General features: G+C 48.8%; 57 protein-coding genes and 1 pseudogene (1 of these 58 running past the window's edge). 20 read left to right on the forward strand and 38 right to left on the reverse strand.

From position 1 onward, the window contains the following. Positions 1 to 859, forward strand: the 3' portion of a protein-coding gene (locus FH974_RS10680; protein WP_047884023.1) for a DUF3413 domain-containing protein. 995 nt of this gene lie to the left of the window's left edge; only the last 859 of its 1,854 coding nucleotides appear in the window; its start codon lies off the left edge, out of view; its stop codon occupies positions 857 to 859. A gap of 331 nt (positions 860 to 1,190) precedes the next feature. Here FH974_RS10680 and FH974_RS10685 read toward each other — a convergent pair whose 3' ends face one another. After that, a complete protein-coding gene (locus FH974_RS10685) occupies positions 1,191 to 1,463 on the reverse strand; it encodes a hypothetical protein (RefSeq protein WP_047884022.1) in 273 nt (90 codons plus the stop codon). A gap of 325 nt (positions 1,464 to 1,788) precedes the next feature. Between FH974_RS10685 and FH974_RS10690 the strand changes: the two genes are divergently transcribed. After that, on the forward strand, positions 1,789 to 2,484 hold the full coding sequence (locus FH974_RS10690; protein WP_047884021.1) for an SDR family oxidoreductase: 696 nt from the start codon (positions 1,789 to 1,791) through the stop codon (positions 2,482 to 2,484). A gap of 218 nt (positions 2,485 to 2,702) precedes the next feature. Next, on the forward strand, positions 2,703 to 4,373 hold the full coding sequence (locus tag FH974_RS10695) for a GGDEF domain-containing protein (protein WP_047884020.1): 1,671 nt from the start codon (positions 2,703 to 2,705) through the stop codon (positions 4,371 to 4,373). A gap of 85 nt (positions 4,374 to 4,458) precedes the next feature. Here FH974_RS10695 and FH974_RS10700 read toward each other — a convergent pair whose 3' ends face one another. The 5 genes from FH974_RS10700 to FH974_RS10720 all read right to left on the reverse strand — a co-directional run bounded on the left by FH974_RS10700 (position 4,459) and on the right by FH974_RS10720 (position 11,844). Beyond that, positions 4,459 to 6,453 (reverse strand): DNA topoisomerase III, encoded by a 1,995-nt coding sequence (locus FH974_RS10700; protein ID WP_047884019.1) that lies wholly within the window; start codon positions 6,451 to 6,453, stop codon positions 4,459 to 4,461. 186 nt (positions 6,454 to 6,639) lie between these two features. Further along, a complete protein-coding gene (gene mnmH / locus FH974_RS10705; RefSeq protein ID WP_047884018.1) occupies positions 6,640 to 7,737 on the reverse strand; it encodes a tRNA 2-selenouridine(34) synthase MnmH in 1,098 nt (365 codons plus the stop codon). Next, entirely contained in the window at positions 7,737 to 8,777 is a 1,041-nt protein-coding gene (gene selD / locus FH974_RS10710; RefSeq protein ID WP_047884017.1) for a selenide, water dikinase SelD, read from the reverse strand. The genes mnmH and selD overlap by 1 nt, the downstream gene beginning before the upstream one ends. A 303-nt stretch (positions 8,778 to 9,080) precedes the next feature. Next, entirely contained in the window at positions 9,081 to 9,629 is a 549-nt protein-coding gene (locus FH974_RS10715; protein ID WP_047884016.1) for an NAD(P)H nitroreductase, read from the reverse strand. 202 nt (positions 9,630 to 9,831) lie between these two features. After that, positions 9,832 to 11,844, reverse strand: a complete 2,013-nt coding sequence (locus FH974_RS10720) for an NADPH-dependent 2,4-dienoyl-CoA reductase (RefSeq protein WP_047884211.1) — start codon at positions 11,842 to 11,844, stop codon at positions 9,832 to 9,834. A gap of 252 nt (positions 11,845 to 12,096) precedes the next feature. On the opposite strand from FH974_RS10720, the gene sppA reads away from it, so the two are divergent. Beyond that, positions 12,097 to 13,953, forward strand: a complete 1,857-nt coding sequence (sppA, locus tag FH974_RS10725; RefSeq protein ID WP_047884015.1) for a signal peptide peptidase SppA — start codon at positions 12,097 to 12,099, stop codon at positions 13,951 to 13,953. A gap of 83 nt (positions 13,954 to 14,036) precedes the next feature. Then, positions 14,037 to 15,047: an asparaginase gene (gene ansA / locus FH974_RS10730; protein ID WP_047884014.1), complete on the forward strand. Its 1,011-nt coding sequence runs from the start codon at positions 14,037 to 14,039 to the stop codon at positions 15,045 to 15,047. 99 nt (positions 15,048 to 15,146) lie between these two features. On the opposite strand, the gene dbpA is transcribed toward ansA, so the two are convergent. Continuing rightward, on the reverse strand, positions 15,147 to 16,535 hold the full coding sequence (gene dbpA, locus FH974_RS10735; RefSeq protein ID WP_047884013.1) for an ATP-dependent RNA helicase DbpA: 1,389 nt from the start codon (positions 16,533 to 16,535) through the stop codon (positions 15,147 to 15,149). 225 nt (positions 16,536 to 16,760) lie between these two features. On the opposite strand from dbpA, the gene FH974_RS10740 reads away from it, so the two are divergent. Continuing rightward, complete coding sequence (locus FH974_RS10740; RefSeq protein WP_047884012.1) at positions 16,761 to 17,438, forward strand: glutathione S-transferase family protein; 678 nt, start codon at positions 16,761 to 16,763, stop codon at positions 17,436 to 17,438. Positions 17,439 to 17,562: 124 nt separating this feature from the next. Here the strand turns inward: FH974_RS10740 and FH974_RS10745 are convergent, their stop codons facing one another. Further along, a complete protein-coding gene (locus FH974_RS10745) occupies positions 17,563 to 17,856 on the reverse strand; it encodes a YeaC family protein (protein ID WP_047884210.1) in 294 nt (97 codons plus the stop codon). Positions 17,857 to 18,059: 203 nt separating this feature from the next. Between FH974_RS10745 and FH974_RS10750 the strand changes: the two genes are divergently transcribed. Then, entirely contained in the window at positions 18,060 to 18,905 is an 846-nt protein-coding gene (locus FH974_RS10750; protein WP_242551824.1) for a DUF2989 domain-containing protein, read from the forward strand. Between the two features lie 126 nt (positions 18,906 to 19,031). Here the strand turns inward: FH974_RS10750 and msrB are convergent, their stop codons facing one another. Beyond that, positions 19,032 to 19,430: a peptide-methionine (R)-S-oxide reductase MsrB gene (msrB, locus tag FH974_RS10755; protein WP_047884011.1), complete on the reverse strand. Its 399-nt coding sequence runs from the start codon at positions 19,428 to 19,430 to the stop codon at positions 19,032 to 19,034. Between the two features lie 349 nt (positions 19,431 to 19,779). Between msrB and gap the strand changes: the two genes are divergently transcribed. After that, positions 19,780 to 20,775: a type I glyceraldehyde-3-phosphate dehydrogenase gene (gene gap, locus FH974_RS10760; RefSeq protein WP_047884010.1), complete on the forward strand. Its 996-nt coding sequence runs from the start codon at positions 19,780 to 19,782 to the stop codon at positions 20,773 to 20,775. Positions 20,776 to 21,022: 247 nt separating this feature from the next. Further along, complete coding sequence (locus FH974_RS10765; RefSeq protein ID WP_047884009.1) at positions 21,023 to 21,898, forward strand: D-hexose-6-phosphate mutarotase; 876 nt, start codon at positions 21,023 to 21,025, stop codon at positions 21,896 to 21,898. A gap of 219 nt (positions 21,899 to 22,117) precedes the next feature. Here FH974_RS10765 and FH974_RS10770 read toward each other — a convergent pair whose 3' ends face one another. Then, positions 22,118 to 22,498 carry a VOC family protein gene (locus FH974_RS10770; RefSeq protein WP_047884008.1) on the reverse strand — a complete coding sequence of 127 codons (381 nt, stop codon included), beginning with the start codon at positions 22,496 to 22,498 and terminating at the stop codon, positions 22,118 to 22,120. A gap of 573 nt (positions 22,499 to 23,071) precedes the next feature. Between FH974_RS10770 and FH974_RS10775 the strand changes: the two genes are divergently transcribed. Genes FH974_RS10775 through FH974_RS10785 form a run of 3 tightly spaced genes read left to right on the forward strand, consistent with a single transcriptional unit; the run spans position 23,072 to position 27,898 of the window. Then, entirely contained in the window at positions 23,072 to 25,006 is a 1,935-nt protein-coding gene (locus FH974_RS10775) for a PrkA family serine protein kinase (RefSeq protein ID WP_047884007.1), read from the forward strand. A gap of 32 nt (positions 25,007 to 25,038) precedes the next feature. Continuing rightward, positions 25,039 to 26,310 (forward strand): YeaH/YhbH family protein, encoded by a 1,272-nt coding sequence (locus FH974_RS10780; protein WP_047884006.1) that lies wholly within the window; start codon positions 25,039 to 25,041, stop codon positions 26,308 to 26,310. Positions 26,311 to 26,368: 58 nt separating this feature from the next. Continuing rightward, the gene (locus FH974_RS10785) at positions 26,369 to 27,898 is read left to right on the forward strand and encodes a SpoVR family protein (RefSeq protein WP_047884005.1); all 1,530 of its coding nucleotides are present in this window, start codon (positions 26,369 to 26,371) and stop codon (positions 27,896 to 27,898) included. A gap of 118 nt (positions 27,899 to 28,016) precedes the next feature. Here the strand turns inward: FH974_RS10785 and fadR are convergent, their stop codons facing one another. Continuing rightward, positions 28,017 to 28,868 carry a fatty acid metabolism transcriptional regulator FadR gene (gene fadR, locus FH974_RS10790; protein WP_047884004.1) on the reverse strand — a complete coding sequence of 284 codons (852 nt, stop codon included), beginning with the start codon at positions 28,866 to 28,868 and terminating at the stop codon, positions 28,017 to 28,019. Positions 28,869 to 29,419: 551 nt separating this feature from the next. On the opposite strand from fadR, the gene nhaB reads away from it, so the two are divergent. After that, positions 29,420 to 31,009 carry a Na(+)/H(+) antiporter NhaB gene (nhaB, locus tag FH974_RS10795; protein WP_047884003.1) on the forward strand — a complete coding sequence of 530 codons (1,590 nt, stop codon included), beginning with the start codon at positions 29,420 to 29,422 and terminating at the stop codon, positions 31,007 to 31,009. Positions 31,010 to 31,166: 157 nt separating this feature from the next. Next, positions 31,167 to 31,703, forward strand: coding sequence for a disulfide bond formation protein DsbB (gene dsbB / locus FH974_RS10800; RefSeq protein WP_047884002.1), 537 nt, complete (start codon positions 31,167 to 31,169; stop codon positions 31,701 to 31,703). A 136-nt stretch (positions 31,704 to 31,839) separates the two neighbouring features. On the opposite strand, the gene FH974_RS10805 is transcribed toward dsbB, so the two are convergent. Together FH974_RS10805 and FH974_RS10810 are read right to left on the reverse strand one after the other, a co-directional pair. Beyond that, on the reverse strand, positions 31,840 to 32,235 hold the full coding sequence (locus tag FH974_RS10805) for a (deoxy)nucleoside triphosphate pyrophosphohydrolase (protein ID WP_047884001.1): 396 nt from the start codon (positions 32,233 to 32,235) through the stop codon (positions 31,840 to 31,842). Between the two features lie 90 nt (positions 32,236 to 32,325). Then, positions 32,326 to 32,973 (reverse strand): YecA/YgfB family protein, encoded by a 648-nt coding sequence (locus FH974_RS10810; RefSeq protein WP_047884000.1) that lies wholly within the window; start codon positions 32,971 to 32,973, stop codon positions 32,326 to 32,328. 198 nt (positions 32,974 to 33,171) lie between these two features. Here FH974_RS10810 and FH974_RS10815 point away from each other — a divergent pair, with 198 nt between their 5' ends. Both FH974_RS10815 and dusC read left to right on the forward strand, forming a co-directional pair. Next, positions 33,172 to 33,864, forward strand: a complete 693-nt coding sequence (locus FH974_RS10815; RefSeq protein WP_047883999.1) for an NAD(P)H-binding protein — start codon at positions 33,172 to 33,174, stop codon at positions 33,862 to 33,864. Positions 33,865 to 33,939: 75 nt separating this feature from the next. Next, positions 33,940 to 34,917, forward strand: coding sequence for a tRNA dihydrouridine(16) synthase DusC (gene dusC / locus FH974_RS10820; protein ID WP_047883998.1), 978 nt, complete (start codon positions 33,940 to 33,942; stop codon positions 34,915 to 34,917). Positions 34,918 to 35,731: 814 nt separating this feature from the next. Here the strand turns inward: dusC and FH974_RS10825 are convergent. The 23 genes from FH974_RS10825 to FH974_RS10930 form a co-directional block, all read right to left on the reverse strand. Continuing rightward, the gene (locus FH974_RS10825) at positions 35,732 to 35,929 is read right to left on the reverse strand and encodes a hypothetical protein (RefSeq protein WP_207103267.1); all 198 of its coding nucleotides are present in this window, start codon (positions 35,927 to 35,929) and stop codon (positions 35,732 to 35,734) included. 1 nt (position 35,930) lies between these two features. Then, positions 35,931 to 36,626 carry a hypothetical protein gene (locus FH974_RS10830; protein WP_140276683.1) on the reverse strand — a complete coding sequence of 232 codons (696 nt, stop codon included), beginning with the start codon at positions 36,624 to 36,626 and terminating at the stop codon, positions 35,931 to 35,933. Continuing rightward, positions 36,617 to 37,306, reverse strand: a complete 690-nt coding sequence (locus FH974_RS10835; protein ID WP_140276681.1) for a hypothetical protein — start codon at positions 37,304 to 37,306, stop codon at positions 36,617 to 36,619. Before FH974_RS10835 ends, FH974_RS10830 begins: the two co-directional genes overlap by 10 nt. Before the next feature lie 9 nt (positions 37,307 to 37,315). After that, positions 37,316 to 37,852, reverse strand: a complete 537-nt coding sequence (locus FH974_RS10840) for a baseplate complex protein (RefSeq protein WP_140276679.1) — start codon at positions 37,850 to 37,852, stop codon at positions 37,316 to 37,318. A 13-nt stretch (positions 37,853 to 37,865) separates the two neighbouring features. After that, complete coding sequence (locus FH974_RS26185) at positions 37,866 to 40,934, reverse strand: phage tail-collar fiber domain-containing protein (RefSeq protein WP_242551825.1); 3,069 nt, start codon at positions 40,932 to 40,934, stop codon at positions 37,866 to 37,868. A gap of 13 nt (positions 40,935 to 40,947) precedes the next feature. Next, on the reverse strand, positions 40,948 to 41,550 hold the full coding sequence (locus FH974_RS10850) for a phage tail protein (protein WP_140276677.1): 603 nt from the start codon (positions 41,548 to 41,550) through the stop codon (positions 40,948 to 40,950). After that, positions 41,537 to 42,724: a baseplate J/gp47 family protein gene (locus FH974_RS10855; RefSeq protein ID WP_140276675.1), complete on the reverse strand. Its 1,188-nt coding sequence runs from the start codon at positions 42,722 to 42,724 to the stop codon at positions 41,537 to 41,539. The genes FH974_RS10850 and FH974_RS10855 overlap by 14 nt, the downstream gene beginning before the upstream one ends. Then, entirely contained in the window at positions 42,717 to 43,064 is a 348-nt protein-coding gene (locus FH974_RS10860) for a DUF2590 family protein (RefSeq protein ID WP_140276673.1), read from the reverse strand. Before FH974_RS10860 ends, FH974_RS10855 begins: the two co-directional genes overlap by 8 nt. Continuing rightward, complete coding sequence (locus FH974_RS10865) at positions 43,064 to 45,034, reverse strand: phage tail tape measure protein (RefSeq protein WP_207103268.1); 1,971 nt, start codon at positions 45,032 to 45,034, stop codon at positions 43,064 to 43,066. The genes FH974_RS10860 and FH974_RS10865 overlap by 1 nt, the downstream gene beginning before the upstream one ends. Positions 45,035 to 45,059: 25 nt before the next feature. Further along, the gene (locus FH974_RS26435) at positions 45,060 to 45,203 is read right to left on the reverse strand and encodes a DUF6890 family protein (protein ID WP_005530037.1); all 144 of its coding nucleotides are present in this window, start codon (positions 45,201 to 45,203) and stop codon (positions 45,060 to 45,062) included. 41 nt (positions 45,204 to 45,244) lie between these two features. Next, positions 45,245 to 45,508 (reverse strand): putative phage tail assembly chaperone, encoded by a 264-nt coding sequence (locus tag FH974_RS10870; RefSeq protein WP_029839591.1) that lies wholly within the window; start codon positions 45,506 to 45,508, stop codon positions 45,245 to 45,247. Continuing rightward, positions 45,505 to 45,783, reverse strand: coding sequence for a hypothetical protein (locus FH974_RS10875; RefSeq protein ID WP_025536131.1), 279 nt, complete (start codon positions 45,781 to 45,783; stop codon positions 45,505 to 45,507). The genes FH974_RS10870 and FH974_RS10875 overlap by 4 nt, the downstream gene beginning before the upstream one ends. Then, positions 45,784 to 46,368, reverse strand: coding sequence for a 3TM-type holin (locus FH974_RS10880; RefSeq protein ID WP_072866693.1), 585 nt, complete (start codon positions 46,366 to 46,368; stop codon positions 45,784 to 45,786). 5 nt (positions 46,369 to 46,373) lie between these two features. Next, the gene (locus FH974_RS10885) at positions 46,374 to 46,796 is read right to left on the reverse strand and encodes a DUF5675 family protein (RefSeq protein ID WP_140276668.1); all 423 of its coding nucleotides are present in this window, start codon (positions 46,794 to 46,796) and stop codon (positions 46,374 to 46,376) included. Further along, positions 46,793 to 47,011 carry a TraR/DksA C4-type zinc finger protein gene (locus FH974_RS10890; protein WP_140276666.1) on the reverse strand — a complete coding sequence of 73 codons (219 nt, stop codon included), beginning with the start codon at positions 47,009 to 47,011 and terminating at the stop codon, positions 46,793 to 46,795. The genes FH974_RS10885 and FH974_RS10890 overlap by 4 nt, the downstream gene beginning before the upstream one ends. A gap of 27 nt (positions 47,012 to 47,038) precedes the next feature. Then, positions 47,039 to 47,494 (reverse strand): phage protein, encoded by a 456-nt coding sequence (locus FH974_RS10895; protein ID WP_025536123.1) that lies wholly within the window; start codon positions 47,492 to 47,494, stop codon positions 47,039 to 47,041. 3 nt (positions 47,495 to 47,497) lie between these two features. Further along, positions 47,498 to 48,628, reverse strand: a complete 1,131-nt coding sequence (locus FH974_RS10900; RefSeq protein WP_207103269.1) for a DUF2586 domain-containing protein — start codon at positions 48,626 to 48,628, stop codon at positions 47,498 to 47,500. A 24-nt stretch (positions 48,629 to 48,652) separates the two neighbouring features. Next, complete coding sequence (locus FH974_RS10905) at positions 48,653 to 49,321, reverse strand: hypothetical protein (RefSeq protein ID WP_207103270.1); 669 nt, start codon at positions 49,319 to 49,321, stop codon at positions 48,653 to 48,655. Continuing rightward, positions 49,311 to 49,796 carry a phage tail protein gene (locus FH974_RS10910; protein WP_140276658.1) on the reverse strand — a complete coding sequence of 162 codons (486 nt, stop codon included), beginning with the start codon at positions 49,794 to 49,796 and terminating at the stop codon, positions 49,311 to 49,313. The genes FH974_RS10905 and FH974_RS10910 overlap by 11 nt, the downstream gene beginning before the upstream one ends. Continuing rightward, positions 49,793 to 50,212 carry a head completion/stabilization protein gene (locus FH974_RS10915; protein WP_025536119.1) on the reverse strand — a complete coding sequence of 140 codons (420 nt, stop codon included), beginning with the start codon at positions 50,210 to 50,212 and terminating at the stop codon, positions 49,793 to 49,795. The genes FH974_RS10910 and FH974_RS10915 overlap by 4 nt, the downstream gene beginning before the upstream one ends. Positions 50,213 to 50,322: 110 nt before the next feature. Continuing rightward, positions 50,323 to 51,039, reverse strand: a complete 717-nt coding sequence (gene gpM / locus FH974_RS10920; protein ID WP_207103271.1) for a phage terminase small subunit — start codon at positions 51,037 to 51,039, stop codon at positions 50,323 to 50,325. A gap of 12 nt (positions 51,040 to 51,051) precedes the next feature. Next, positions 51,052 to 52,065 carry a phage major capsid protein, P2 family gene (locus FH974_RS10925; protein ID WP_140276654.1) on the reverse strand — a complete coding sequence of 338 codons (1,014 nt, stop codon included), beginning with the start codon at positions 52,063 to 52,065 and terminating at the stop codon, positions 51,052 to 51,054. A 13-nt stretch (positions 52,066 to 52,078) separates the two neighbouring features. Beyond that, complete coding sequence (locus FH974_RS10930; protein WP_140276652.1) at positions 52,079 to 52,945, reverse strand: GPO family capsid scaffolding protein; 867 nt, start codon at positions 52,943 to 52,945, stop codon at positions 52,079 to 52,081. A gap of 176 nt (positions 52,946 to 53,121) precedes the next feature. Here FH974_RS10930 and FH974_RS10935 point away from each other — a divergent pair, with 176 nt between their 5' ends. Next, positions 53,122 to 54,903, forward strand: a complete 1,782-nt coding sequence (locus FH974_RS10935; RefSeq protein WP_207103272.1) for a terminase large subunit domain-containing protein — start codon at positions 53,122 to 53,124, stop codon at positions 54,901 to 54,903. Then, positions 54,900 to 55,925 carry a phage portal protein gene (locus FH974_RS10940; RefSeq protein ID WP_140276648.1) on the forward strand — a complete coding sequence of 342 codons (1,026 nt, stop codon included), beginning with the start codon at positions 54,900 to 54,902 and terminating at the stop codon, positions 55,923 to 55,925. The genes FH974_RS10935 and FH974_RS10940 overlap by 4 nt, the downstream gene beginning before the upstream one ends. A 34-nt stretch (positions 55,926 to 55,959) precedes the next feature. On the opposite strand, the gene FH974_RS10945 is transcribed toward FH974_RS10940, so the two are convergent. After that, positions 55,960 to 56,109 (reverse strand): hypothetical protein, encoded by a 150-nt coding sequence (locus FH974_RS10945; protein WP_180772219.1) that lies wholly within the window; start codon positions 56,107 to 56,109, stop codon positions 55,960 to 55,962. Between the two features lie 232 nt (positions 56,110 to 56,341). On the opposite strand from FH974_RS10945, the pseudogene FH974_RS26325 reads away from it, so the two are divergent. Beyond that, positions 56,342 to 56,467 (forward strand): annotated as a pseudogene (locus FH974_RS26325) (ogr/Delta-like zinc finger family protein); the annotation flags it as partial. A 69-nt stretch (positions 56,468 to 56,536) separates the two neighbouring features. After that, positions 56,537 to 56,794 carry an ogr/Delta-like zinc finger family protein gene (locus FH974_RS26195; RefSeq protein WP_242551889.1) on the forward strand — a complete coding sequence of 86 codons (258 nt, stop codon included), beginning with the start codon at positions 56,537 to 56,539 and terminating at the stop codon, positions 56,792 to 56,794. On the opposite strand, the gene FH974_RS10955 is transcribed toward FH974_RS26195, so the two are convergent. After that, on the reverse strand, positions 56,736 to 56,960 hold the full coding sequence (locus FH974_RS10955; RefSeq protein WP_140276644.1) for a hypothetical protein: 225 nt from the start codon (positions 56,958 to 56,960) through the stop codon (positions 56,736 to 56,738). The genes FH974_RS26195 and FH974_RS10955 overlap by 59 nt on opposite strands. Between the last annotated feature and the right edge of the window lie 14 nt (positions 56,961 to 56,974).

A 56,974-nucleotide genomic window follows, 5' to 3' on the forward strand; every position in this document is an offset into this window, starting at 1 on the left:
TACCCTGCAAAAACGCGGTTACAAATTTGGGATCTTCAGTGGTGCCGGCCTGAATGATAACCCTCTCTATCGCGACGCTATTTTCTTCGGTCAGCAACTGCCTGACGCAGACAAAGATGAACACAGTGACCAACGCGCCATTGCCGAGTGGACAAACTGGCTGAAAGCCGGTGCCGAAGACAAACAGCCATGGTTCAGCTTTATTGAGCTGACGGCAGTAGAGCGCTTTGAAGAAGGCGGCGACTACGCACAAAAATTTGAACCGGCGATTGGTACAGGTTCCGTCAACAGCAAAGACACCACCCGAATCCTGAAAAACAGTTACCGCAATGCCGCCTACCATGTTGATGAACAGCTGATTGCTATTTTCGATCAACTGGTTGAAAACAACATGATGGACAACACCATTGTTCTGATCACGGCAAACCACGGTACCGAGTTCAATGAAACCGGCACCAACAGCTGGGGCGCTGACAGCAACTACAGCCAGTATCAGCTGAAAGTTCCGATGATCATTCACTGGCCAGGCAGCGTTGCTTCTGTAACAAACCGTCTTACCAGCCATTTGGACGTAGTCCCGACGCTGATGGAATCCATGTTGAGCGCCGCCACTCCGGCATCAACCTACAGCAGTGGTGTGAACCTGTTTACTTCATCGTCTAAACGCCGTTGGATTCTGGCTGGTAATGAGGATGACATTGTCATGATTCAGCCGCAGACAACGACAGTGGTTGATAAATACGGTAACTACCGTGTTTACAACGAAGACTATAAACGCATGGAATCAGCAAAACCGAAATTGTCGACGCTGATGCAGGCCATGCATGAGTTGAAACGCTTTAACCAAAACGAAGATTAGAAAGCGTCTCGCTCTGAGCGACTCAGATAAGTGCCTACGCTCAACCCAACAGCAGTGATGCTGGCTAAGGTACAACGATTAGCCTGGCAAAGATGACCTGAAGCCGTTGGCACAAACAAGCTCACACAGACAAAAGGCAGCCTTCACAACAGGCTGCCTTTTTAGTACGCGACAAAATGGTATACAGAAAGCATCACCACTCTCCGCATAACCCTAAGTAGAGAGAAGCTTTTTTATTTAGGCACTATTTTAGGCACTATCACCTTGTATACACCGACCTCCTGCTGTGGTCGTAAATAATGTGCCTTCAGATGCTAATAATAATCAGATGCTAATAATAATCCCGGTTGTCGGCATAGCACTGATCGTAGCCATCGTTCCAGCCGTTGGCATATTTCGGCTCTCGCTTCATCCGCTCGGCATCCTGAAGAAAACCGTCAAGCCGGGTTTTGGCTTCAGTCGTACGGCTACTGCACCCGTCTTGGTAGCCGTCCAGATAATCCCGGGTGAAGCCCAGTTCGAGCAGCCTTTCGTGTCGGGTGTCTGCGCAACCGATCACCAGAACCGCTCCCACCATTAGCGCAAGATACGTCTTCAACATCATCCTGACCCTAACAAGATTAACAACAAGAATATGAAAGTGAACACGTAAAATTTAGCCAGTCACTCCCATCCCCGATGTCTTAACATTAATACTCTGCCTCAATACTCATCCAACGCTCATCCATATCCAGCTAAGCCACCCCAGATTCCCTGCCGCAACAAAGAATTCAGCAATACAGTTGGACTCCCCTGCATCTTGCGCTTCGCCATTAGAGTCAAACCTGACGGTTTACCCTGAACCGGATGAAGCTGCAGCGCTTCGCGATCAGCGGTCAGTTTCGCTATCATGAACCATACGCGTCCCTGTTTTTATCGAGAGTAACACTATGACACCTACCCTGCTGATTACCGGTGCGAACCGGGGAGTTGGTCTGGCACTGACCCGAGAATATCTGCATAACGGCTGGCAGGTTTATGCCAGTTGCCGGGATATCTCAGCGGCGCCGGAGTTACAAGCGCTGCAGCAAACACATCCACACCTGACTCTGCTGGAACTGGATGTTACCGATCACGCGGCTATCCAGTCTCTGAGCCGGAGCCTGTCGGGTATCACACTGGATTTATTGATCAACAACGCCGGTTATTACGGTCCCAAGGGATACGGCTTTGGTAACACCGATGCCGATGAATGGCGCAAAGTATTAGAAATTAATACGATTGCACCGTTAAAAATGGCTGAAGCCTTTTACCCGCAACTGAAACAAGGCAACCCCGGTATCATTGCCTGCATGTCCTCCAAAGTCGGTAGCATGACGGAAAATACCAGTGGCGGCGGGTACATTTACCGCTCTTCAAAAGCCGCACTCAATTCTGTGGTCAAAAGCCTGTCCAACGATTTGTTCAGCGAAGGCATTCGCTGCATTGCGCTGCATCCGGGTTGGGTACAAACGGAGATGGGCGGGCCAAATGCCCTGATTGATGCAGGCACTTCCGCCAAGGGGCTGAAACAGGTTCTGGATCGCCTCCAACCAGAAGATTCAGGTCAGTTCATTGATTATCAGGGGCAATACCTGCCCTGGTAGGTCTGGTGTAAAAAGCAGCCACCAATAAAACATGGCCGATCAATAACCTGTGTCGAGAATTCAATCAATACAGGGCTGGTATTGCACCTTTCATGCGGAGTGACTCGCAATTCTGCTTGCCGCTGGATACGGCCAGAGTATTTTGCGCTATTAGTACCCCATTTCGTTGGCATAAACCGTCACAATAGTCTTCAGCTAGGATGTTAAGGGTACAGACCTTGGCTCAAAACGCACTTCTCACACAGTTTTATCAACCTCTGCTCAACCATTGGAGTAAGGCGCACGGCTTCCGTACGCTTTGCGAGCTGACCTGTCGTCACTTTGCGCTGGTATTTGGGGTAGAAAAAATAACGCTGGCGGTCGCGTATAAATCCCACTGGAAAATCATGCTGGACATGACCGAAGCGGGTATCCAGTTTCATCTTCCGCCACTGGTCTTCCCAGAGCATTCCGACGTCCCTTTTCACCAAATGCACAAGGCGGTACGCCAACACAGACCGGCTCTGCTTCACGATATCGAGCTAAATCCGGAACCGCATGTTCCCCGCTCTGTAGTCAGCCATACTCCGAAAATCAGGCTATTGCTGCCGCTCGTGCGACGGGGTATTGGTATTGGCTGCCTGACAGTCGACTTACCGGACAATGCAGCCACCCGGCAGCTACAAGAGGACGACTTCCTTCAGCTCAGTACCCTGCTGGCTGCTGAGCTCGACGCCTTCCTGCTCAATGCATCCATTCAGGATGAACACATCGGACGACGCAGTGCCGAGCGCGAACTGAAAATCAGTTTGCAGGAGCAACGACACTTACAGCAGCAGCTCCAGACGCTGCACGATATATCCTTCCAGCTGTGGCGGGCCCATTCCATGGACCACATGTTGTTTACTGCAGTGGATGAAGCCAAAAAGCACCTCGACATCGACCGGATGGCCATATTTCTGTTTGAGGAAGGCGAACGGATGCAGGGCACCTATGGAACCGATTTGCAAGGCAATACCGTTGATGAGCACTATTTTGAGTCGGCCATTCCGGATATGTGGTTTGCCACTTTGACGCTGGAGCAGAAGGAGTATCTGGCGATTGAAGAAAATACTCCGCTATACCATGACCTGAAACAGGTCGGGTTTGGCTGGAGCGCCTACGTATCACTGTGGGATGAAGATACCCCTATCGGCTGGATCGCCTGTGATAATCTGCTGAGCGGCATGCCACTGCGGGATTATCATCGGCAAATTCTTAAACAATTCGGTTTCATCGTTTCACAGCATCTGGTTCGCCGACGCGCCGAAGAACAACTGATCCGGCTCAACACCGAGCTGGAGCAACGGGTTTCCGAACGCACCCAGGCTTTGCTGCAGGCCAATGAAAAGCTGGAGAAAATTTCACGTCAGGATCCGCTGACCGAGGTGGCAAACCGGCGAGTCTTTGATGAAATGTTTGCTGAAGAATGGCGCCGGGCAGAGCGGCACCAGCTCCCGCTCTCCTTGCTGATTATGGATGTCGACCATTTCAAACACTACAACGATAGCTATGGCCATGCCGCCGGTGATCACTGTCTGAAAACGCTGGCGAAAGCATTATCTTCTCTGGAACGTCGGGCTGGGGCATTATTTGCCCGCTATGGCGGGGAGGAGTTTGTCTTGCTGCTGCCGGGACAAGATCAGCAAGCAGCACGTTATGCGGCTAAACGCGCGCTGTACGCCGTACAGGCTCTGCAGCTTCCACGAGAAAACGGGGCAGACAGTGCCCCGGATATTGTGACCATCAGTATCGGTGTCAGCACCATTATTCCATCCAGCTGCCGCACCCCCGGAGACTTTTTCAAACAGGCCGACCTGGCACTATATGAAGCTAAATCAAAAGGCCGGAACCAGCTCTTTGTCGCCTGAGCCATGCTCCGGAATCATACTTTTGAGCTTTACTCCTGAGGCCATACTGTTGCCTGCCAGTCGTTTCAGGCTGACTCTCTACACCTTATGCCTGTTTTTTTGCTCGAGGGCGTTGACTGCCGCCTTTAGCCGAAGCGCGACCGGTAGCCCCGGATGACGGTTTTCGACTGAAACGCCGCTTTTTCCCTTTACTCGGTTCCGGTGATTTGAGATCCCGCAAACTCTGTGGCACTTCACTGGTTTTCACCCGCTCCATCAGCCGTGAGACCTGTATTTCCAGCGCCTCCATAAATGGCCGGTACGCACATTTTTTCTCGGCCATGTCCTGCAACTGGTGTTCCCAGTGTGCCGTCATGTCCGGATAGGTCGCCTCGTCCGGCAAGGCATAAATCAGCCCTCGCCCGGCCTCAGTGGCATGAATACTCTTGCCCTGCCGCACCAGCAACTGCCGTTTGAACAGAATATCGAGAATGCCCGCCCGGGTCGCCTCTGTGCCCAGACCATCGGTATCCCGCAGAATTTTCTTCAGGGACTGATCCGAGACAAACCGCGCAATCCCGGTCATCGCTTGCAGCAACGTCGCTTCGGTAAACGGCTTCGGTGGCTCGGTCATCTTGTCGAGAATTTCACCGTCCCGGCAGGTTAGCACCGTCCCTTTTTCCAGTGGCGGCACCTTATCAGCCAGATCCGTGCTGTTATCAGACGACGATTCTTCATTACGCCCCATCAGTTGGCGCCATCCGGCAGACATCAACTGCCGTCCCCGTGCGATAAAAATGCCACCAGCAATAGTAAAGACTAACTTCGCCTCACTGTAGATGGCAGCCGGATAAAACTGCATCAGGTACTGACGGGCAATCAGCTGATAGACTTTCTGCTCGGCTCCGCTCAGGCTGGCGGCATTGACGGCTTTCGGCGTCGGGATGATCGCATGGTGAGCATCCACTTTCTTATCGTTCCACGCTTTTGACTTCAGGCTGGTATCAGCCCCTTCTACAGCAGCAGATAAGCTGGCATCAGTGCTACCTATCGCGCGGCAAACATTGTCAGCCTGACGAAAGTGCTCCTGCGGCAAATAGCGGCAGTCTGAACGCGGGTAAGTAATAACTTTGTGCTTTTCATACAATGACTGGCAGGTGGCCAGCACATCAGCCGCGCTCATGCCAAACCGTCTGGCAGCATCAATCTGCAACGCCGACAGAGAATACGGCAAGGGTGCGGCCTGACGGCTTTCTTTGCGTTCTGACTCCGTCACTTCTGCCGGCTGGCCTTTAATCCGGCTGACCACGTTCTCACACAGCTTGCGGTTGAGGATCCGCCCGTCCTCATCCTGCCAGGGCAGACAAGCATCACTCGGTTTCCAGCGAGCGCGGATCTCCATATCCTGGTAAGGAATCAGTGCAAACAGCTCGTAAAAAGGCTTAGGCACAAAGTTGGCTATTTCATCATCACGGCGCGTAACCAGCCCCAGCACCGGCGTTTGCACCCGGCCAACAGACAGTACCCCGCGGTAGCCGCCTTTCTGGCCCAGCAATGTGTATGCCCGGGTCATGTTCATCCCGTATAGCCAGTCTGCCCGGGAGCGGGCCAATGCCGAAACCGACAGCGGAATGAAATCCCGGTTACTGCGCATTTTACTGAGCGCACGTTTTACCGCTGATGGGTTAAGGTCAGAAATCAGCAGACGCTGCATCGCCGCTTTTTTGCTTTCGGCCAGCTTGACGTAATCAATCACCTCATCAACCAGCAGTTGCCCTTCGCGATCGGGGTCTCCGGCATGCACCACTTCCGTCGCCTGCTTACACAGTTTTCTGACGACAGAAAGCTGCTTGCTGGCGGATTTTCGCGGCGTCAGCTGCCACTGCTCCGGTACAATCGGTAAATCGGCCATATTCCATTTTTTATACCTGTCGTCATACGCATCCGGCTCGACCTGCTCCAGTAAATGGCCGATACACCAGGTAACCCGGTCGCCGTTGCCCACTTCGATGTAACCGTCATGGTTTTTATGCGGGCGCGGCAACACGGCCGCAATGGCTCTGCCCAGGCTGGGTTTTTCGGCGATATAAAGACGAGACATGATTAACTGCTGTTTATTATTGGCTGTGCGTAATGTTCTGCACTATATGCAAATTCCACGGATACGACAAGAATTGACTGGATATAAACACAGTAAAGCCCGAAGAGAGTAAGGACGATGCGTAATCTCTCCGGGAAACTGAGGATAGGGTGTTAGGGATACGAGTATAGTGCGAGTATGGATGAACTATTTCACTGTTGTGTCGCGCAGCCAGTCACGCACTTCAACGTAGCGGCCACGGAACACAACCCGGTCGGCTTTCTTGCTCAGCTGATAGGCATACATAGGATCGTAATACTCACTGAGCAAAGGGTGTAACCAGTCGTAGTGCCCATCCAACGTACCGTCCACCTGCATTCGGTGAATAGCCAGTTGCTGCACCGCCAGCAAGTTTTCATACCGCTGGTAACCCAGCCGTTTGCGAATAGCAAACAACCCCTGCGCCAGATAGGCTGCAAACTGCTGCCAACCGGCGTCATCGCCATAGGCCAGACAAAAATCCTGCTGCATCCGTACCACATAATCAGCCAGCAATCGCTCCAGACGAACATCAACCGGGTCGTCCACCAAAGCAATCGGTGCCTGCTGCATGGTCTTGAGCAAGGGTAACGGCAGACTGACCGAGCCGATGATCCGTCCTTCGTCTTCGTACACCAGATGCGAGTGCCCCGCGGCCTGCTTTTTGAGCATGTCGACAGCAAGCGTGTTTTCAAACGCAATCTGGGTCCGTTGTCCACTCACATAGCGCCCGAAGGACGAACCACGGTGATTCGCCGCCCCTTCGAGATCAATACCATTGGCTAACTCAGTAAGCATCTGGGTTTTACCGCAGCCCGTATTTCCCCCTATCAAGGTTTTGGGCTGAATGACAATGTCCTCCAGAGTATCAATCAGGAAGCGGCGCAGGGCTTTGTAGCCACCAATCACCATCGGGTAGTCAACCCCGGCCTCCTTAAGCCATTGCTGACTGATTCTGGATCGCAATCCGCCACGGAAACAATATAGGTATCCCTGAGGATTGGCCTCACAGAATGCTTTCCACTGTGCCACACGCGCCGCTTTGGTTTCTCCGCAAACCAGTTTGTGCCCCAGCGCAATCGCAGCCTCTTGCCCTTGCTGTTTGTAGCAGGTCCCGACCGCCTGACGCTCGCTGTCCGTCATCAGGGGATGATTTACCGAAGCTGGGAATGCACCCTGAGCAAACTCCACCGGTGCCCGCATGTCCATCAGGGGAATATCGCGGATAAACAGCTCGCGATAATCTTCAATATTTTTCCGGGCCATCAGCAAATCTCAATCAGGATACGTTCGTCGGCAAGAGCATTGTGCAGTTGGCCAATCGCTTCAAGTGAGATACCGTGTTTGTTCGCCACAGCCTGCACGTCCCCTTCGGCATCCGGTGACACTGCCAGCAGAAGGCCGCCCGATGTCTGCGGATCACACAACAGCGATTGCTGCTGTTGGCTCATTGCACCCAGACGGTGCCCGTAGCTGTCGAAGTTACGATGGGTGCCACCCGGTACACACCCTTTTTCGATATAGTCAAACACGCCCGGCAAGTGCGGAATGCGATCAAACCATACTTCCGCTTTCAGCCCGCTGCCTTCACAAATTTCGTTCAGATGCCCCATCAGGCCAAATCCGGTCACATCGGTCATTGCCTTCACGCCGACAATCTCCGCAAAGTCGGCGCCAGGAGTATTCAGCTTACACATCCAGTCCCGAGCCAGTCCCTGATGCTCAGGGAGCAACAACGATTTTTTCTCTGCTGTGGTCAGCACACCGATGCCCAAAGGCTTGGTCAGATACAGTTGGCAACCGGCCTCTGCCTGATTGTTTCGTTTTACCCGATCGGTACTGACCACGCCGGTAACGGCCAACCCGAAAATGGGCTCCGGCGCATCAATCGAGTGACCGCCAGCCAGCGCAATACCGGCTTCGCGGCAGGCTGCACGTCCGCCTTCCACCACCTGTTGCGCCACTTCCGGCGCAAGCACATTTACCGGCCAGCCCAAAATCGCAATCGCCATGACCGGCTTGCCACCCATGGCATAAATATCACTGATCGCATTGGTGGCAGCGATCCGGCCAAAATCATACGGGTCATCCACAATTGGCATGAAGAAATCGGTAGTGCTGACGACCGCAGTGCCATTGCCAAGGTCATACACCGCGGCATCGTCTTTGGTTTCATTCCCTACCAGTAAATTCGGATCGTGAAAGGGCGCCATCTGGCTTCGTAAAATCATATCGAGAACCTGAGGGGAAATTTTGCAGCCGCAGCCTGCGCCGTGGCTGTATTGAGTCAGGCGAACCTTTTCCATTGTGTTGCTCCGATCTAAGAGATGTTGTCAAAACAAGACGTGATGTTGTCAAAAGAAGAGCGGATATATTACGCCGGCAGACTGACACTTACGTCGATTGGGATCAAAAAGGGGGAACCGGCTGGCTCCCCCTTGTGGTTTCTGTACCCACCGACTTAGGTACACATTGATTAAGGTACTGTAGATTTTGATGCGAGTGATTTTGGTGCTAGTAATTTTAGTTGTATCGATTTAAGTGCTACGTACTCATGTACCGTTTTGTATAACGACGGTTTGAATCTGCCGATAAAGCCTGACAGGGCCTTACAGATATTCGACAAACTGTGACAAATCACGCTCAGGCGCTTTGGCGTCACGGCAATCAGCCGTTCCCAGATACAGGAAGCCGGCAATCAAGTCCTCGCCGCTCACACCCAATGCTTCACGCACCACCGGGTGATATGCCCAGCTACCGGTGCGCCAGATGCCCGCAAATCCTTGTGCAACCGCAGCCATTTGCATCGCCTGCACCGCACAGCCAGCTGACAGGTGCTGTTCAATCACCGGTACTTTGTCATGCTCGGTCACTTTCGCCACCACAGTGATGACCATTGGCGCACGGAAAGGCGCTTTGGATGCCTTTTCGATCACCGCCTCTTCCGCACCATCAGCTTTCGCCGCTTCCACCAGAATGTCAGCCAGTTTTTGCAGCCCTTCACCTTCAGAAACAATGAAACGCCATGGCGTCAACGCCGCATGATCCGGGGCACGCAGGCCAGCGCGGAAGATATTGTCCAGCGCATCGCCCTGCGGGGCAGGTGCAGCCAGCTTAGGTAACGAGCGGCGATTTAACAGTAACGTAAGCGCGTCCATAACAACCTCATGATGAAAATAGTTCTTTTTTGTACATTACCACAAAAGCCTGATACAAAAACCTGAGCAATACTGTGGTTTATCGCAAGATCAACCGCGGCCCGAACTAACGAGCCGCTTGATTGACGTTCCTTCGTGCGATCCGGTGTATTAAATAATGGCAAAGTGGATACCACTGACCAGTCGCATGTTTAGCGCGGGCTCACAGTTTAGCGGCCAGCTCAACTCCCTGGCGGATCACCCGTTTCGCATCAACTTCACCCGCAACTTCCGCACCACCAATCACATGAACGGACAGGTTCATCGCCTGCAATTTTTCCGACAACTCTTCAACCGAGGTCTGACCGGCACACAACACAATGTTGTCGACTTCCAGTATCCGCGACTGACCTTCAACCGTAATGTGCAGACCCTGCTCATCAATTTTGTCGTAGCTGACGCCACTGAGCAGCTCTACCCCACGTTTTTCGAGCACTTTTTTATGGATCCAGCCCGTTGTTTTACCCGGCCCACGTCCCACCTTACCCGGCCGACGTTGCATCAGCCAGACCTGACGCTGACTCACATACTCGGAATACGGGTAAAGTCCACCGGCATGCTCAATCGATTTATCAATGCCCCAGTCTTTCAGCCAGTCATCCAGATCCTGATGCTCTGGCTCAGTCAGCATGGTAGACACATCCACCCCGATACCGCCGGCACCAATCACGGCCACACGCTGGCCTAGCTGCACTTTGTCGCGAATCAGTGTCTGGTAATCGATCACTTTTTCATTGTCGATACCCGGGATCCCCGGAATACGAGGTTTCACCCCGGTCGCGATCACCACTTCGTCGTAGCCCTGCAGCTCTTCAGCCTGCACCGCATGACCAAGAATCACGTTCACCCCGGTTTGCTCCAGACGGCGGGTAAAATAGCGAATCGTTTCCCGGAACTCTTCTTTCCCCGGGATTTGCATCGCCAGATTAAACTGGCCACCCAGATAATCATTCTTCTCGTACAGATCCACCTGAAAACCGCGTTCAGCGGCGGCGACTGCCGTTGCCATCCCCGCCGGACCGGCACCAACAATAGCGATTTTGCGCTGGCTGGCACTCGGCGTCAGCACCAGCTCGGTTTCATAACAGGCCTGCGGGTTAACCAGACAACTTGCCCGTTTACCGACAAAGATATGGTCCAGACAAGCCTGGTTACAGCCGATGCAGGTATTGATATCCTCAGCCCGATTTTCCTCAGCTTTGCGGACAAAATCCGGATCCGCCAGGAACGGACGGGCCATCGACACCATATCAGCCTGATTGGTCGCCAGAATCTGCTCTGCCACATCCGGCATGTTGATCCGGTTACAGGTCACCAGCGGAATTGACACTTCTGATTTCAGTTTTTCGGTTACCCAGGTAAACGCCGCACGCGGCACCTGAGTCGCAATTGTGGGGATGCGGGCTTCATGCCAGCCAATCCCGGTGTTCAGAATAGTCACCCCGGCCTGCTCAAGCAGTTTCGCCAGCTGCACCACTTCTTCCTTGGTACTGCCCTGCTCAACCAGATCCAGCATAGACAGGCGGAAAATGATGATAAAATCACGGCCAACCCGGGCGCGCACCGCTTTTACCAACTCCAACGGGAAGCGGATACGGTTTTCATAGCTGCCGCCCCACTCATCGTAACGGTGATTCGAACGCTTACAGATGAACTGGTTAATCAGATAGCCTTCCGACCCCATCAGCTCGACGCCGTCGTAACCGGCTTCTCTGGCCAGCTCGGCACTTTTCACAAAAGCCTCGATGGTCTTTTTGATCTGGCGGGTGCTCATTTCCGTCGGGGTGTATTTGGATATCGGCGATTTAATTGCGGATGCGCTGACTGCAAACGGGTGCATCGCATAGCGACCGGCATGCAGCAGCTGAAGGGCGATTTTTCCGCCTTCGTCATGCACGGCATCCGTCACCACACGGTGAGCACGTGCTGCACGGGCAGTACTAAATTCGGCGCTGAGCGGATGCAGCCGACCACGGAAGTTAGGAGAGAAGCCGCCTGTGACGATCAATCCTACCCCGCCACGGGCGCGGGCAGCGTAGAAAGCAGCCATTTTCTTGAATCCGTCACGGGACTCTTCCAGTCCGGTATGCATCGATCCCATAAGCACGCGGTTACGCAGCTGAGTGAAACCAAGATCCAGCGGCGCTAATAGATGTGGGTAAGATTTATCGTCCATGGCTTCCATTCTTCTTATGTTATGGTCTGACCAGTATAGGGGCTGGCTGACCGAAATCAAACATCTGTTTACATTAACGTAACATAAAATTGATTTAGATCTAACCTTATCGACAATAATTCCCTTCACAGCCCGTGATAGCTGTCCCGCATTTGTCAGAGTAACCCTTTGCCTGGTTACGATTTCTTACTGTAATTCCTTGTTTACTAAGATAGGATAAACAGCATAAGAGAGAGTCAATCAGGTACCTTTATGAAAATGTTACTAAAAGGAATCGGCAAGTTGTTCCGGGGAATCTGGAAGCTGATCAGCTTTGCCCGTCAACTGCTCATTAACCTCATGTTCCTGGTGATACTGGGGATGGTGTTTTTCCTTTTCACCCAGAGCAGCAAACAACCGGAACTGCCGAAAGAGGCAGCCCTGGTGCTGGATCTGACCGGCCCGATCGTTGAGCAGCGAACCTACATCAATCCTGTCGACAACCTGACAGGCAGCATGCTTGGCCAGCCACCTATTCAGGAAAACGTCCTATTTGACATTGTCGAAGCCCTGCGTCAGGCCGCCACCGACGACCGGATCACCGGTCTGGTGCTGTATCTGCAGGACATGGATGAAACTAACCTGACCAAGCTGCGTTACATTGCCAAGGCTCTGAATGAGTTCAAAGAGTCTGGCAAGCCGGTGTATGCCGTGGGTGACAACTACAAGCAAAGCCAATACTACCTGTCGAGTTATGCCGATAAAATCATCATGTCTCCGGACGGTGGTGTACTGCTGACCGGTTACGGCAGTTACAGCCTGTACTATAAGAGCCTGCTAGAGAAACTGGACGTCAACACGCATGTATTCCGGGTCGGTACTTACAAATCGTTTGTGGAACCTTACACGCTGGATGGCATGTCTGACGCCGCGCGAGAAGCCAATACCGTCTGGCTGAACCAGCTGTGGGATGCATTCACCCAGGATGTCGCTACCAACCGCAATATTGAAGCGGCTACGCTGACGCCAAAAATTGACAATCTGCTGGCTGACCTGAAAGCCGTCAACGGCGATTTTGCTCAGCTGAGTGTGAAGCTGGGACTGGTGGATGAACTGCTGACCCGTCCTCAGATGCGCAAAGCGCTGATTGACGTTTTTGGCGAAAATGATGGTCACAGCTTTAACCAGATCAGCTACTACGACTACCAGCCAACATTGAAAGACCGTTCACAGCCCAATGACAACCAGGTTGCCGTCGTGGTAGCCAGTGGTGCCATTATGGATGGCGATCAACGCCAGGGCACCATCGGAGGGGATTCAACTGCGGCCTTGCTGCGTGATGCCCGCTATGACGACAAAGTGAAGGCCGTTCTGCTGCGGGTAGACAGCCCGGGAGGCAGCGCATTTGCTTCCGAGGTGATCCGTAACGAAGTGGATGAACTGCGTGCGGCAGGCAAGCCGGTCGTGGTTTCAATGTCGAGTGTGGCTGCATCCGGCGGATACTGGATTTCATCCAGTGCTGACCGCATTATCGCCCAGCCGACGACCATCACAGGTTCTATCGGTATTTTCGCCATTCTGACCACCTTTGAAAAAGGGCTGGAAAATATGGGTGTGTACAGCGACGGGGTCGGAACCACACCGTTCTCAGGCGTTGGCGTTACCCGCGCGCTGCCGCAGGGTGTGGCCGAAATGTTCCAGATGGGCATTGAAAACGGCTACCAGCGTTTCATTGGGTTGGTAAGTGAACACCGCAATATGACATTGGAGCAGGCCGATAAAGTCGCTCAGGGACGTGTCTGGACAGGTCAGGATGCGCTGAATCTTGGGTTAGTTGATGAACTGGGTGACTTTGATCATGCCGTGAAAGTCACAGCTAGCCTCGCTAATTTGGGCGAAGACTACGAACTGCGCTGGATGACTGAGCCACTGAGCCCGGCTGAACTGTTCCTGCAACAATTTGGCACCGATGCCAAAGCTTGGGTTGCTGAAGCCATCTGGGGGGAAGTACCGGCTGCAATTCAACCCGTTACCCGACAGGTTGTAACAGACCTGACAACCCTCGCTAACTTTAATGATCCAAAAGGACAATATGCGTTCTGCATAAACTGTCTGAATATCGAAAAGTGAGATCAGCCCGGCAATGCCGGGCTTTTTTTACTTCCAGTTCACCGTATAATGCGTGCACCAAACCGAAAATTCTGTACCTGAATATGGAAAGGAAACACATTTACATTGCTTACACTGGCGGCACCATTGGTATGCAGAAGTCAGACCATGGTTATATTCCTGTTGCGGGTTTTATGGAACAGCAACTGGAAAGCATGCCAGAATTCCATCGTGCAGAAATGCCAAAATTCACTATTCATGAGTACGATCCGCTGATCGACTCATCGGATATGACGCCAGCGGATTGGCAGCGCATTGCTGATGATATTAAAGCGAACTACGACAAGTATGATGGGTTTGTCATTTTGCATGGTACGGACACCATGGCATATACCGCATCTGCTCTGTCATTTATGTTCGAAAACCTGAACAAACCGGTGATCGTTACCGGTTCGCAGATCCCGCTTGCTGAGCTACGCTCAGATGGCCAGAGCAACCTGCTCAATGCCCTGCATATTGCTGCGAATTACCCGGTAAACGAAGTCACCGTTTTCTTCAACAACAAACTGATTCGTGGTAACCGAAGCACGAAGGCGCACGCTGACGGGTTCAACGCATTCATTTCGCCGAACCTGCCACCACTGCTTGAAGCGGGTATTAACATCCAGCTGAATAACGTGGAAGTGAACAAACAGCCGGATGGAGCATTCAAGGTGCACAACATCACGCCGCAACCTATCGGTGTGATCACTATGTATCCGGGCATTTCTCCTGAAGTGATTCGCAACACCCTTCGCCAGCCGGTCAATGCAATGATCCTGCTGACGTTTGGCGTGGGCAATGCCCCGCAGAACCCTGAGTTGCTGGAGCAGCTGAAAGAAGCCAGCGACCGTGGCGTGATTGTCGTGAACCTGACCCAGTGTCTGTCCGGTAAGGTCAACATGGGTGGTTACGCCACTGGCTGTGCCCTGGCTGATGCTGGTGTGATCAGTGGCTACGATATGACACCGGAAGCCGCCCTGGCGAAACTGCACTACCTGCTGAGTCTGGATCTGCCGACAGAAACGATTCGCGAGAAAATGCAGCAAGACCTACGCGGCGAGCTGTCTCACTGATAGCTCACAGCGTGTCGCATCCCGTGCGATTGAGATAAAAAAAACAGCGAGGAAATACCCTCGCTGTTTTTTTATTGTTTTTGACCGTAGCAACCAGAATCAGTCACGAATCTGGCGAACTCGGAATGAACGCCCTTTCAGCTTACCGCGTTCCAGCTTTTTCAGCGCCGTGCGTGCCACATCACGCTGCACCGCTACGTACGCACAGAAGTCAAACACGTTGATCTTACCTACTTGGCTACCGGCAATCCCGCTCTCACCCGTCAATGCACCCAGAATATCCCCCGGACGCACTTTCTGCTTCTTACCACCGCCAATCTGCAGAGTCACCATACTTGGCTCCTGCGCAGGCAGATCAAGCAGATGAGAAGGCGGCAAAGCTTCCCCTTCAATGGTCTGCTCCAGGTATTCTTCCAACAGAAGGACCTTATAGTGCTCTTTGTCACTGAAGAACGAACAGGCCACCCCTTTGCCACCAGCACGACCTGTACGGCCAATACGGTGCACATGCACTTCCGTGTCACGAGCCAGTTGATAGTTCACAACCGCGTCCAGCGCATCAATATCCAAGCCGCGTGCGGCAACATCGGTCGCGACCAGTACCGAAGCACTTTTGTTGGCAAAACGCACCAGAGTCTGATCCCGCTCGCGCTGCTCCAGATCCCCGTGAAGGGCAATCGCACTAACGCCATGATAGTTCAGCTCATCAGCCACTTCCTGAGCTTCACGCTTGGTGTTACAGAACACCACGGTTGATTCCGGCTGATGATGCGCCAGCAGCAGACGCAACGCCGTCATACGCTCTTCATTGGTCTCAACTTTGAAGAAATGCTGGCGAATACTGCTGCTGTCATGCGTCGATGACACTTTCACCACCACCGGGTCCTGCATGATACGACCGGCAATAGATTTGATCTGCGTCGGATAGGTCGCACTGAACAGCAGAGTCTGACGATCTGAAGGGGCAGCATCAATGATCTCATCCAGTGCTTCCTGAAAGCCCATTTCAAGCATGCGATCGGCTTCGTCCAGAATCAGCAAATTCAGATCATCCAGGTTCAGGTAACCTTTGCGGACATGCTCTTCAACCCGCCCCGGCGTCCCCACCACGATGTGCGCACCATGTTCCAGTGAACCAATCTGAGGGCCGAACGGCATACCGCCACACAGGGTCAGTACCTTGATGTTATGAATAGCCCGCGCCAGACGGCGAATTTCGTTCGCCACCTGATCGGCCAGCTCGCGCGTTGGGCACAGAACCAGCGACTGCACGCGGAAGCGTTTCACATTCAGGTGTTCAAGGACCCCCAGACCGAATGCCGCTGTTTTACCGGAGCCGGTCTTACCCTGGGCAATGATATCTTTCCCCGCCAGAATATGGGGCAGGCTCTGGGCCTGAATTGGCGTCATTTGCTCATAACCCAGCGATGACAGGTTAGAAAGCAGATCAGGTTTCAGATCCAGGGTCGAAAAAGCAGTCTGGCTCACGGTCAGTATCCTATGTAGCGCCACATTATCATGCAGCAAAATTACCCTGCGTCCGATACGCAGGGACAAGGGCAGCGACACTACCAGCCTTTAGCCGAAAAATAAACCAATTCTCAGGGGATCACCCACCGGGAAATTTCCTTTCATCTCAGCAAAGCTGCGAACATTGTCAGGATTGCCAACTACACTTTCACTATTCGAAATCACAACAGGCATATACCCCTTATGATTTTGCACGGCTCTTCTATTTCACCATTTGTCAGGAAGATCATGCTGGCGCTGGCTTACAAAGGGATCAGCTATGAATTGCAGCCGCTCAATCCCTATGTTGAAAAAGAGCTGGCTCAGAAGCGCCACCCGTTAGGCAAGGTGCCGGTACTGGAACATGATGGCCATAACATTATCGATTCCACCGTGATCGCCCATTATCTCGATGATCTCTACCCTGTCCCGCCGCTATACCCGGGAACCGCTTCGTCCCGGGCTAAAATTCGCTGGTTGGAAGAATATGCTGATACCCGCCTGACCTCTCTGATTGGCGGCGTGCTGTTCTACCAGAAAATATTGCGCGGCAAAATGTTGAATAAAGAGGTTGATGATGACGCCGTGGAACAGTGTCTGGAGCACCATCTGCCATTGGCACTGGCTTATCTTGAAGAGCAGTTACCCGAAGAAGGGTTTGTCGGGGAGCATCTGTCGATGGCGGAAATCAGTCTGTGGAGCATTCTGCGCAGTGGCTGGATGGCCGGACTGAGGCTGTCAAACTACCCCAAAATTCAGGCCTACATGTCTGCCATTGAACAGGAGCCCTGGATAGCCAACCTGATCAGTGAAGAAGACCACGAGCTGTCAGGCTTTTACTGCAAGCCCGTGATCATCGGAACCATTGCGACAGACGCTTAACCAGGACAAATGCTCAACGAAAAAGATACTTCATCAAGAGCGTCTCAGTGGAATCGGAGCAACTTAACCGAGAAGTGCGTCTTGCGTGCGTCTATTAAGGGTTCCGCTTATGTACAGTGACAGGTTACAGATCGTTGTGCTCGAAGCGAGCGATCTCCGAGCCGGTATTGTCTTCAATACCAAAGTCGCGCTTTAGCTCTGTCTTCGACTTAAACTTAATCTCTCCCCCCTTGGCGACCGTCATGTGCTCGGCATCCGCATTGTTACGCGACTGATAAAGCATCACAGCTTGCATCGCTGAATCACGTTGCTGCTCGGTCAGTGGTGTACCATCCGGCCACTTTCCGATTTCCACAGCAGTGGCAATGCGTTGGTAAACCTCTGGGGTCATAGCGTTTAGCAATCTTTCAAGTTCCATGGCGACTTCATTCCGGTGATCATTATGATTGTTCATTCGTCCGCTTTCGCTGCCAGAAACAGGATTACGACGATGTCAGTGTGATATACCAATTTCTTGCTGACTTCGACAAATCCCCGAGGCTATTTTGCTTATGGGATCACACTGCAGAAACGTATTTTACATCCGTTATTTCTCTGGTCGTTCAGGTAAACTTATAACCTATGTATCAGAAAGAAAAAATTGTTGCCATGACCACTCCCGTCTCCCTGATAAAACACTGCGCTGTGATCGCCAGCATTCTGCTGCTAGGCGGATGCTATGAGCGCCACAGAACCACAGACAGCCTCTGTGAAAGCTATCCGCAGATTTGTGCTGATACCAATATTGATGACGGGCAGTGCCGACTACAACGAACCACCCTGATCTGGCAGCGCTACGATGTGCTGAAAAACCCGACAGATGCCGAAAAATTTAAAGAGCTGAAATTTACTTACGATTATCAGAAATGCCTTGAGTATGCTGCCCGCATTGAGCCAACCGAGCTGAAAGAGCGAAAAACCATTCGTACCCAGGCATTACTGCATGCCTATGACTCCATTCGGCGCCTGAATGAAGAGCTGGCTCAGTCTGATGATCCTGAAATCCTCTATTTCCGCCTGAGTCAGGGCGACAAAACGGCAATGACCAAATTTTTAAAACTGGAAGGCTCAGAAGTTCTCGACTCACCCGATCTGCAATTTGCACTGGCAACCATCTACATCGCCAAAGATCAGGATAAAACGGTATCTTTCCTGTTGCGGGCTCTGGAGTTGTATCAGCCGAATCAGCCAATCAAACCGGAAATTATTCAAAGTCTGGCGACCTTGTCGCACCAGAAGGGAAATCAAGACGCCGCTTATTTATGGGCCCGGGTTGGCCACGAACTAGGGATGCAAACGGCCAATATTGAAAAGCTGGATGCCTTCTATCCGATGCCTGAGCAAGCTCGTCTTGCATTAGTACAAAAAGCCCAGTACGTCGCCAAGGCGCTGCGCGACGGAGTGTTTACGGCCCGTATGGCGTTTTAGACAACCGCTCCAAACACGATGCTCAGAGCCCTGTTCTTCTCATGACCCAGCAGCCCTTTCCCGACAAAAAACCGGATGGGCAACTGCCGCATCCGGTTTTTGGTATTTCATCGCAATAAACGCGAACTATTCTTCAGACTGACCAGCGAAAATCAGCGAGACCGAGTTCACGCAGTAACGCTCACCCGTTGTGTCTGGCGGCCCGTCCGGGAACACATGGCCCAAATGGCTGTCGCAATTGGCGCAGCGAATTTCAATCCGGTGCATGCCATGGCTGAAATCTTCCAAGTATCGAATCGCGTCTTTACTGACCGGCTCATCAAAGCTCGGCCAACCGCAGCCGGAGTCATACTTATTGTCAGAGTGAAACAGGGAAGCCTGGCAGCAAGTGCAGCTATACACGCCAGTTTCACGGTTGTGAAGCAGTTTGCCGGAGAAAGGCGGTTCTGTTCCTTGCTCACGACAAATATGATATTGCTCATCAGTGAGCCTTTCTCGCCAGTAAGCATTTGATTTATCTGACATTACTTTTCCTTATCTCGTTTCTTTACACCTTCCGTATGCATTTAGATTTGCCTATTTTCGCAAGAGTGGCACATACTTTTTGCTCGAAAGGATTTTACAACTTCATTGCTCATTTAAGCATAAATGCCCCTGCCTGCGTGCAGATATTAAAAGTTAATAACGGCAATGATGGATATTTATACAAGGTTTGTTCAAATTTGCAGCGTTGTAGAAGGAATGTAAAAAAAATCCGAACTTTTTTTTGACCTCACGCAATTTAAGTTCGTTTTTCACTTGCAGGGTCACGACAGATTCTGTAATTTTACTACCAGTTATCTTTCATTAGAAATTAAGTTGTGGAGCAACTGTAATGACTATCAAAGTAGGTATTAACGGTTTTGGCCGTATCGGTCGTTTCGTATTTCGTGCTGCTCAAGAGCGCGCTGACATCGAAGTAGTAGGTATCAACGACCTTATCGACGTTGAATACATGGCTTACATGCTGAAATACGACTCAACTCACGGCCGTTTCAACGGTACTGTTGAAGTAGAAGGCGGCAACCTGATCGTTAACGGCAAAACTGTACGTGTAACTGCAGAACGCAACCCAGCAGACCTGAAATGGGGCGAAATCGGTGTTGACGTTGTCGCTGAAGCAACTGGTCTGTTCCTGACTGACGAAACAGCTCGTAAACACATCGAAGCTGGTGCGAAGAAAGTTGTACTGACTGGTCCTTCAAAAGACAAGACTCCAATGTTCGTAATGGGCGTTAACCACGCTACTTACGCAGGTCAAGACATCGTTTCTAACGCTTCTTGTACTACTAACTGTCTGGCTCCAATCGCTAAAGTTCTTAACGATAACTTCGGCATCGAGTCTGGCCTGATGACTACTGTTCACGCAACAACTGCTACTCAGAAGACTGTTGACGGTCCTTCTGCGAAAGACTGGCGTGGTGGCCGTGGTGCGGCTCAGAACATCATCCCATCTTCAACTGGTGCAGCTAAAGCAGTAGGCGTTGTTCTTCCAGAACTGAACGGCAAACTGACTGGTATGGCTTTCCGTGTACCAACTGCTAACGTTTCTGTTGTTGACCTGACTGTTAACCTGGAAAAAGCAGCTTCTTACGAAGACATCAAAGCAGCTATGAAAGCCGCTTCTGAAGGCGAACTGGCTGGCGTACTGGGCTACACTGAAGACGCAGTAGTTTCTACTGACTTCAACGGCGACATTCGCACTTCAATCTTCGACGCTGCAGCTGGTATCGCTCTGACTGACAAATTCGTTAAAGTTGTATCTTGGTACGACAACGAAATCGGTTACTCAAACAAAGTTCTTGACCTGATCGCTCACATCTCTAAGTAATGTAAGCTTTCAGTGACTAAAAGGCGGCACTTCGGTGCCGCCTTTTTTGTATATTGTTCTCAGTAACAAATGAAATAGAATAATAAAATCAGACAATATTTCAAAACCGATCACAGTTTTAACAAATAAATTTTAATTTTTGCTGATATTTTTTAAATTAAAATAAGTGAGTAAATTACTGTGCTTTTCCTTCATAAAACCCTATAAAAGCTCAGTGATTTAGTTATTAACGTCAAAAGGATATCCAATGGAAAGACGAAATCTTACAACAGTTGCTGTTCTGTCTGATGCCGTGACCATTTGCGAATTCAACGGGATGAAAATTGTTCGGGTGCTTCATAATGAAGCTGAAGCCGGTATTTCATTACACGGCGGGCACCTGATTTGGTATCGTCCAGCAGATGAAGCAGACGTCATCTGGTTGAGTGAAAAGGCGGAGTTTGATCCAGCCAAAGCAATTCGCGGCGGTATCCCGGTATGCTGGCCTTGGTTTGGGAAAACAGCGACACCGTCCCATGGTTTTGCCCGTATCAGTGAATGGTCATTGCTGGAGCACCGCGAGAATGAAAACGGCGTTATTGTGGCTTTATCTTTGGAAGACAGTGACGATACCCGGGCTATCTGGCCTCACAAATTCCGTAATATCCTGACCTTTGAAATAGGACGCTCTCTCAAGGTATCGCTGACTTCAACCAATACCGATGATTCACCGTGGAACTACGCGGGTGCCCTGCACTCCTATTTCCAGATACAGGATATTCGTTGTACCCAGATAACGGGTATGGGCACTGACTTCCTCGACAGTACAAAAGGAAATGAAGCTGACAGCACGGCAGAGCCTTTAACATTTGAAGGCGAAGTGGATCGCGTCTATGTCCGACCTCAGGCGACCATTACCATTGATGATAATGCGGCACGCCAGTTGCTGATAACCAACCATGGGCACAATGCTGCAGTTATCTGGAATCCGTGGCAAGCACTGTCTGAGGCTATGGGTGATATGGCAGATAACAGCTACGAGACCATGGTATGCGTAGAATCCACCATTCACAGCGACCAGACGATTACACTTGCTCCGGGTGAGTCTCACACTCTGAGCACTGAGGTTCGTGTTTCCCGCTAGGTACTTACGACACCAATCACTGCTGATCTGTGCTAATGCTAAGTAATAGCAAATGCCAAGGCTGAGACATTCCGTCATTAAAGCGTTATCACTAGCTTCAGGGCTGTTCACCGGCAGCCCTGCTCTCTGGTTTGACAGCAGATCAATTTGGGTAAATTCCCATCACGTCCAGTCAAGCATATCGAGTGCGTTCAAGCCCACCTCTTATTTATTCAACCGTCAGGCTAACATCTGGGTCGTGGCTTCAATCAACACCCACCCGTTACCGTCAGGATCTGCAAAAGTCGCAAACCGGCCGCCGATAATGGTGACAATTTCTGACAAAGGCACTCCCCTGCTTGAGAGTTCATGATGCGTTGCATGAATATCATCCGTCTGAACCACCAATCCTTGCACTGAGCCCGGCGTCATTCCCCCAAAAGGCATAACAAGACTGATTGTGGTTTCTGCACCTTTTGGCGCCAGCTGAATCCAGCGTCGATGGTTATCTGCCAGGTGGTCACGAATCAGCTCAAAACCCAGTGCATCGCGATAAAACGCCAAAGCCAGACTTTGGTCAGACACCGGGATAGAAACCGTATCAACACGTGAAATTCCCATGAATCTACTTCCCCCAATACGTCGCATTTTCCTTAGCATATGCCAGAGGTTTTGATTTGGCTCACAAATTAATACCTCGTCGCAATCCTTCAACATTTCCACTACCCCACAATCGGGAGTGAGCCTCAGGACATTGACCGGGTTTACTGTGTAATGAGCCCGAAAAAGTGTGCACTTTTTCAAAAAACACATCATGGGCTGATACCTTGCGATAAAACGCCATTCATCAATAATGAAATCCTTTTCATTCAGCGAATAACGCCACTCTTAACAAGAAAACCAGTTCAATCAGCTAATTATTATTTCAACCGCTAATATCACATTTTTCCAACATTATCGTGAACATTTTTTAAACACTCCCCCTTGCAGAACGCAATTTATAGGAGGATAGTAGAAATATGGACAAGAAATAATCAGCTCGTCAGGTAGAAGGTAAAAAGGAAATTTAGTTTATAAACCAACAACTCAGTGAAGCAATTTAATCAGTTAGGTCTAGTCTTATGTTAAGAGGGATGTGAAAGTAATTTGTTTTCGTCCTTTCTAATTGATTGAAGAACGATTCAGGGGCATACCATGAGTATTTTTGACCACTATCGTCAACGCTATGAAGAAGCCAAGGATGAAGAGCTTTCATTGCAAGAATTCCTTGAGATTTGTCGCAACGACCGCAGTGCATATGTGAATGCAGCTGAGCGCTTGCTAATGGCAATCGGCGAACCGGAAATGATCGACACCGCTCACGACCCACGTCTGAGCCGACTGTTCTCTAACCGCGTGATCTCCCGCTACAAAACGTTCGAAGATTTCTACGGTATGGAAGATGCGATCGAACAAATCGTGTCATACCTTAAACACGCCGCTCAAGGCCTGGAAGAACGTAAGCAAATTCTCTACTTACTGGGTCCGGTCGGGGGTGGTAAATCCTCGCTGGCTGAAAAACTGAAAAGCCTGATGCAGAAAGTACCGGTTTACGTACTGACTGCAAATGGTGAACGCAGCCCGGTTAATGACCATCCTTTCTGTTTATTCGATAAAAATGAAGATGGCGAAATTCTGAGCAAAGAATTCGGCATCCCTGAGCGCTATCTGAATACCATCATGTCTCCTTGGGCCGCGAAACGCCTGCATGAGTTTGGTGGAGATATCACTAAATTCAAAGTGGTGAAGGTTCGCCCTTCGATTCTTGACCAGGTCGGTATTGCGAAAACCGAACCCGGCGATGAAAACAACCAGGATATCTCTTCACTGGTTGGTAAAGTCGACATCCGTAAACTGGAGCACTTCTCGCAGGATGACCCGGATGCCTACAGCTACTCCGGTGCACTGTGTAAAGCTAACCAGGGGCTGATGGAATTCGTTGAGATGTTCAAGGCACCACTGAAGGTACTGCACCCATTGCTGACCGCCACTCAGGAAGGCAACTATAACGGTACTGAAGGTCTGTCTGCGCTGCCTTTCGACGGCATCATTCTGGCTCACTCCAACGAATCAGAATGGCAGACGTTCCGAAACAACAAGAACAACGAAGCCTTCCTTGACCGGGTATTTATTGTCAAAGTACCGTACTGCCTGCGTGTCTCTGAAGAAATTAAGATCTACGAAAAACTGTTAATGAACAGTGAACTGGCTGCTGCGCCTTGTTCACCAAGTACGTTGGACATTCTGGCTCGCTTCTCTGTCCTGTCACGCCTGAAAGAGCCTGAAAACTCCAGTATCTTTTCCAAAATGCGCGTCTATGACGGTGAAACCCTAAAAGACACTGACCCGAAAGCCAAGTCTTATCAGGAATATCGAGACTATGCCGGGGTTGATGAAGGGATGTCAGGTCTGTCGACCCGTTTCGCCTTCAAGATTCTATCGCGGGTGTTTAACTTTGATCACTCCGAAGTAGCCGCAAACCCGGTACACCTGTTCTACGTCCTGGAGCAACAGATTGAACGCGAACAGTTCCAGCAAGAAATTGCTGAAAAATACCTTGAGAACCTGAAAGGCTATCTGATTCCTAAATACGTCGAGTTCATCGGCAAAGAAATTCAGACCGCTTATCTGGAGTCTTACTCTGAGTACGGCCAGAACATCTTTGACCGCTACGTCAGTTACGCGGACTTCTGGATTCAGGATCAGGAATACCGTGATCCGGAAACCGGTCAGTTGTTTGACCGTGCAGCGCTGAACAATGAGCTGGAAAAAATCGAGAAACCAGCCGGTATCAGCAATCCGAAAGATTTCCGTAATGAAATCGTTAATTTCGTGCTGCGTGCCCGAGCCAATAACGCTGGTAAGAACCCGAACTGGACCAGTTACGAGAAGCTTCGGACCGTTATCGAGAAGAAAATGTTCTCGAACACCGAAGAATTGCTGCCGGTTATTTCATTCAATGCCAAGACCTCCACAGATGAGCAGAAGAAACACGACGATTTCGTTGCCCGTATGATGGAGAAAGGCTATACCCGCAAACAGGTCCGTCTGTTATCAGAATGGTATCTGCGTGTGCGTAAGTCGTCTTAAGCAGAGAATGGGATCATTTAAGGGGGGAGCTTATGGCGCATTTTATAGACCGCAGGCTCAACGGTAAAAACAAAAGCACGGTAAACCGTCAGCGTTTCTTACGCCGCCACAAACAGCAAATTAAAGAGTCAATTGCTGATGCGGTAAATAAACGCTCCATTACCGATGTGGAAAGCGGGGAAGATATCACAATTCCTTCCCGCGATATCCGCGAGCCAAGCTTTCACCAAGGCCGAGGTGGACAACGTGAAGTTGTCCACCCGGGTAACGACCAGTTCAGCACCGGTGACCGCATTGAACGCCCCCAAGGTGGGGGTGGTCAAGGTGGCGCTGGTGACGGACAGGCCAGCCCAGATGGTGAGGGCCAGGACGAGTTCGTATTCCAAATCTCCAAAGATGAATACCTCGATCTGCTCTTTGAGGATTTAGAGTTACCGAACCTGGAGAAAAACCAGCTTAACAAAATTGTGGAGTGGAAAACCTTCCGCTCCGGCTATAAGTCATCCGGGGTACCGGCCAATATTGCCATTGTAAAATCGTTGCAGAACTCGCTGGCACGACGCACTGCAATGACCGCAGCCAAGCGCCGCCAATTGCGCGAATTGGAACAGGCGCTGGACCTGCTGATGACGACGGAACCGGCTCAGCCATTCGAAGAAGAGCGAATTCGGGCTGAGATAGAAGAACTGCGAGCAAGGATCAACAAAGTACCGTTTATTGATACGTTTGATTTACGCTACAAAAACTATGAGCGCCGTCCGCAACCCACCAGCCAGGCTGTCATGTTCTGTCTGATGGACGTATCGGGCTCAATGGATCAGGCAACCAAAGATATGGCGAAGCGATTCTATATTCTGCTGTATCTGTTCCTGAACCGGACCTACAAAAATGTGGATGTAGTGTTCATCCGTCACCATACTCAGGCGAAAGAGGTCGACGAACACGAATTTTTCTACTCACAGGAAACCGGGGGAACCATCGTCTCCAGTGCCCTGCGCCTGATGGATGAAATCATTAAAAAACGGTATTCACCTAACGAATGGAATATTTACGCTGCTCAAGCCTCCGATGGCGATAACTGGGCTGATGATTCACCGGGCTGCCGTGAGTTACTGGGTAAACATATTCTGCCGGTAACCCGCTACTATGCCTACATTGAAATTACGCGCCGGGCACACCAGACACTGTGGCGAGAATACGAAGCACTGCAATCAGGCCACAGCAATTTTGCTATGCAAAACATAAGGAGTGTGGAGGATATCTTCCCGGTATTCAGGGAGTTGTTTAAAAAGCAAGTCAGTTAATATGACGTAACAGCGCTGCCTCACCGCAGCGCTGAACGCTGCGTCTGGGGAGTGTGCGATGGAGACAACCGCTAAAGCAAAAACACTCAGTGACGGTCCGGACTGGACATTCGATCTGCTAGAGAATTACCACCGGGAAATTAAGCGCGTTGCCGAATTCTACCGGCTTGACACTTATCCCAATCAGATCGAGATCATCACTGCTGAACAGATGATGGATGCCTACTCGAGTATCGGCATGCCTATCAACTATCATCACTGGTCATTCGGTAAGCGATTTATCGAGACTGAGCGAGGGTACAAACACGGCCAAATGGGTCTGGCTTATGAAATAGTCATTAACTCTGATCCGTGTATCGCGTATTTGATGGAAGAAAATACCATCACTATGCAGGCACTGGTAATGGCGCATGCCTGTTATGGCCACAACTCTTTCTTTAAGGGGAATTACCTATTCAAAACCTGGACCGACGCCAGTTCAATCATCGACTATCTGCTGTTTGCCCGTAAGTACATTACAAATTGCGAAGAAAAGTACGGGGTGGATGAAGTTGAGCGGTTGCTCGATTCCTGCCATGCGCTGATGAATTACGGCGTGGATCGCTATAAGCGTCCACAAAAAATTTCCATGGTAGAGGAGAAAGCACGCCAGAAAGCGCGTGAGGATTATCTGCAAACTCAGGTTAACGCCTTATGGCGAACCATTCCGACGCATACCGAGAAAGAGTCACAAGCCATTGAGATTCGCTTCCCGCAGGAGCCTCAGGAAAATATCCTGTATTTCATTGAAAAACATGCCCCACTCCTGGAGCCCTGGCAACGTGAGGTGGTTCGGATCGTACGTAAGGTCAGCCAGTATTTTTACCCTCAGAAACAAACTCAGGTAATGAATGAAGGCTGGGCAACCTTCTGGCACTACACCATCCTGAATCACCTCTATGATGAAGGACTGGTTACCGACCGCTTTATTATTGAGTTTTTACACAGTCACACGAATGTGGTGGCACAACCGAGCTATAACAGCCCGTATTATAACGGTATCAACCCTTATGCGCTGGGATTTGCAATGTTCCAGGATCTTCGCCGGATCTGTGAAAACCCTACCGAGGAGGACAAATACTGGTTCCCGGACATTGCCGGTAAAAACTGGCTGGATACCCTGCACTTTGCCATGCAGAACTTCAAAGATGAAAGCTTTATCAGTCAGTTCCTGTCACCGAAGTTGATCCGTGACTTTAAGCTATTTGCTGTCAATGATGATGACCGGCATAACTATATTGAAGTCAGCGCGATTCATAACGAGGAAGGGTATCGGGCCATAAGAGAAAAACTCTCGTCCCAGTATAACCTGAGCAATCACGAGCCAAATATTCAGGTTTGGAATGTGGCATTAAAAGGCGACCGCTCGCTGACACTGCGTTATGTACCGCATAACCGAGTCCCGCTGGCGGACAGCCATCATGAAGTGCTGAAACACCTGCACCGCTTGTGGGGCTTCGATGTCATTCTGGAAGAAGAATTGCCGGATGGCCGTAGTCAGATTCTGGCAACCTGCCCTAACAGAGGTCAATACAGTACGGACATTTGAAGATTCTGCCTGCACCTGCAATAGCAGTCCATCACAGAATACCTACAAACCAATACTCATAAACAAAAAGGAGATGCTTAGCATCTCCTTTCTTTTGGCATGCGGGTGAACGAGCGGCTTACTGCTCTTCTTCCACCAGGTAACGGGCAATCTCAAGACGATTGCTGTACCAGATTGCACCGCTTTCACGACCGTATTTGCGGATACGATCAGCCACCAGCTCTGGCTGGTTCTTTTCGCAATAGCTTTGCAGATCGCGATAAAACGCCAGTGCCAGCTCGCACGCTTCACGGGACATGAAGTAGTAACCACCTACACGGGTGTAGATCTTACGCAGTCCATTGATCGTCAGGGCATACAGAATATTGCCTGACTTCGCAGCCATCCCTTGGAACAGACGGTAGTCGAAGTAGTTAAAAGCACGGGCAAGTGAAATCGCTTCACAGGTTTCAGGATCTTCCTTACCGTACTTATCGACAATTTTCTTCACTTCCTGCATGAGTTCGGCTTTATCTTCGCTGCCTTCTACGAATTCTGCAAAGCTGTTGGCTTTCAGCAACGCTTCACATTCTTCGATAACATGGCCGATCAGCTTCACGCATTCTTCATGGTTACCCTTAACGGCATAACGCATGTATACGCTGCTGATGTCGGTACGTGCCGACAGCAAATCTTCCAGCACACCCTGTACATCCTGACCATCAAGCGTGATCAGAGTGTCCAGAATACTCAGTCCGGACGTGTCCATGTAATTGTTAACCCGGGTTGGCTTACCATGCTGAATCGTCAGCCAGCCATCTCGAGCCAGGCGCTGCAATACCTCACGAAGAGTTGTCCGTGTCACACCAATCAGTTCTGACAACTCTCGTTCTGCGGGAAGGATTGAGCCTTGTGGAAAATGATTATTCCAGATACTTTCAATGATATATTTCTCAGCAAATGTTGCTGGGCTATCAGCCTTTATAACCATCCGATTAAAATTCCAGTTGCTTCTTGCTCTCTTTTTATTAACTCATCATACCACCAGTCCCTGCTGATTGCCTACCCAATTGCAAAATAAGCATTCTGAGTGCTTATTTATCAGCTGCGCATAATAAAACGAGTGATATGCAATACGGACCACATTTTGACCGGATAAATCAAGCAAAATAAGTTCCCAATTCATACTTGACCTAGCTCAACGCAACCGGAAAAATGTAAGCATATATTTCATAAATTGCAGTTAATTTTGTGTTTACACGTGTTTTTTGATGAACAATCACAATCTTCATTTTCTTCATCTGTCTGCGCTTGACTGGTTTAGATCACGCGGTAGAGTTAGCACGTTTTTACACTGGGAGCTGAAAGGATGCTGCTGCCTGCTTTAAGTTAAAAACCATACTTTTATGGTTTTTAGCTTAGAGAGTCTCACAAGAACACATAACCACAATAATAATCATGGTTTACTTGCTCTCGGACTAGAAAGGCCAGACCAGCGTACAGCTCAGTTTTTTTCATTTGCGCACTTAAGAGACTCACAACATGGCTATTTCGCTAAGGAACGCCTTTATAAAAAACTTTTTGGGAAAGGCGCCTGACTGGTACAAAGTTGCCATCATCGCTTTCCTGATCATCAACCCTATCGTTTTCAGCATTAACCCGTTTGTTGCAGGTTGGCTGCTGGTCATTGAATTCATCTTTACCCTGGCCATGGCCCTGAAGTGTTATCCGCTTCAACCTGGTGGCCTGCTAGCTATTGAGGCGGTTGCCATCGGCATGACCAGCCCGGAAATGGTCAAACATGAACTCGTTGCCAACATTGAAGTTCTGCTGCTGTTGATCTTCATGGTGGCTGGCATCTACTTCATGAAGCAATTGCTGCTTTTCATGTTCACCAAGATTCTGATCGGGATTCGCTCAAAAACACTGCTTTCACTGTCTTTCTGTGTCATGGCGGCTTTTCTTTCTGCTTTCCTTGATGCTCTGACGGTTATTGCTGTTGTCATCAGCGTCACCATCGGTTTTTACAGCATTTACCACAAGGTCGCTTCTGGTCAGGAGCCACATGCCTCTCACGACCACACCAGCGATAAGCATATTCTGGAAGTCAGCCGTGATGACCTGGAAAACTACCGCGCCTTCCTGCGCAGCCTGCTGATGCACGCAGGTGTCGGTACCGCACTGGGTGGGGTAATGACAATGGTTGGTGAACCACAGAACCTGATCATTGCTGACCAGGCTGGCTGGCTGTTTGGCGAGTTTATTCTGCGTATGGCTCCAATCACCCTACCAGTGTTCCTGTGCGGCATCCTGACCTGTGTGCTGGTCGAAAAATTCCATATCTGCGGTTATGGTGCCAAGCTACCGGAAAATGTTCGAAAAATCCTGGTAGAGTTTGATAATGAAGAGCGCAAACGCCGTACAAACCTGGACTACGCAAAACTGATTATTCAGGTCGTCATTGCGGTATGGCTGATTGTCGGTCTGGCAATGCACCTTGCTGCGGTCGGCTTGATTGGTCTGACGGTGATTATCCTTGCAACCTCATTTACCGGCATCACAGAAGAACATGCACTGGGCAAAGCGTTTGAAGAAGCTCTGCCGTTTACCGCCCTGCTGGCAGTATTCTTCTCCGTGGTTGCGGTAATTATCGACCAACAACTGTTCGCGCCGATTATCGATATGGTACTGAGCCTGGAAGGCAGCGCACAGATGACCATGTTCTATATTGCGAACGGTCTGCTGTCGATGGTTTCAGATAACGTATTCGTAGGTACGGTATACATCAACGAAGTTAAAGCCGCCCTGACCCATGGGGTAATTACCCGTGAGCAGTTTGATATGCTGGCGGTGGCAATTAATACCGGTACTAACCTGCCGTCTGTTGCCACACCAAACGGTCAGGCAGCCTTCTTGTTCGCTCTGACATCAGCTCTGGCACCGTTGATTCGTCTGTCATACGGCCGTATGGTCTACATGGCGCTGCCATATACATTGGTGCTGTCGCTGGTTGGCCTGGCTTGTATCGAGTTCACACTGGTACCGATGACCCAATGGTTCTATGACATTGGCTGGCTGACTCAGGCTACAGCAGATGCTGTTGGCCATGTTGCACCGGCAGTTGGACATTAATTGAATCTTTGACAAAGATAAAGGTCAATACATCAACCAGACGGTAAGCTAACGCCCTGTTTCCGCAGGGCGTTAAACGTGCAATCTGAGTGACCTAGCACTCAGTGGCCGAGATTACCTTACCCTCTGCGGTTTAGACTTTTATCAGGAACAATCAATGCACTTTCTATATACCTTCTCCAAAAGCCGCCTATCCTGGGCTCTACTTCTGGCTTTCGTGATTTTCTTCGAAAGCTGCGCCTTATTTTTTCAACACGTGATGAAGCTCGATCCCTGTGTAATGTGCATTTATGAACGTGTTGCAATGCTGGGGATCGGCGTGGCGGCCATTGTGGGCATGATCGCTCCTCAAAACCCGGTTGTTCGCTGGGTTGGACTGACTGGATGGGGCTACAGTGCGTATCAGGGGCTGATGCTGTCGATTGAACATGTGGGTTACCAGTTCCCGGAATTTCCGTGGTCTGCTTCCTGTGCATTGGATGTCAATTTTCCGAGCTGGGCACCGCTGAACCAGTGGGTACCCTGGATGTTTGAGGCCTCCGGTGATTGCGGCAAAATTGTCTGGCAATTCCTTGGGCTGTCAATGCCTCAGTGGCTGGAAGTCATTTTCGCGGGTAACCTGGTGGTGCTGGCGATCATCATCTTGGCCCAATTTTTCGGCAATCGTAAAAGATCCATGCTGCGCTCGCGCTAAATAGTTAATGTAAACAAAAACGCGAGATACAAAAAAGCGAGCCGGATGGGCTCGCTTTTTTTCTGCCTTATCGAACAGTTCATCTTCATCAGCTGTCAGGCCCAAACCAGCCGCAGCGAAACGTACCGAATAAGGCTTAATCGGTACCTGCCTCTAAAGCCAAAAGGGCCTCAACGATTGGGTAATCCGCCGGGCACAAAGCGTACTGCGCAATAGCATCAGCTTCCAGCCAGACAGCATCCTGGTGACTGTGCAACACAATCTCACCCGCCAGCCAGTGCGAGATGTATCCCTTAAGCAGAATCACCTTGTCACCGTAATCAAACAGACTATCCGCAAGAAACTGACCAGTCTGAGTTTCAATGGCCAGTTCCTCCATCAGCTCACGTTCTAGTGCCTGCTGAGGTGTTTCCTGAGGCTCCACTTTGCCGCCGGGAAACTCCCACAGTCCGCCTTGGCTGGCATGTGCCAATCGCTGGGTCAGCAGATAGCACCCGTCTTTTTCGATGACACCGGCAACGACAAGTATCACTGGTTTCTCTGGCTTTGATACCGGCGAAGATTGTATGGGCGAAGATAACGTTGAGGAATTCAGCGATGAACGTAATTTATCGGTCACAACTTATTGCCCGCAGCAATGCTTGAATTTCTTCCCACTACCGCACAGGCAAATATCATTACGGCCCATTTCTTTATACGGGTTCACAGCTTGTGCTGCTGCTCCCTGCTGCAATTCATCCGCCGCCATAACAACTTCGGTCAGCATCAAAGGGAACTGTGCATACAGCGCAGCTGGCTCTGGCATGCCTGTCACCCCAGCTTCGTCCATTTGTGCCAGTGTCGCTTCTTCATCAAGCATCAGCATCACCGTTGTGATCAACGCCGATAGCATTCGCATTGTGCCGTCAGACATCGTCTGCTCAGCCCAGTTAGGCTCAATAAATGGCCACACAGCGAGAAAGCCCTCGGCAAACTCAGCCATTTCAGGCGTGACACCTTTCGCCTCATCCCAGCAGACCTGCTCCGGCAGCTGAAATTCACCCGCTTTGATGTACCGGTACTGCAGCTCAAAGTGATTCAGGATACTCTGCGTTTGCTCATTGCTCAGGCTAACCGCATCATCTTCATCGACCCCACCCGTTACCAGCACCGGCAACCATACTTCAGGATCCAGTGGTTTCGGGTTGGCGTTAGCAGCCAGCAGAGCACCTTCAATAAAGGTGGCAGGCATACCTTCCCAATTGGTCGGTAAAGTTATCAGTTGTGTCATGTTTCGCATCTCTTGGTGTCGGCTAAGTCGCCAATTATATACCTGATGGTAACTCCGACACCACTTCACACCTGACGAGAGCGGCCAAATCCTGGCTCTACTTCCCCATCATCAGGAATAAGTCGACAATTTTGTTGAACTTATCACCAGTCAGTGGCAAAAATGAAGCAAGATTTCTTCTCATATCAGGCAAAGATCATGACGTTGACTAATGCCCAGGCCATTATCGCCGGAGCCAGTGGTTTGGTTGGTGATGAACTGGTCCACCTCCTGCTCAATCACGACAATATCAGTAAAGTCTACTCACTCTCGCGACGGGAGTTACCGTTGCACAGTAAAAAACTGGTGCAAATTGTGAATCCGGAACTTCGGGTCACGGAGTGGCACGACACGAATGCCCAGCCGGCTTACGGCTTCATTTGCCTGGGGACAACCAAAAAGCAGGCAGGTAGCCAGCATGCTCTGGAAGCGGTTGATCTACATCTGGTCAAAGACGTTGCCCGAACCATGAAAATCGTCGGTGTCCGCCACTTAGTCGTTATTTCCAGCCTGTTCGCCAACCCTTACTCGCCGTCGCATTACCTGCGTACCAAAGGGAAAATGGAACAGGCCCTCAGCAAAATGGGATTCGAGCACTGTATTTTTGTCCGGCCGGGCCCGCTCAAAGGTGACCGTGCCCAGCCAAGAGCCGACGAAAAACTGGTACAGGAAACACTCGCGATTATTCACCCTCTGATGTTGGGCCCATTGAAAAATCTTGAACCTATCCCTGCCGAACAGGTCGCCAGGCAAATGGTATCTTTGGCCTTTTCGGCTGCCAGACATGAACTTCCGGCCGTGTATCGTGTGTCAGGTCGGACTCTATTAGACAAGCCAGCCAATACCCTCTAAAATTTCGCCCCCTGACCCGCCTGTTGCCTTCCATTGCTAGTCAACAGGCTTCTGCCACCAGCAAAAGAGAAATCCATGCGTTTAATTTTAGGCCCGATGGAAGGTGTGGTTGATCACCTGATGCGGGAAATGCTGACTGAAATCAATGACTACGACCTATGTGTCACCGAGTTTGTGCGCGTTGTTGATCAGTTGCTGCCAAAAAGTGTGTTTTATCGTCTTTGCCCTGAGCTTCTACAGGGCGGGAAAACGACTTCCGGCACCCCGGTTCGCGTTCAGCTGCTTGGTCAGGACCCGCACTGGATGGCAGAAAATGCCTGTCAGGCAATCGAATTAGGTTCACCCGGTGTGGATATCAATTTCGGTTGTCCGGCTAAAATGGTCAATAAAAGTAAAGGCGGCGCTGCCCTTCTGCAAAATCCTCAGCTGATGTATGACATCGTTAAGGCGGTACGTGATGCTGCTGACTGCCGTAAACCGGTCACAGCAAAAGTTCGCCTGGGCTGGGACGATCCTAACCACTGCTTTGAAATTGCAGATGCGGTTGCTCAAGCTGGTGCCGATGAAATTGTGATTCATGGCCGCACTAAAACTGATGGCTACAAAGCCGAAGCCATTAAGTGGGATTACATCCGTCAGGTGAAAGACAAATTGTCGATTTCAGTGGTCGCAAACGGCGAAGTCTGGAACCATGATGACGCCCAGCGCTGCATGACAACCACCGCGGCGGACGCTCTCATGGTTTGCCGAGGCGCTATCAACCTGCCGAACCTGGGCAATGTCATCAAATACAACCACTCACACATGGAATGGGAAACGGTTCTGCAGTTACTGCTGCAATATTCGACCTACGAAATCAAAGGCGATAAAGGACTTTATTACCCTAACCGCATCAAGCAATGGTTTTCATACCTGCGTCACGAATATCCTCAGGCGAAAGAGTTGTTTGCTGATATCCGTAAACACAACAAGGCAGCCCCCATTGTTGAAACGCTCAAGCTAGCCCGAGAAACGCTTGAATCCGATTCCGGTGAATCTGGTATGGTAGCCTGACAAGCTTCAGCATAAAGCGAAAACGGTAGTATTCGCATACAACGAAACTAAAAATAAAGAAAAGCGCCCAATGGCGCTTTTCTTTATTTTTGAGGTGTGCTCAAAACTTAACGACGATTGGGATGATTGATGATGTGGTCTTACTAAAAAGCAGTTAATTACATTTTTAAAATCAAACACTTAATTAATTGCAAATTGCAATTTGTCCCAAAAATGTCCACAACGTGAATTTATGGGCATCTGGCAAAATCGCGTTTTCTGTCATTGCTTTGTTCTCTTTTTCCGTTCACTTTTCCAGCTTCATCTCATGAACTAATTTGAAAAAACAGTTTTGCTGTCAGATTGGCGCTAAAACCTTGCTGTATCTGGCTTAGCTGCCAACTAAAGAGATCTTTAATTTTGCACACTAGATCTTTAAAAACTGACGAAAAACACAGAGCAACATTATAAATCAACAATTTACAATAAATCACCAGATCTTTGCAGATCGTTATTATTGCATTTTATCGAAAAAAAGCGCAATTGTTGAAATTCTATTAGGCGCAATATAAGCCCTTTTCAGCGGCTTTTCATATCACTCGAAGCCCTTATAGTAAAAGGCTTTATCACGTGTTCTACGCCTTCCCTAGCCCCGTAGATTTTCACTAAATCAAAATTGCGAAAAAACCAGATCGAAGACGTCGCAGGTGGGGAGGAGGAGTGCGGATTCCGTCACCTGAGTGCTCCTTTACGTGGTTCTAGCTTTAGCTATGCATTGGCTTTAGATATAAGAAAAGCGCCCATGGTGGGCGCTTGGTGGTGATATGGTTGCCTTTTAGCTTACTTTGTAGGTTCCGGAAGAGCTGCCGCCTGTTACTGGCACTTGGGCATTCTGAGTAATTTCGTCCACTACTGCGTTAGCAATGGCTTCTGCCATCTTACCTGCCATAGCGAATTCACCATCAAGAACAAAGCCCTGTGCTTTCAATTCGTTTTCTAATTTCTGTTTCAATGATGCTGTGCTTAGTGCCATCTTACTTACCTGCAAATACAGTGGTTGATACGTCTACATGCGGCTTACCCATAAACGGGCAAATGCTTGCACCTGTGCACACTCCTTTACCACCATTCATCTTTATCGAGTCCGCATTCTCGGTGATATTCTTAGCAGTGGTCGCCTTATTACCTTTGACAGTTTCCGTGTGGTCACCTTCAATCTCGGCTAAACGATTTTCCAGTACTTTGATGCGTTGGTTAAGACATTCCAGCTTGTCGTCTTTATCTGTCTTTCGCTCAAAGTTTCCATCTTGGTCTACCAATTGGTAAACGCCTTTCCGTTGTTGGTATCGGCTTTCACCTTCCTTGACACCTGGTAACTTGAAGCCAAGAGGAAGAACGCAACGAATAAAAGGTTTGTCCGGTTGCCCGAACATGAAACCTAGTTCTACGATACTCCCAACAGCAGGTGGCTCTAATCGGCCAGCATGTTCACCAAGACCTGGAACCGGAAGTGGTACCGCCTGTAATGGTGGTTTATCTTCGTATTCCATACCTTTTTCATCGAGCAACTGAACATCCACTGCATAGTGAGGATAAAAGCGATCAGACAAATCACCTTCTTCTGGCAACTCTGGCAATGCGACTACCTTGCCCCACCTGGGCAAATGCCACTGACCTGTGAATTCTGGAAATAGCCGGAAGATAATGCGCTTGATGGTATTCACATCCATGTTAGCTTTGCCTCCGTTCCTTCGAACTCCACACCGACTAAGCGAAGTCCATTCACGACAACACCTGGCTTCAACTTTGGAATAGCTGGTATCTTTACCGACTTGTTGGCCGTGTGGTTTGTCATAAGCTCATTGGGTACGTTGATAGGTTTATCTGCCCAGAATGAATCCTTCCAACTGCCTACGTAAATTTGTCCATTGCCTTGTTGCTGCCAGAATAAGCCATCAATGCTGAACGCTTGAGCTAATTCGTCTATGACTCGATAGCCGTTGCCATCGCTATAAAAACAAGGAATGGCCGTTTTGCTGTAGGCTTTCTCTGGTACCACAAATTGAAGGCCCGTTTTATTGGTTACTTCGCTAAGCAGCTGCATAAGTGTTGGGTGACGCATGATGATGTTAAGTGGCTTGTAAAGTATTGCCGCTAATTCGCGGCAAAATACTTTAGACCAACCTTTTTCGGCTGGCTGAACTCGCTCAATGTAACCAAAAAAGACTCGCGTAATATCATCACCCCAACCTAAATCCACAGCGATGATAGTATTTGGCTCTGGACTGCCTTCAACTGAGAGTTCACAACGACCTGGTGTGTTTTCACTAAAGACTATGCGATGGCTTTTCACCTTGGCTTTGTTTTTACCAAGGTAAGCGCGGCAAAGAAACTTGTTGTTTGTTGTCATACATCACCACTAAGCCAAGGCATTATCGACAGCTTTGAGCACCTTCATAACACCAGTCAACTCCACTTCTGTACCTGGCGGCACATCGTCACTTTGTCCAGCTTCAACTGGAGTATTTACACCTTGCACTTTTTGCTGCGCGGCGGGTTTATCCGGTTGGCGTTGTTCGACTCGCTCTGGTACCGATAGATGCTCTACAAGTTCAAATGAAACGCTCCATTGCCTGTGAGAATCTTGCTCATCTGCACGAACGGCTCCTTGAAATTTCACCTGGCGAATTTTCAAAGCCTCTGCCGTTTTGTTGCTAATGCGGTAGATTTGCCGAGCATCGTTTTCTTGTGCTTCCGCCATGCTGAATAAGTTGGTTAGTAGCTGTTTTTTGGTAAATGGGATCACGCCTTTCACGGTCAGAATTTTACCTTTGCTGCCTGTTTCCGCTTGGTCTGTAGCAGAGGTCTGGCCGGACATATCCTGTCCAGCCAGTTGCTGACGAACGCTAATGCGTAGGTTCTTTAGTGGGAGTTGGATACCGTTTAGGGTTAGCATTTTTTTCTCATCCTCAAGAAACACCTTCAAACCGTTCGTTTGGTTTCACATATCCATGAAACAAATCGGCGGGGCTTACCCAATCATACGCTGCGCCTTTTTCCACCAATGTTCCTTTTGAACTTAAACAGTTTGTCGGAATATATTGGGTAGCTGTTTTTACTATTGTGCAATCACGTAGATGATGGAGAGAGAAGTCTGCATTACCAGACGTTCGGCTTGGTAATGGTATGATCTGTGAGCCATAAAACCATGCCTCGCCCTCTGAAACTAAACCTCCAGAATTTGCGTCATATGAAATACATGATCCTCCGTGAACTTCTATAAGATGGTCAACAGTAACTTCCACGTCAAACATGGTGCAATCTGTAACTATCGCACGTAATTTAATTTTGTCTGAATTAATGTTTCTATCATCGGGTATCGGATCATACTGAATTAACGTTTCTGCCCCTGGTATACCATCATCATGAAACGGATTTCGATTAGCATTAAAAATTCTCGATATACACCAAACTGAATTATGAGCACCGGATAGCACCGATGCAGATTCAACCGGCATTTTTACATACTTATCATTAGGCCCATTGACCGCTGATATATATGCATTTGCATTTTCCTTTGAATAATTAACGTTATCGACAACAATTCGTGCTGGTAGTCGAACGCCAGTAGTAATGGCCTTTTTATTGTAATCAACACAAACAACACCGAACTCATGACTATTCAAATGGCTGTCTGGTGCATTAATGACCACATTCTGAATGTTAATATTTCTCCCCCATTCAGTTATTTGTTTAGCGCCATAATCCCCATTAGAAACAAAATCAACAATTTTAATAATATCTGTGACAGGCATATTAGAGTCGATAACCAATGTCAAACCATCAATATCAACATTACCACGCCATTCTGAGCCATAGTCAGGACGGAATTGCACAACTGATTTATACCCATACTGAGAGGCATTGAGCTTTGTTGACTTGCCAAAAAATCTAGAACAATTCTTCAATTTCAAGTAACCACCGCCATTACCAACCATGACTCCCCACTCTTTGAAATGGGTGTCCTCTGCATAAAAGTCCCATAGGCCGAAATGACAATCTATACGGTTTATTTTTGAACCTTTTAATGACAACCCATTAATATTATTAAACCCAGAAAAACCCCAGCCACAATAACCATTAATGTTTTCCATTTGAAGGTCAACAATACCGTTGCCACTTAAACCATACGTCCCTTCCGTACCTTCCAATCTTGTTGGTGCTTCTCCATTAACATTAATCAGACGAATATCCGCTGCATGAGTAATTTTCATCGTAGCTCGAATATTTAGCTCATCTGACTGAGTTTTATCTTTAAAACCAATCAATTCCCAAATCGTGTTATTTCTTGCTATATCAAGAAACACATGGCTCGGACTTCTGTTGAGGTCAATAAACCCACCCTTGATTGTGATATAGCTTTCCTCTAAGTTTCTATATTTTACTGACAGGCTTGTTGCTCCGGAATAATCAAATCTAAGCGGCTTATTCAACTCTCCGTTCTTAACAACACGATTAGGTTCTTTCTTGTAAATAAACGTCGTGCTTTCAGGTTTTCTTTTTATATGCTCAAGATCGGACTCAATGAACACATAAGCATTGTGTAACGATGAGAGGCTAGCAACATGACTAGATGTTTCATAAAAATCAGCATGATTGAGCACGCCATGAAAATCAGAGAGAGGATTACCTTCAGCACGGAACAAAACCGGAAAATCCCATGTCGCAGGACGGCCAACATCTTCATGTATGACAAACTCTGTCATTCCCCAATCAACATTGGTATTGATGACTGCCAAATAACTATCATCAATTAACGCGATCCCATCTTCATTGACAACTGGAAGTTTCTTTAAGTTCGCACAATCATGACAATCTTTTATTTGACGCATAACGGTCGATTGACCATCTAGAACAGCTCCAAATTGACGGTAATTCAATGGACTGCTGATAATTTGAAACTCTCGCCCCTTATTGTCATAAACCAATCCTAAATTAAGGTAACTTTTCCCTGCCTCTGCCGAAGTTATCTGGCCTGTATAAGTAAATTCAGCATTACCCTTATCTCCTGGCGTGTAGTAACCACGAGTGATGAGGTGCGTAGCATTTAAATCCTGCTGACCTATTTCAACGAAAGATGTAACAGTTTCAGTGCGAGTTTCAACGGTCTTATTTACCCACACCTTCCCCGCACTCTCCCCCTCTGGCCTCAAATCACTAACCGAACCATCAACCAACACCTGAGCAATCTTGCAAACAAAGTGCTTCACGCCATTTGCATCGGTGTAGTCGTCTTTCTCATCTACAGTAATCACAAAATCAAACAGTGTGACTTGTTCACCTGTTGGCGTTCCTTCGCGGTGCGCGTCTACGTAGATGAATGATGGTTTGTTAGGTACCTGGACATTGCGATCAAACTCTAAAGTGACACGGTTTCCCGACACATAGCCGGCACCCGCTTTGATGTTGAATGCACTCGCTTGAGGCGTTACCAAGAAACCGTCTTCGATAAACCAATCTTTGCCGTTTTGGTCGATGATGGCTTGGGCTACATCATCGTCCATTTTCTTCATACGTGGCGTTGCGTTGTACTGCCAAGTTGATGCATCCACCGTAATGTTAGTGATTTCAGCAATGTCTTTGTACTCAAGTACGACAGAACGAACCAAGGTATTACCTGCAACACCTGGCTCATCGGCTGACTTTGGTGTTAGTGCATGATGGTCGATTGTGACCAATACGCCATATTCTGAACAATACGCACCCGTCCAGTTGAATTCGAACGGGCCAACGTCACTAGTCAATGTCGTGCTGTAAATAACCGAGTCGGCAGAGAGTCGGCCACGCTGTTCGACACCTTCTTGGTGAACAACATGATCAGTGGGTACCACATCATCTGGCTGTGGGAACTCTGGGCGATTAGGCACATTGGCAAAAATCATCTTGTCGATGATCAGTGGCTTTTCTTCGGCATTAAGTTGCGCCAACAGTGCTTTACCTGCGGCGGTTAAAATTGACTTATCTGTGGTATTTGCCATTTTTATTGATTCCTTAACCTTTCACTGTGGCTTGGTAATATTCACAATCGACATTGAGCACACTTGGTAACATGCCAACGTTTAGTCGTGTCTTTACGTGTGACGCTGAGTATTGCGCTTCAATGTTCTTGCTTCGCGCTGCCAACGGCATTTCGACATAACTGGTGTATTGATAGCGGCGACAGGTTCGCCCGTATTGACGTACTACTGTGTCTAATAACTTCGGGACGTTGGTTAAATCCCCATCTCTAATCTTTAGGCTGATCACATCCCAATCCACATTCACTAACCTTTCATCTTGAGCAATGTGCGGATAACCGAGCTTTGCAAACATGTCTTCCCAGCCGGATACCGAACCTGCATCACGGGCAAAACCATAAGCATGAGCCACACGGATTCGAAACAAGTCTTCGGGCTCTTGGCCGAGCTTTTCTACACCACGTTGCCAAGCAAGAATATTGACCAAAGCCATTGGAGCGGTTAGTGGGTCATGTTGTTGCAGCGGCATTTCAAATGCGGCTTTCACATGCTCCCAATAATTGCGCATGGCTCGGGCGAACTTGGCGAGTTCACCTCTACCCATCCAGTAACGAAGGTTTATCTCAGGTATTTTCAATGGATACCTCCAACGTCTGAATGCGTGGCACCGTTAGGTTGTTAATGATGTCGGCGTTATCGAATTCGAGTGATTCAATCTGTGCAAACTGGCCGTGAAGCTCTTGACCTAATTTGGAGAAACTAAAGCGCAATACCGGATTGGTCACGGTTGGCAAATAATCGGTGTTTTCGCGGAATGCCGCGCCAATAAATTTTTCAACTGCTGCTTTAAGCTGGGTGCGCTCATCCATCGTGAGTGAGCGAAGCGGCCAAACACGGCAAACAATGTCGGTTTGAGTTTCTGGCATTGCCATCACCTGCAAATCATCACCATGGCCGTGTTGCCCTTGCTCACGAATATAGGCATTCAAATCAACAAGCATTTCTGGCGATGGCTCGCCTGTATCAAGCAAAATGTAGGAATTGGCGGTACCTGGCCCACGTGGTGCGTTATGCTCGAAATACACGTTGTCATCGTTAATGCCTGCGCGACTCGTTAACAAAGAACGGTAAGCTGCATCAATGTGCCATTTGGCAACTGCGCTCCACTGATTACGGATACGCAAGCGAAGTTCATCGTTGCTTTCTTTGTCTGCACCTGCAGCAGTTAGCCATTCGGCTGGGTTCGTTGCTGCTGCAATACCTGGTATCGCAGTAGGCAAAATATGGTAATAACCTTCGCCAAGGTTGTAGGCCGCACCTTCACTTTCCGCTTCCACTTCCGCCATGATCATGGTTTCGTTTTCTGGCAGCGTGGTATCAGCAAGTACACGAACGCGGTAGATATTGCCGTTAATCGGTTCGGTTTGAATCCAAGTATCTTTTGGAATGACTAACGCTGGCCCTTTTGCAGCGGCACGTTGGAAGGCGATCAAACCTTTCGCTTTGGTTGCCCCTTTGCGAGTCAGTTTGCATTGCCAAGCGAGTAGGTCTAACCATTGGTCGACTGCAGTCGCCACAAACATATTTGGCAGAACATAACCCACCAATAGCGTATTGATGAGCCACAAGGTGACTTTCACCACGGCCGATTCAATCAAGCGCCAGAACGGGGAGAAAGGCGAATCATTAGAGATAATGCACTCTTCCTTTTCCATCTCTTCTTTCAGCACTTTTTTCCAACTCGCTTCATCGGTAGGAATACCGGATTGCTTGACCAACTCGGCGTAATCTGGTTTTGGAATATCAGACATTGGTTGTCTCCGAAGTTGTGATATCAAGAGTTACATCGCCAAAGTCTGCAGTTGTGGCGAAGACATAAATCGTGCCTTCTGTCGGTTCTTCTAACCTCACAGTTCCCGGCACTAGGCGAACATCTTCTTCAACCAACAGCTCTAACTTGGTGCGAATATCCGCTTTTTTTGATGGGCTGCGCTCTGCGATGAGCTCAACCGCTAAATTGCTTTCGATAATGGCGTGTTTAATGTCTTGGGCGATCACAGCTCGGCCTTGAATCAATACAGGGTTACGGCCTGCATCTAGCACCACATCACCGTTTTCGATTAGGATGTCTTGATAGAGGTAATCCGCCATTAGCCTGCCGCCATTTCTAATTCACTCGCCATGTCCTGTGGACTGCTCATGTAAGTTGGATAAATCGCCACCCCACCGTAGTTGGTTGAACTGGTTTGGTAGTTGGCAATGCTCTTGGCCGCACCACCTGGCTGAACTTGTGCGTAAGGTGTCGCGCTTTGGACTGACTTAGATTTCACTTGAACAGATTCATCATCACCGCCGAAACCTGGCAGCCAATCAACGAGCCCTTTCAGGTTTTCCCAAATACCCGCCAACTTCTCAGTGAACCAACTAAAGACGCTTCCAAAAATGTTGCGCATCGAGTCGGCCATTTCTCCAATGAAGGCAAAACCACTGGTATCGGTAAAGCCACTCATCACCCATTGCCAACCTGCTGATAGGAATTGGAACAACTTACTAAACACACCTATCACGAGAGATACGCCTGACACGATTGCAGTAAGCACATAGGAAACAAACTGAATTCCCGCGGTGATTAAATTAGAAATCACGCCAATTCCGATCGCCGCCAAAACTTTCAACACTTCAAAAATCGCAACGCCTATCCACTTGAACAGAGGAAGTAGCGGCTCAATGGCTTGATAGAGAAAACAAAAAGAGGAACGAAGCATCCCAACTCCATTTTCCAATGCTTTAAACATCGCAGTATCTCCGAACGCAGCCTTTACTTTGTCCCAATAAACTATCAACCCAACAACCGCACCAATAGCTAGACCAATACCTGTCACTATCAATGTTATTGGGCTCATTAATATACTGAACGCCCCCGCTACTACTGTTAGTAGCCCACCTGCGGCAACTAACCCCAAAATAGCCATGGCTGCATAGCCCACATATTTCGTGATATTTGGGAAAAGTTCAGTCCATCGAATGATTTCCATCGCGCCATCGGCCAAACTCGACACCACTGGCAAGAGAGAAGGCAACAACGCCGCACCAAAAGCAGTTCGAACGGCAAACACACCTTGTTCGAGTCGTTCCCATTGGTCGGTCATGCTGTGGGCCATCTTAATGGCCGTGTTTAGGTTGCTGGCATCATTTAGCTCTTTAACGCTCGATTGGAGATCACCTGTTTTGCCGATCAAGTCAGTGATAAGCAGTACAGCCTCATCAGAGCCGAAAGCTTGTTTTATCTGGTCGATTTCAAGCGAATCTAGATCACCAAACTGGTTGCGCAGTTTCGACATGATGTCGAACATTGGCAGCATCTTTCCGTTGCTGTCGGTAAACGCCATGCCTAGCTTGCCTTGCGCTTTGACCACACCGTTCATAAAGGCTTTGTAACGAGTACCCGCTTCACTGCCAGACATAGAGCCTTGCAACAGACCAAGAATGGCCATTTGCTCTTCAATGGCTACGCCGTGAGTTTTACCCAATGCGCCGACACCCTTGAACGCATCCGACATGCCTTGACCTGTCGTTTTGAACATCTCGACAGATTTGGCGGTCATGCCTGCGACTTGCTCGGCCCAGTTATCTTTACCAATCCGATCCGCTTGGTCTTTGAACACCGAATACATGGTGCCCATGTAGTTGGTAATGGTGGCGGTATCTGCTTTAGTCGCTGCGGCTAAAATTGCCGAACTTCTAGTGACACCTGCCAGTTCATCACCTGCCATACTGCCCATAGCAGATTTAATGTCGTAAGACGCTGCCACGAATTCAGTGGCCGACTTACCGTATTCAACCGAAAACTTCATTGCGGTTTGGGCAAGAGTTTTTAGTTGATCATCGGCAACGCCAAGTGATTTCACTTCGCCTAACGCCCTGTCCATTTCAATCGCTGGCATCAAGGCTTGTTGCAATGCGAAACCAGCACCCACCATGCCTGCCGCACCTGCCATCATGGTATGAGTACCTTGACGATAGGTGTTGGTGACATCATTCAATTGACGTTGAATATTACCCAGAGGTTTTGAAATCTGGTCAATCAATCCAACTTGAAATCTGAGTGCTTCTGGTAACATCAACAATTCTCTAATTGCTTGGTGGTTAACCGCTAAAGGCTTTGGCTACACCGCTAGCGGTGACGGCTTGCATGTTTTCCCAATGGTTCTTCTCTAACCAAATCGCATAAGCTAGGTTCTGATCAGTGTCCGGCTCATTGGGTAGCCACTTTCGCCGCCACGCATACATTTTTTGCCTGTCGCTGCTATCTATGGCAGCGACAAGCCCATCTATTTTTTTACCGAGATGGAAAGCTTAGGTGCGTACTCTTTAAGAACCGCGCCATAAATCTGCGTTGCCGCACCTGGGTTCTGTTGGGTAAGTTCACGCAGCGCATCTTTTGAGCCTTCGCTAACACAGCTCATTAAGAAGTTATGGGCCGCGCTACTCGCATCACCTTGTAAAATGGTGTTTTGCGCTTCGTCGTACTCGGCTGGCGTTGGGTTGAACTCAAGGTCTGTTGTACCAACGGTTAAAACAATGGCTTTACTCATGCTGCTTCTCGCTCTTTATCTAACTTGTTTTCCAAACGGTCGAACCGTCCATTAATTGAATCTTTCAAATCGTCTACGGCTTCCCGTAGTTCGTGCTTGGTGGCGTACTTTTCAGCAACATCCGCACGTTGGTTGGCTATCGCCAACTCGTTTTTGTGAGTCCGCTGTTCGAGATCTCTGGTTGTTGCTGCGGATTTCTCAGCGCGGGTGTACACAAAACCGATCAGCGTTAATAGGAAGCCGCCCAATCCCAGCAACACGCGCCAATCCTCCATTTAGCCCCCTTTCGCACCACTCTTTAGACTTGCCATCATGCCAACAGGCTCTTTCCCTGCTGCAACCTGCTTATCCAAAGAACGTTTGTGAATGTTGATACCAAGCACGGCCAGCGCGACAGAAATCAAAGGGGTCAGCGCAACGATGGCGTTGATCACGTTGGCAGTTTCTGTTGGTTCAATCACCATCACAGCAAACAAGCCAAGGAACATCAGTGCCCATGAGAAACACAGCGTGTAACCCCACATTGGTCGCCATCGACGAACAAAGGGATCATTACTGGCATATTCTGCTTGGGTCGTGGCCGCTTGTTGGGTCATTGCAAGTTTACGTTCTTCACTTTCCAATTCAGCATGTTGAAAAGCCAACTCACGCAGCTTCACCCGCTCATCAGACTCAAGTTGTTTGATTTGCAATAAAGCATCTGAGTTATTGATTAGCGCCTGTTCAATTGCTTCTGGGCTGTTTTCCACGCCAAGAGCACTTGCCACCATTCCCGCTACCGCGCCCCCCGCAGGGCCACCAATTAAGGTGCCAACCAGTGGTGCAGCCGAACCAATGAGTGATTTCACTTTTTCCCACATGTTAATCAGTCCTTTAGAACTGTTAGGCTTGCTGGCTCTCCGCCAAACTCTGCCATCAGGTTGTTAAATGCAGCGGTTGAGTTCATCACTGCCCATTCACCACCCACAAAACCAAAATCCACACCAGGCGCCAAACAACCTTGAAGCTGCTTAGGCGAATTCGCTTTGTGAATCAAAATGTGTGTTCGTAGGCTTGGCCCTTGTCGAGTCACACCAAGGTCTTTGCTTTCCAGTGCATAGCACTCACCAAACTTTGGCGATTTATGAGGAAAAAGCGTGTAGCTACCTTCTGGAATACAGGACTTAGATGGCGCGTTGTTCTGCCAAGGTCGCTCAACAACACAACAAACCTGACTACCATCGGCACGGTGTAACGTTGAATAGGTACCGTGAGGAAAGTAACGGCGCTTTAAAACAAAATGCTTCATCGCTTAAATCTCTCTATGTTGCTTTGGCACTTGGTGCAGTATTTACACCCTGGTACTTTTTGGCGGCGTTCTTCGGGTATTGGGACGCCACATTCGCCGCATTCCTGTGCGCTTTCCCGTTGTTCCATTTGCTTAGCCCTTGCCAGTTGGTTGGCAATCGCCACTTCTGTGAATTGGGTTTCAAGGCCACTGGCATGGTCGATAACATCAGACATTACGCCCCCTGTTTATTGAGCAAAAAGCTACTGAACCAAATCTTCGGTTTCATCTGGGCGCAGGTATGGAACGCCGTTGATTTTCACAAAGTCGGGGCTAGTCACTTCGAACGGCAGTTTGTGAACCAATGCACTGCCACCATTTGAATCGGCATCAAGAAGATCAGAGATTTTGATACGACAACCGTAGGCTTCAATTTTGAGCTCGTCTTTATCAATCTTGCCGTAGAACAGCGCGTCAAAATCAGGCATTCCACGCCAAGAGCCGGCTTGTTTTGCTGCCTTGCTCAACTGGTTGAATTGCTGCGTGGTAAGCTCCATCTCACCGCTTGCTTCCACATCGCCATCGACATAACCATCAGGCACACCAGAGGTTTTATTGACGGCAGAATTATCGGTAATGGAGAGAGTGACTTTTTGCGCTTTTAGCTTGTAGTCACCCATTGAAAAATGCATGTTCTTGCCAGAAATACGCATGCTCATGGATTACGCCTCCGCATCTGCAGGGTTAGAGAGATCAAGCCCAATGTTGACAACAATGTGTTTCGGGCAGTTATGAGGGCGAACCATTAAGCCAATGTTTACTTTGGTTTTTGTCATCCACTGAATCGACACGTCTTCATCACGTGGTGGCATGATTTCACCTGGGAACTGAATGCCGCCGATTTCAGTGGTCTTCGACATATCGCGCATGTCTTTACTGAAGTAAGTGCGGTTGAGCTCAATACTTGGTGGTGTTGAGTTAAGGATTCGGTCAGCAATACGACGAATCGCTTTAATGCGAACGCGGCGGTTAAGCTTGTGAACTGGGCGAACGTATTCAAGGAATTGATAGTCGCCGCCTTTCGCTTCTAGCGTAGAGCCATCTGTCCAGTAGATGCCTTCCATATCCGCATACCATTGCGGCAATGAATAACGCGCCTCGGCTAACGCTGCGATGGTGCTCATTTCTAATGGTTTACCCGCGCTATCGACAGGCATTTGACCAAGACCAAGCAAACTGCCTGTTGCAACGCGCATAGGGCTATCGGCTACAGTGACTGCGCGATCACATAGGCGACCACCAAGCACACCCACGTTGTTACCATTGAGTTGCGGCACTGGTGTAACCAAATTTGCGGCAACATCTTTTACTAGGGTTAGCATGGCCGTCTCATAGTCTGACCACGTTTGCGCACCTTCACCTTCTGCCGTAATACCAGGACAAGCAGCAAGGAAGAACACCCAACGACCAAGTTTGCTCGTGAGTTCTGTCGCCTTGTCTTGCATCGCGGTGAAGTCGGCTTTGTCTGCCACAACATCGACAATACAAATACCTTCAAAAGAGTCGGTACGGTTGGCGATGTCTACCGCTTCTTGCCAAGTAGCATCAGCCGCTAAACCAAAGATGGCACCCGTCCAGTTTTGTTTGCCATTGAGCTGCGCGGCTTTGACGTTTGCGCCTAGCGCATCATCAGCCACCACATCATCAAGATTGGTCATGTTGTTTACGCGCGTGACTTTGCCTTGCAGTTCGGCTTTATCGGTGCGCCCGATGTAGATCAGGTGGCGTTCAATTTCTGGAATCCCGCCTTGCCCTAAATTGAGGTTGTTTACCTCTACCTTTCCGGTTGCCATTGGTAATTTTCCTTACTCAAAGGGTTATTTTTTCACGCGAGCTTTCTCGATATTCTTAATGAGGCGCTCTCTTACTTTTTTGGTTTTCGTCCCTATCATTTGCCGCTGTGGTGTGTGTACTTTCCACTTTTGCTTACCTTTCTCTTTGCCTGTTCTCATCATTCGTATGATCAGGCCCGCTTGCCCCAAGGTAAGGCGCTTCTCTAGGTTCCGAACACTGGGTTTATTCCAACCTTTGCCATCTTTACGGCGAATTCGATAACCAAGCCTACGCAGTGCTATTGCTTGTTTTTTGGTGCAGGGTGCGCCGTAATCCAGTTCACCTCTTAGCTTTGTTTGTTCCTTTATGTGCTCATGAGCCGAAATAGTTTGAGTTAATCCGGCTTGATGCACTGCTGCCTTTCTTGCCTTTGTTTTGTTGCTCCACGTCAAATCAAGCATGGTGGCATCATGAAGAACGTAAGGTTCCATTCCATTGGCGAAGGAAGTAAGCACCGCACCTTCGCCTCTTTTACGCTTCTCAAACTTTTGGTTGTCGACGTCTTTTTGCCTGCGAATGCGGCTGCGCGTCATCCTTCTTTCCCAGCGCCCCAAATCTTTGAACAGCCAGAATCTTTTACGCTTTGTTAGTGCTAACGCTTCCAATGCTTGCTTGGCATTGATGGCGTCTTTGCCAACTAACTCAATTTGCATGGGTTAACTCGTATTCTTCGGCGGTATCAATTGGAACGGCCTGTACTCGGTACTTAGTCCCACGCCACGTAATCAAACCTTGCTCATCTGGTATCATTTCGATGGGTTCCATCATTTCTATTTCGATGAGAACATCAGCCGCTTCATGGCTAATCACATCGACACTAATCTCTGGATCATCCAACTCATGAATATCGCGCTCTGTATCACAGTCGGATAACCAACAAGCGACTAAAGCAAACAAATTGCGTGGGTCTAACTGTCGGTGCGGAAATTCTTCTATTGAAACAACCGCTTCATAGCGCCAATACGCTGCAATGTGTCCACCGTTACCACGGTCTTCACCATCAACTACGATGGCGGCTCTTTCTTGCCAAGCTTCAATTTTGTTATCGAGCACATTGCTGTTGAGATGGCTAACGATGTAATCCGTTAGGTGCTCAAGCTTGGTTTTTACGTAGGCTGTATCGCTCATATCGAATCAATCCCATTGGCACTTCGGCCAAGCAACAAGCGCACATCTTGATTGCTTTGGGTGATAAAGCGTGCCTCTTGTTCTGGTTCATCTGTCGCTACGCTTTCGCCCTCTTTGCGGCGGTCTTGCGTGGCGAACTCTGGCAATAGATCAGCATGGGCCAAACCATAAACCGCGCGTTTATATGCCGCTGTTTTGGCTGCGTTTAGCTGTGGCGGAATATCGTCAACCAACAGGCTTGCAAGTCGTTGTTGGATATTCAGAGCCGCAATGCTCACGGCTGCAGCCATAGAATCGTTGTCAAAGGTGTGAGGAATACGGCGCAATTGGCGGAATTCATCGGTTGATAAATCCGGCCAGCCTTCACCTGGTATGGCGGTATTTACTGCGCTGTTAACTTTTCCACCAAAGCTCATCACGATTCCTTCTTTGAATAAGTGCGCCTCTAGCCACTGGGTCGACGGTATCGAGTTAGCCTATTGGCTTCTCTTACCTCACCAGCCGAGGCGCGGTGGCGTAGGAGTCTTTAAAGATTCTTGCCGTCTTTAATGGCACGAATACGTTGTTCAATTTTCTTGATTTGGGTGCCCACACCCACTTTGCAGTGCTTATTGTGAGCGTGTTGAAGTAGGGCCAATGCCTTTTCCAACGTTTCCAAATTGCCGATCGCTGTCGCTTGCGGTTGGCCTTCTTCATTTCGAATCAGGTATAAACCCGCGAACTTGTACCACTTGGCGTGAACCTTCTCGTGTAAGCGCCAATCTTTCTCGACCTTCTCAAATACTTTGGAAAAGTAAGGTTCAATTGAATTGCCACGTTCCGATTCACTTTCAGCCCACTCCAAGACCTGATCAGCACAGAATGTCGGCCAATCACGGCGGAAGTTCTCTGGTGTTGGCAAGTCTCGTTCGATTGCCTTCATGCACCAATCAATGGCGGTATCCAGCTCTTTAATATCGAATAGCCAGATCACCAAGTTGGTAAAAATTGGGTTTTCGAACTGTTCACCGTTTTCTAAGTAGCTTTGAACATACGGCTTGTATTTCGGGACTAAGACATTGCGCTTATGCTCGACACGATCAGCAATCGCATTGAAAGAGCGCAAATGCTTGCGGTCTTCTTCGAAGTCAATCAGCTTGATGTGCAAACTATCTGTGTCAGCCGCAGGGCTAACATTAAAAGCTCTCTGCTCTCTTACAGTTTTCTTCGCTAGGTTGTCTCTCATGCCAGGAGATAAGCGCATAGTCATTTACCCTTATGCTGCAGGTGTCGCACCGAAGTGCACTTTCGCTTCATTGAAGCTTGCGTAACCGTCATGATCACCCACTGCATAACCTTCATTACGCAGATATGAGTTTTCATGCTGCTTGCGGTCTTCTACGTGCTCAGACTTGCGGTGACGCGTGTTTTTCTGCGTATAAACATGCAAGTTTTTCAGCGTGGTGACTGTCATTCGCATCCCTGGGAAGAACGGTGGCGACATTGCACGACGACCAGCAATAGAGTTTGGCAATTGTTGCGCTGCTTTTTTCTCTGTTGGCGTTTTTGCCGCGTCATATAAACGCGCCTGTTCGAATGAAAGAAGATCAGCACCAACCAACACAATTAAGTTCGGGTCGCTTCGTAACGCAGGATGAATCTTGGTGTTAATTAGGTCAGACGCCATTGCATCTAAGTTGGTGTAATCACCACCACCGTCAGGATCTAGATAAACATCTACATCAATGATTTGGTCTGGTGACTTTTCTTTAACTAGCTGCTGCCAGCCTTTGTTAACATCTTCACCATTTGGGTTATTCACCGGATCAGTTGTTTCAGCTACCGAAGTACCATTGAAGCCAACACGAATAATGTCTTGAGCGAAATTCAGTGTTGCGTTTTCGTTTAGGCGCTTCATGAATTCGCCAGGATTACCGGAGTTAGCCCAAACGCTCAACAAATCCCACGTAACAACAGCACAAGAGTCGGTTTCGACTAAGGTGTAGGTATTGCCATCAACACCACTTGATGTGGTATGACGACCACCTTTTTTGCGGCCTGTATGTAGCTTGTTGGTACCAACATCAACAACTTGCCCTGAAATTTGGTCTACATCTTCAACCGTGATCAGTTTGAGGAAATCAACAGATTCCATTAGCTTGTTTTTTAGCGCCGTTTCAACTGGGCCCGAAATAGCGAATTGCTTACTCACATCAGAGCGAGAAAATACTTCACACTGTTTTGCGCAGTATTCTTCTAGCAATGCACGAGCGGTTTGAGTTAGTTGCATTTAATGTTGCTCCTTACAAAAAGTGGCTTGTGTCTTCCGCCGCACCTTCGCCTTTCGGCTCTTGACCAGGTACTTCTTTCGAAAGGGCGTTGAACTTAGTTTCAAGACCAGAAACTTTTTCCATCAGTGGCGCAATAGCCGTATTTACCGCAGCAGAGAACTGCTCGACTGTTGCACCTTCCGGTGTTTGTTCCGGTTCTGGTGTTTCTGGTGTTTGCTGACTGAACTCTTGTTTGAGTTCGCTTTTCAGCTCAGTTTTTAGCTCACCTTTAAAAGCGCTAAATTGCCTTTTCAGTGCTGCTTGTAGTTGCTCTTCGGTCACGTCTGTGTCCTCTGGTTCTGATGGGATCTCTGGCTTATCTTCACCAGAGGAAAAGAATTGATTACACATCGAGAAAAAACGCTCACTTCGGGTAAAGCATTCTTCGAGGTTAATTTCTTCAAGGTGGCTACATTCAAGGCGAGTGGTCTCACCGTCTTTACGAGAGAATTGAAGTAGCGAAGTACCTGTGGAGGCTGGGGAGTCAGTCGCAGCTAGGCCCATTAAGTAACAACGCCCTTCGCCCTTGTAGTCAGGTTCTGGCTCGATAGAAGTAAATAGCTTTTGCTTTTTGCTATTGGCATCGAGTAGATATTGGTTAGGCTCTAACTTGGCAAATAGACGCATCTTTCCGTCTTTTTCTTCGACTTTAAGCTCTACGACTTTGCCCCAGTTCTCACCAAACCCATAAAAGCGACGATGCTCTGGCCAAATTAATGCGGTGTATTCTTCTGGGTCATAGCTTTCCGCCATTTGAGACAGCCATTCACGGGTAATTTTACGTCCGTCTACGGTTGGCCCTTCTGTCGCTATGATTTTCCAGTCACTAATCTTTGGCATTTACATACTCACATACTCAAAAGTTTGTTATTTACATCTCGATTTACGCAAACAATACGCCTTTGACTGACTGCTTTCAGCCACTTCAATTCCTAGAAATTCGGATTTTAGCCAAATCCGAATTCATCCGAATTTTGCTTAGTCATTTGCGAGTTTTCGGAGCGTATGATGCAGCTATGGCATATTCAGATGAAATAAAAGAGGCCGCGAAAAAGCTTTATTTACGCGGGGTACCTCCAAAGGAAATAGCGGCGCAACTTAACCTAAATAGCGACCGCATCATTTATACCTGGGCGGGGAAATTCGGCTGGGCTTTGTTGTTGAATGAACTTTCTGTTGAGGAAATGATTAACCGCCGATTGGCCGTGTTAATTGATAAAGACGAGAAAAGCGATCAACAACTTAAAGAGATGGATAAGCTCATAGACCATCACGTTAAGTTGCTAAAAGCTCATGCCGATGCAAAAGCCAAAGCTGAACGCATGCTTTCGCAAGGCAGCTCGAAGTCGAGCGGTTCCGAGCCGTCGAATCAAAGCCGCGCTGGTAATAGCAACAGCAAGAAAAAAGGCAGAGGCAAAAACAACATCGAGCACCTTTGTGAAGATGACTTTGTCGATTGGCATGAATCACTGTTCGAATATCAGCATGTCATGCGTAACAACATTAAGCAGCGCATTCGCAACATCCTAAAATCACGCCAGATTGGTGCGACTTACTATTTCAGTGGTGAAGCGTTAGAAGACGCAATTCTAACGGGCGATAACCAAATATTCCTTTCAGCCTCTCGCGCTCAAGCCGAGGTTTTCCGCAGCTACATTATAGCCATTGGCAAAGAGTTCTTAGACATCGAGTTAACCGGCAACCCGATCATTCTTTCTAACGGTGCCGAACTTCGCTTTCTATCAACCAACAGCAAAACAGCCCAGAGTTACCACGGCCATGTTTATGTCGATGAATATTTCTGGATACCCAAGTTTGACGAGCTGAACAAACTTGCTTCAGCAATGGCTACGCATAAAAAGTGGCGCAAAACTTACTTTTCTACGCCATCATCGAAGATGCACCAGGCTTACCCATTTTGGACAGGTGACCAGTGGCGCAAAGGCAAAGAGTCTCGCGCAAAGATTGAATTCCCTACCTTTGAAGAATATCGCGACGGTGGACGACTCTGCGACGATAAACAGTGGCGTTATGTTGTCACCATTGAAGATGCAGCCAACGGCGGTTGTGACCTATTCGACATTGACGAACTGCGCGAAGAGTACAGCCAAGACGATTTCGAAAACCTGTTCATGTGCGTGTTTGTTGATGGGGCTCTATCTGTATTCAAGTTTTCAGACCTTGAAAAAGGCATGGTGGATGCCGCCCACTGGCAAGACTTCAAGCCAAATAACAAACGACCTTTTGCTCATCGAGAAGTTTGGTTGGGTTACGACCCAAGCCGAACCCGAGACAACGCATGTTTGGTGGTCGTGGCTCCGCCTGTCGTCGCAGGTGAACGGTTCCGCGTACTAGAAAAGCACTATTGGAAAGGGCTCAACTTCCAATATCACGTATCAGAAATCGAAAAAGTCTTTAAGCGCTACAAGGTGACTTATATCGGAGTAGATACCACAGGCATTGGCGGTGGTGTTTGGGATTTGATTTCGAAAAAATACCCGCGTGAAGCTCACGCAATTCACTACAGCAACGAAAACAAAAACCGCCTAGTGATGAAGATGATCGACATCGTAGAAGCCAAACGACTTCAATTTGATGCTGAACACAAAGACATTGCAATGGCGTTTATGGCGATTAAGCGAGTACCAACGGCCAGCGGGAACGCCATGACATTCAAAGCAGAGCGCAGCCAAACCACAGGCCACGCCGATGCATTCTGGGCTATCTCTCACGCCATTATTAATGAGCCGTTAGACCACTCAACACCAACTAAATCAACTTGGGCAACCGCAGCATGACCGAGCAAACAGAAACTTTAGTCAGACAAGAAGAACAACCACCAGAGTCGGTCTATCACATCGACTCCACACCCGAAGCCATCGACTCTAATAGTTGGATGACCTCATACTCAGATTTGTTTTACAACGATTCCGATAACTATTGGGAACCGCCAATTTCGCGCACTGGATTAGCCGACATTGCCAGAGCCAACGCTTATCACGGCTCTTTGTTGATTGCTCGGGCCAACTATGTCGCAGGACGATTTCAACAAGGTGGTTCTACTCGCCGCAGACACATTCAAGCCTTTTGCCGCGATTACTTTACCTTTGGTGATGCCGCTTTCTTAAAAATCCGTGATGGCTTCAAACGCGTGGTGCGCTTGCATCCGTTACCGGGCATGTACTTACGCAAACGCAAAAACGGCAACTTCGTTATTCTTGAGCGAGACAACCAACAGCGAGAATACCGCAAAGAAGATGTGATCTTCTTGCCTCAGTACGACCCGCAACAGCAAATTTATGGTTTGGCTGATTACTTGGGCAGTATTCAAAGCAGCTTACTAAACAAAGATGCCACGCTATTTCGCCGCCGCTACTACAAGAACGGTGCGCATATGGGCTTTATCTTTTACGCGACTGACCCTAGCTTGAGCGAAGAAGACGAAGAGATGATGAAGAAAACCATTGCCAGTTCGAAAGGCGTGGGCAACTTCCGCAGCATGTTCGTGAACATTCCGAACGGTAAAGAGAAAGGGATTCAATTAATCCCTGTGGGTGACATTGCCACCAAAGATGAGTTTGAGCGAATCAAGAACATCACCGCGCAAGACATTCTCGTCGGGCACCGATTCCCGGTTGGTAAAGCTGGTATTATCCCGCAGGGTACCACCAGTTTGGGCGACCCAGTCAAGATCGGCAGCGAGTACGCCAAAGACGAAATTATCCCAGTATGTGAGCTAATTATGGATGAAGTGAACAGCGACCCGGAGATACCGAAGCGACTGCACTTGAAGTTTGATGTTTCAACAAGCAATGAATAGAAGAAAGCCCCAATTATAGGGGTCCTTTTCTTTCTTAGTCGGTGGCTGTTGTTTGCTTAACCTCCACCTCTTTTTCTAATACTTCCATCACAGAGCGGCATTCTTCTTCAGTAAGAAAACCTAATAGTTCTTCGTCCCCCAGTACTGCCTTGATTTTAGATACAAGTCCCTTAGTTACAGCCATAGCGCTCATCTACCTTTTGTTCTGACGATGGTAGGCCCGTCCTACCATCATATAATCCAAGTCATCACGACTACCTCCTACTACTTACTTCATTACTTCGTTACTACTCGCGACCATTAGAGTCGCGACTCAAATATGTAACACACTCTTGGTCTAAAAAGATAGTCACAACTGTACATAAACACAGCAATTGATTTATTATTGTTAAGTCAGTCAAACAGCTAGGTCAGTTATGCGAGTTTATTGCAAATGCGGTGAACGCGCGGTTATAAGCAGAAGCCATGCAGCGGATGCAAATTGCGCGGAATTATCTTGTTCATGTTCAAACCCAGATTGCGGCCATACGTTTGTTAGTGCCATTGGGTATAAACATTCATTAAAGCCTTCTAAGCTTCATTTAGGGATTGGCGCGGCTAGCAAACCTTCTATGTTTGGTAGCCGTGTTTTTTGTGGTTGTGGGGAACGGGCGGTAATCAAAAAAACTAACCGCCTGTCTAACGATTGCGCTGATTTGTATTGCGAATGTAAAAACCCGGCATGTGAGCATCATTTTGTTATGTCGTTATACTTTAGCCACACACTGAGCCCATCCTCCAAAACTACCAGTGATTTGGCTACATGCCTGATCAAGGCTTTATCTCCTGACAAGCGCGACCACTTGAAACAACAACTTGCTTTGTTTTAGCGCTTAACTCATCCTCCGGGGCAGCAATCAGCTGCCCTTTTTTATGTCCGAGAATCAGCTGCAGCAAAAAGAGCCCAACCTCATTGCTTTGAGCACCACCGCCACATGTATCGTCTGCAAGCGCACACAAAACAAACTCCTCTGCTTTTTGATGTAGTTCAGACATTTAGCCTCCTAACT

This window comes from Photobacterium ganghwense, from assembly GCF_017329545.1.
GTDB classification, from domain to species: domain Bacteria; phylum Pseudomonadota; class Gammaproteobacteria; order Enterobacterales; family Vibrionaceae; genus Photobacterium; species Photobacterium ganghwense.

What these genes read in the sequence shown, in the direction of transcription:
- FH974_RS10685 (WP_047884022.1), bottom strand. Translation starts at nt 1,463, where the DNA reads ATGATGTTGAAGACGTATCTTGCGCTAATGGTGGGAGCGGTTCTGGTG.
- FH974_RS10690 (WP_047884021.1), top strand. Translation starts at nt 1,789, where the DNA reads ATGACACCTACCCTGCTGATTACCGGTGCGAACCGGGGAGTTGGTCTG.
- FH974_RS10700 (WP_047884019.1), bottom strand. Translation starts at nt 6,453, where the DNA reads ATGTCTCGTCTTTATATCGCCGAAAAACCCAGCCTGGGCAGAGCCATT.
- mnmH (WP_047884018.1), bottom strand. Translation starts at nt 7,737, where the DNA reads ATGGCCCGGAAAAATATTGAAGATTATCGCGAGCTGTTTATCCGCGAT.
- selD (WP_047884017.1), bottom strand. Translation starts at nt 8,777, where the DNA reads ATGGAAAAGGTTCGCCTGACTCAATACAGCCACGGCGCAGGCTGCGGC.
- FH974_RS10715 (WP_047884016.1), bottom strand. Translation starts at nt 9,629, where the DNA reads ATGGACGCGCTTACGTTACTGTTAAATCGCCGCTCGTTACCTAAGCTG.
- FH974_RS10720 (WP_047884211.1), bottom strand. Translation starts at nt 11,844, where the DNA reads ATGGACGATAAATCTTACCCACATCTATTAGCGCCGCTGGATCTTGGT.
- sppA (WP_047884015.1), top strand. Translation starts at nt 12,097, where the DNA reads ATGAAAATGTTACTAAAAGGAATCGGCAAGTTGTTCCGGGGAATCTGG.
- ansA (WP_047884014.1), top strand. Translation starts at nt 14,037, where the DNA reads ATGGAAAGGAAACACATTTACATTGCTTACACTGGCGGCACCATTGGT.
- FH974_RS10740 (WP_047884012.1), top strand. Translation starts at nt 16,761, where the DNA reads ATGATTTTGCACGGCTCTTCTATTTCACCATTTGTCAGGAAGATCATG.
- FH974_RS10745 (WP_047884210.1), bottom strand. Translation starts at nt 17,856, where the DNA reads ATGGAACTTGAAAGATTGCTAAACGCTATGACCCCAGAGGTTTACCAA.
- FH974_RS10750 (WP_242551824.1), top strand. Translation starts at nt 18,060, where the DNA reads ATGTATCAGAAAGAAAAAATTGTTGCCATGACCACTCCCGTCTCCCTG.
- msrB (WP_047884011.1), bottom strand. Translation starts at nt 19,430, where the DNA reads ATGTCAGATAAATCAAATGCTTACTGGCGAGAAAGGCTCACTGATGAG.
- gap (WP_047884010.1), top strand. Translation starts at nt 19,780, where the DNA reads ATGACTATCAAAGTAGGTATTAACGGTTTTGGCCGTATCGGTCGTTTC.
- FH974_RS10765 (WP_047884009.1), top strand. Translation starts at nt 21,023, where the DNA reads ATGGAAAGACGAAATCTTACAACAGTTGCTGTTCTGTCTGATGCCGTG.
- FH974_RS10770 (WP_047884008.1), bottom strand. Translation starts at nt 22,498, where the DNA reads ATGGGAATTTCACGTGTTGATACGGTTTCTATCCCGGTGTCTGACCAA.
- FH974_RS10775 (WP_047884007.1), top strand. Translation starts at nt 23,072, where the DNA reads ATGAGTATTTTTGACCACTATCGTCAACGCTATGAAGAAGCCAAGGAT.
- FH974_RS10780 (WP_047884006.1), top strand. Translation starts at nt 25,039, where the DNA reads ATGGCGCATTTTATAGACCGCAGGCTCAACGGTAAAAACAAAAGCACG.
- FH974_RS10785 (WP_047884005.1), top strand. Translation starts at nt 26,369, where the DNA reads ATGGAGACAACCGCTAAAGCAAAAACACTCAGTGACGGTCCGGACTGG.
- fadR (WP_047884004.1), bottom strand. Translation starts at nt 28,868, where the DNA reads ATGGTTATAAAGGCTGATAGCCCAGCAACATTTGCTGAGAAATATATC.
- nhaB (WP_047884003.1), top strand. Translation starts at nt 29,420, where the DNA reads ATGGCTATTTCGCTAAGGAACGCCTTTATAAAAAACTTTTTGGGAAAG.
- dsbB (WP_047884002.1), top strand. Translation starts at nt 31,167, where the DNA reads ATGCACTTTCTATATACCTTCTCCAAAAGCCGCCTATCCTGGGCTCTA.
- FH974_RS10810 (WP_047884000.1), bottom strand. Translation starts at nt 32,973, where the DNA reads ATGACACAACTGATAACTTTACCGACCAATTGGGAAGGTATGCCTGCC.
- FH974_RS10815 (WP_047883999.1), top strand. Translation starts at nt 33,172, where the DNA reads ATGACGTTGACTAATGCCCAGGCCATTATCGCCGGAGCCAGTGGTTTG.
- dusC (WP_047883998.1), top strand. Translation starts at nt 33,940, where the DNA reads ATGCGTTTAATTTTAGGCCCGATGGAAGGTGTGGTTGATCACCTGATG.
- FH974_RS10825 (WP_207103267.1), bottom strand. Translation starts at nt 35,929, where the DNA reads ATGGCACTAAGCACAGCATCATTGAAACAGAAATTAGAAAACGAATTG.
- FH974_RS10830 (WP_140276683.1), bottom strand. Translation starts at nt 36,626, where the DNA reads ATGGATGTGAATACCATCAAGCGCATTATCTTCCGGCTATTTCCAGAA.
- FH974_RS10835 (WP_140276681.1), bottom strand. Translation starts at nt 37,306, where the DNA reads ATGACAACAAACAACAAGTTTCTTTGCCGCGCTTACCTTGGTAAAAAC.
- FH974_RS10840 (WP_140276679.1), bottom strand. Translation starts at nt 37,852, where the DNA reads ATGCTAACCCTAAACGGTATCCAACTCCCACTAAAGAACCTACGCATT.
- FH974_RS26185 (WP_242551825.1), bottom strand. Translation starts at nt 40,934, where the DNA reads ATGGCAAATACCACAGATAAGTCAATTTTAACCGCCGCAGGTAAAGCA.
- FH974_RS10855 (WP_140276675.1), bottom strand. Translation starts at nt 42,724, where the DNA reads ATGTCTGATATTCCAAAACCAGATTACGCCGAGTTGGTCAAGCAATCC.
- FH974_RS10860 (WP_140276673.1), bottom strand. Translation starts at nt 43,064, where the DNA reads ATGGCGGATTACCTCTATCAAGACATCCTAATCGAAAACGGTGATGTG.
- FH974_RS10865 (WP_207103268.1), bottom strand. Translation starts at nt 45,034, where the DNA reads ATGTTACCAGAAGCACTCAGATTTCAAGTTGGATTGATTGACCAGATT.
- FH974_RS26435 (WP_005530037.1), bottom strand. Translation starts at nt 45,203, where the DNA reads ATGTATGCGTGGCGGCGAAAGTGGCTACCCAATGAGCCGGACACTGAT.
- FH974_RS10870 (WP_029839591.1), bottom strand. Translation starts at nt 45,508, where the DNA reads ATGAGTAAAGCCATTGTTTTAACCGTTGGTACAACAGACCTTGAGTTC.
- FH974_RS10875 (WP_025536131.1), bottom strand. Translation starts at nt 45,783, where the DNA reads ATGGAGGATTGGCGCGTGTTGCTGGGATTGGGCGGCTTCCTATTAACG.
- FH974_RS10880 (WP_072866693.1), bottom strand. Translation starts at nt 46,368, where the DNA reads ATGTGGGAAAAAGTGAAATCACTCATTGGTTCGGCTGCACCACTGGTT.
- FH974_RS10885 (WP_140276668.1), bottom strand. Translation starts at nt 46,796, where the DNA reads ATGAAGCATTTTGTTTTAAAGCGCCGTTACTTTCCTCACGGTACCTAT.
- FH974_RS10890 (WP_140276666.1), bottom strand. Translation starts at nt 47,011, where the DNA reads ATGTCTGATGTTATCGACCATGCCAGTGGCCTTGAAACCCAATTCACA.
- FH974_RS10895 (WP_025536123.1), bottom strand. Translation starts at nt 47,494, where the DNA reads ATGAGCATGCGTATTTCTGGCAAGAACATGCATTTTTCAATGGGTGAC.
- FH974_RS10900 (WP_207103269.1), bottom strand. Translation starts at nt 48,628, where the DNA reads ATGGCAACCGGAAAGGTAGAGGTAAACAACCTCAATTTAGGGCAAGGC.
- FH974_RS10905 (WP_207103270.1), bottom strand. Translation starts at nt 49,321, where the DNA reads ATGCAAATTGAGTTAGTTGGCAAAGACGCCATCAATGCCAAGCAAGCA.
- FH974_RS10910 (WP_140276658.1), bottom strand. Translation starts at nt 49,796, where the DNA reads ATGAGCGATACAGCCTACGTAAAAACCAAGCTTGAGCACCTAACGGAT.
- FH974_RS10915 (WP_025536119.1), bottom strand. Translation starts at nt 50,212, where the DNA reads ATGAGCTTTGGTGGAAAAGTTAACAGCGCAGTAAATACCGCCATACCA.
- gpM (WP_207103271.1), bottom strand. Translation starts at nt 51,039, where the DNA reads ATGCGCTTATCTCCTGGCATGAGAGACAACCTAGCGAAGAAAACTGTA.
- FH974_RS10925 (WP_140276654.1), bottom strand. Translation starts at nt 52,065, where the DNA reads ATGCAACTAACTCAAACCGCTCGTGCATTGCTAGAAGAATACTGCGCA.
- FH974_RS10930 (WP_140276652.1), bottom strand. Translation starts at nt 52,945, where the DNA reads ATGCCAAAGATTAGTGACTGGAAAATCATAGCGACAGAAGGGCCAACC.
- FH974_RS10935 (WP_207103272.1), top strand. Translation starts at nt 53,122, where the DNA reads ATGGCATATTCAGATGAAATAAAAGAGGCCGCGAAAAAGCTTTATTTA.
- FH974_RS10940 (WP_140276648.1), top strand. Translation starts at nt 54,900, where the DNA reads ATGACCGAGCAAACAGAAACTTTAGTCAGACAAGAAGAACAACCACCA.
- FH974_RS10945 (WP_180772219.1), bottom strand. Translation starts at nt 56,109, where the DNA reads ATGGCTGTAACTAAGGGACTTGTATCTAAAATCAAGGCAGTACTGGGG.
- FH974_RS26195 (WP_242551889.1), top strand. Translation starts at nt 56,537, where the DNA reads ATGTTTGGTAGCCGTGTTTTTTGTGGTTGTGGGGAACGGGCGGTAATC.
- FH974_RS10955 (WP_140276644.1), bottom strand. Translation starts at nt 56,960, where the DNA reads ATGTCTGAACTACATCAAAAAGCAGAGGAGTTTGTTTTGTGTGCGCTT.